The organism is [Actinomadura] parvosata subsp. kistnae, from assembly GCF_900323885.1.
Taxonomy (GTDB): domain Bacteria; phylum Actinomycetota; class Actinomycetes; order Streptosporangiales; family Streptosporangiaceae; genus Nonomuraea; species Nonomuraea composti.
This window is the reverse complement of the sequence record NZ_OOHJ01000018.1, coordinates 2237988-2294494: the sequence shown is the minus strand read 5'-3', so window position 1 is coordinate 2294494 and position 56507 is coordinate 2237988. Positions and strand designations below refer to the sequence as shown.

52 protein-coding genes and 1 pseudogene (2 of these 53 cut by a window edge) are annotated in these 56507 nt (G+C 71.0%); 30 read left to right on the top strand and 23 right to left on the bottom strand.

The features are described 5' to 3' along the window. Positions 1-76, bottom strand: the beginning of a protein-coding gene (locus KIS93_RS30590; protein ID WP_418113447.1) for a gamma carbonic anhydrase family protein. It extends 446 nt beyond the left edge of the window; only the first 76 of its 522 coding nucleotides appear in the window; its start codon is at positions 74-76; the stop codon falls past the left edge of the window. A 150-nt stretch (positions 77-226) separates the two neighbouring features. On the opposite strand from KIS93_RS30590, the gene KIS93_RS30585 reads away from it, so the two are divergent. After that, entirely contained in the window at positions 227-1306 is a 1080-nt protein-coding gene (locus KIS93_RS30585; RefSeq protein ID WP_080044380.1) for a coiled-coil domain-containing protein, read from the top strand. Between the two features lie 350 nt (positions 1307-1656). Here the strand turns inward: KIS93_RS30585 and KIS93_RS30580 are convergent, their stop codons facing one another. The 4 genes from KIS93_RS30580 to KIS93_RS30565 all read right to left on the bottom strand — a co-directional run bounded on the left by KIS93_RS30580 (position 1657) and on the right by KIS93_RS30565 (position 4232). Next, complete coding sequence (locus KIS93_RS30580; protein ID WP_080044381.1) at positions 1657-1899, bottom strand: hypothetical protein; 243 nt, start codon at positions 1897-1899, stop codon at positions 1657-1659. A gap of 123 nt (positions 1900-2022) precedes the next feature. Further along, a complete protein-coding gene (locus tag KIS93_RS30575) occupies positions 2023-2775 on the bottom strand; it encodes a GntR family transcriptional regulator (protein ID WP_080044382.1) in 753 nt (250 codons plus the stop codon). A gap of 141 nt (positions 2776-2916) precedes the next feature. Beyond that, complete coding sequence (locus KIS93_RS30570; protein ID WP_080044383.1) at positions 2917-3471, bottom strand: VanZ family protein; 555 nt, start codon at positions 3469-3471, stop codon at positions 2917-2919. A gap of 56 nt (positions 3472-3527) precedes the next feature. Then, on the bottom strand, positions 3528-4232 hold the full coding sequence (locus KIS93_RS30565) for a dienelactone hydrolase family protein (RefSeq protein WP_080047417.1): 705 nt from the start codon (positions 4230-4232) through the stop codon (positions 3528-3530). A 143-nt stretch (positions 4233-4375) separates the two neighbouring features. On the opposite strand from KIS93_RS30565, the gene KIS93_RS30560 reads away from it, so the two are divergent. The 7 genes from KIS93_RS30560 to kynU are packed head-to-tail and all read left to right on the top strand — an operon-like array spanning position 4376 to position 10825. After that, positions 4376-5785: an aldehyde dehydrogenase family protein gene (locus KIS93_RS30560; protein ID WP_222107665.1), complete on the top strand. Its 1410-nt coding sequence runs from the start codon at positions 4376-4378 to the stop codon at positions 5783-5785. Beyond that, positions 5778-6575, top strand: coding sequence for a 2-keto-4-pentenoate hydratase (locus KIS93_RS30555; RefSeq protein ID WP_080044385.1), 798 nt, complete (start codon positions 5778-5780; stop codon positions 6573-6575). Before KIS93_RS30560 ends, KIS93_RS30555 begins: the two co-directional genes overlap by 8 nt. Continuing rightward, a complete protein-coding gene (locus KIS93_RS30550; protein WP_080044386.1) occupies positions 6572-7009 on the top strand; it encodes a RidA family protein in 438 nt (145 codons plus the stop codon). Before KIS93_RS30555 ends, KIS93_RS30550 begins: the two co-directional genes overlap by 4 nt. Beyond that, positions 7006-7521: a 3-hydroxyanthranilate 3,4-dioxygenase gene (locus tag KIS93_RS30545; protein ID WP_080044387.1), complete on the top strand. Its 516-nt coding sequence runs from the start codon at positions 7006-7008 to the stop codon at positions 7519-7521. The genes KIS93_RS30550 and KIS93_RS30545 overlap by 4 nt, the downstream gene beginning before the upstream one ends. Beyond that, on the top strand, positions 7522-8490 hold the full coding sequence (locus KIS93_RS30540; protein WP_080044388.1) for an amidohydrolase family protein: 969 nt from the start codon (positions 7522-7524) through the stop codon (positions 8488-8490). A 13-nt stretch (positions 8491-8503) separates the two neighbouring features. Further along, positions 8504-9619 (top strand): ABC transporter substrate-binding protein, encoded by a 1116-nt coding sequence (locus KIS93_RS30535; RefSeq protein ID WP_080044389.1) that lies wholly within the window; start codon positions 8504-8506, stop codon positions 9617-9619. Between the two features lie 9 nt (positions 9620-9628). Beyond that, positions 9629-10825, top strand: a complete 1197-nt coding sequence (kynU, locus tag KIS93_RS30530) for a kynureninase (protein ID WP_080044390.1) — start codon at positions 9629-9631, stop codon at positions 10823-10825. 45 nt (positions 10826-10870) lie between these two features. Here kynU and KIS93_RS30525 read toward each other — a convergent pair whose 3' ends face one another. Both KIS93_RS30525 and KIS93_RS30520 read right to left on the bottom strand, forming a co-directional pair. After that, positions 10871-11245 (bottom strand): MmcQ/YjbR family DNA-binding protein, encoded by a 375-nt coding sequence (locus tag KIS93_RS30525; protein ID WP_080044391.1) that lies wholly within the window; start codon positions 11243-11245, stop codon positions 10871-10873. Positions 11246-11255: 10 nt separating this feature from the next. After that, positions 11256-12299: a DUF2293 domain-containing protein gene (locus tag KIS93_RS30520; protein ID WP_080044392.1), complete on the bottom strand. Its 1044-nt coding sequence runs from the start codon at positions 12297-12299 to the stop codon at positions 11256-11258. Positions 12300-12391: 92 nt separating this feature from the next. On the opposite strand from KIS93_RS30520, the gene KIS93_RS30515 reads away from it, so the two are divergent. Further along, complete coding sequence (locus KIS93_RS30515) at positions 12392-13195, top strand: FKBP-type peptidyl-prolyl cis-trans isomerase (protein WP_080044393.1); 804 nt, start codon at positions 12392-12394, stop codon at positions 13193-13195. An 80-nt stretch (positions 13196-13275) separates the two neighbouring features. Here KIS93_RS30515 and KIS93_RS30510 read toward each other — a convergent pair whose 3' ends face one another. Continuing rightward, on the bottom strand, positions 13276-13785 hold the full coding sequence (locus KIS93_RS30510) for a GNAT family N-acetyltransferase (RefSeq protein ID WP_080044394.1): 510 nt from the start codon (positions 13783-13785) through the stop codon (positions 13276-13278). Next, on the bottom strand, positions 13782-15131 hold the full coding sequence (gene mads6, locus KIS93_RS30505) for a methylation-associated defense system protein kinase MAD6 (RefSeq protein WP_080044395.1): 1350 nt from the start codon (positions 15129-15131) through the stop codon (positions 13782-13784). The genes KIS93_RS30510 and mads6 overlap by 4 nt, the downstream gene beginning before the upstream one ends. 61 nt (positions 15132-15192) lie before the next feature. On the opposite strand from mads6, the gene KIS93_RS30500 reads away from it, so the two are divergent. From KIS93_RS30500 to KIS93_RS30480, 5 genes are all read left to right on the top strand, one after another. Further along, positions 15193-15810 carry a type 1 glutamine amidotransferase family protein gene (locus tag KIS93_RS30500; protein WP_080044396.1) on the top strand — a complete coding sequence of 206 codons (618 nt, stop codon included), beginning with the start codon at positions 15193-15195 and terminating at the stop codon, positions 15808-15810. Further along, positions 15807-16253 (top strand): MarR family winged helix-turn-helix transcriptional regulator, encoded by a 447-nt coding sequence (locus KIS93_RS30495; RefSeq protein WP_080044397.1) that lies wholly within the window; start codon positions 15807-15809, stop codon positions 16251-16253. The genes KIS93_RS30500 and KIS93_RS30495 overlap by 4 nt, the downstream gene beginning before the upstream one ends. Positions 16254-16588: 335 nt before the next feature. Beyond that, positions 16589-16891, top strand: a complete 303-nt coding sequence (locus KIS93_RS30490; RefSeq protein WP_080044398.1) for a hypothetical protein — start codon at positions 16589-16591, stop codon at positions 16889-16891. 327 nt (positions 16892-17218) lie between these two features. Next, positions 17219-17521 carry a hypothetical protein gene (locus tag KIS93_RS30485; RefSeq protein ID WP_080044399.1) on the top strand — a complete coding sequence of 101 codons (303 nt, stop codon included), beginning with the start codon at positions 17219-17221 and terminating at the stop codon, positions 17519-17521. Between the two features lie 470 nt (positions 17522-17991). After that, positions 17992-18294 (top strand): hypothetical protein, encoded by a 303-nt coding sequence (locus KIS93_RS30480; protein WP_080044400.1) that lies wholly within the window; start codon positions 17992-17994, stop codon positions 18292-18294. Positions 18295-18508: 214 nt separating this feature from the next. Here KIS93_RS30480 and KIS93_RS30475 read toward each other — a convergent pair whose 3' ends face one another. Further along, positions 18509-19021: a C40 family peptidase gene (locus KIS93_RS30475; protein WP_186404519.1), complete on the bottom strand. Its 513-nt coding sequence runs from the start codon at positions 19019-19021 to the stop codon at positions 18509-18511. Positions 19022-19466: 445 nt separating this feature from the next. On the opposite strand from KIS93_RS30475, the gene KIS93_RS30470 reads away from it, so the two are divergent. Beyond that, on the top strand, positions 19467-19826 hold the full coding sequence (locus KIS93_RS30470) for an STAS domain-containing protein (RefSeq protein WP_080044402.1): 360 nt from the start codon (positions 19467-19469) through the stop codon (positions 19824-19826). Here the strand turns inward: KIS93_RS30470 and KIS93_RS30465 are convergent. From KIS93_RS30465 to KIS93_RS30450, 4 genes are all read right to left on the bottom strand, one after another. After that, positions 19744-21987 carry a terpene synthase family protein gene (locus KIS93_RS30465; protein ID WP_080044403.1) on the bottom strand — a complete coding sequence of 748 codons (2244 nt, stop codon included), beginning with the start codon at positions 21985-21987 and terminating at the stop codon, positions 19744-19746. The two genes, KIS93_RS30470 and KIS93_RS30465, sit on opposite strands and share 83 nt — an antisense overlap. Before the next feature lie 97 nt (positions 21988-22084). Further along, positions 22085-23494: a family 2B encapsulin nanocompartment shell protein gene (locus tag KIS93_RS30460; protein ID WP_080044404.1), complete on the bottom strand. Its 1410-nt coding sequence runs from the start codon at positions 23492-23494 to the stop codon at positions 22085-22087. Between the two features lie 30 nt (positions 23495-23524). Then, on the bottom strand, positions 23525-24460 hold the full coding sequence (locus KIS93_RS30455; RefSeq protein ID WP_080044405.1) for a 4-hydroxy-3-methylbut-2-enyl diphosphate reductase: 936 nt from the start codon (positions 24458-24460) through the stop codon (positions 23525-23527). A gap of 15 nt (positions 24461-24475) precedes the next feature. Next, positions 24476-25525: a polyprenyl synthetase family protein gene (locus tag KIS93_RS30450; RefSeq protein ID WP_080044406.1), complete on the bottom strand. Its 1050-nt coding sequence runs from the start codon at positions 25523-25525 to the stop codon at positions 24476-24478. Positions 25526-25647: 122 nt separating this feature from the next. On the opposite strand from KIS93_RS30450, the gene KIS93_RS30445 reads away from it, so the two are divergent. Both KIS93_RS30445 and ispG read left to right on the top strand, forming a co-directional pair. Beyond that, positions 25648-27396 carry a 1-deoxy-D-xylulose-5-phosphate synthase gene (locus KIS93_RS30445; protein ID WP_080044407.1) on the top strand — a complete coding sequence of 583 codons (1749 nt, stop codon included), beginning with the start codon at positions 25648-25650 and terminating at the stop codon, positions 27394-27396. Further along, positions 27384-28490 (top strand): annotated as a pseudogene (ispG, locus tag KIS93_RS30440) (flavodoxin-dependent (E)-4-hydroxy-3-methylbut-2-enyl-diphosphate synthase); the annotation flags it as partial. The gene KIS93_RS30445 and the pseudogene ispG, both read left to right, overlap by 13 nt. A gap of 125 nt (positions 28491-28615) precedes the next feature. On the opposite strand, the gene KIS93_RS30435 reads toward ispG, so the two are convergent. Next, complete coding sequence (locus KIS93_RS30435) at positions 28616-29977, bottom strand: carbohydrate-binding protein (RefSeq protein WP_080044409.1); 1362 nt, start codon at positions 29975-29977, stop codon at positions 28616-28618. Between the two features lie 80 nt (positions 29978-30057). Further along, a complete protein-coding gene (locus KIS93_RS30430) occupies positions 30058-30336 on the bottom strand; it encodes a hypothetical protein (protein ID WP_155128888.1) in 279 nt (92 codons plus the stop codon). Between the two features lie 71 nt (positions 30337-30407). On the opposite strand from KIS93_RS30430, the gene KIS93_RS30425 reads away from it, so the two are divergent. From KIS93_RS30425 to KIS93_RS30405, 5 genes are all read left to right on the top strand, one after another. Further along, on the top strand, positions 30408-31589 hold the full coding sequence (locus tag KIS93_RS30425; RefSeq protein WP_080044411.1) for a zinc-dependent alcohol dehydrogenase: 1182 nt from the start codon (positions 30408-30410) through the stop codon (positions 31587-31589). A gap of 52 nt (positions 31590-31641) precedes the next feature. Then, positions 31642-32691, top strand: a complete 1050-nt coding sequence (locus KIS93_RS30420; RefSeq protein ID WP_080044412.1) for an NAD-dependent epimerase/dehydratase family protein — start codon at positions 31642-31644, stop codon at positions 32689-32691. A gap of 102 nt (positions 32692-32793) precedes the next feature. Beyond that, entirely contained in the window at positions 32794-33267 is a 474-nt protein-coding gene (locus KIS93_RS30415) for an ATP-binding protein (RefSeq protein WP_155128890.1), read from the top strand. Positions 33268-33388: 121 nt separating this feature from the next. After that, entirely contained in the window at positions 33389-34288 is a 900-nt protein-coding gene (gene folP, locus KIS93_RS30410) for a dihydropteroate synthase (protein ID WP_080044414.1), read from the top strand. Between the two features lie 13 nt (positions 34289-34301). Continuing rightward, positions 34302-34706, top strand: a complete 405-nt coding sequence (locus KIS93_RS30405; protein ID WP_080044415.1) for a DnaJ family domain-containing protein — start codon at positions 34302-34304, stop codon at positions 34704-34706. A 125-nt stretch (positions 34707-34831) separates the two neighbouring features. Here the strand turns inward: KIS93_RS30405 and KIS93_RS67670 are convergent, their stop codons facing one another. Then, positions 34832-37189, bottom strand: coding sequence for a glycoside hydrolase family 6 protein (locus KIS93_RS67670; RefSeq protein WP_281261981.1), 2358 nt, complete (start codon positions 37187-37189; stop codon positions 34832-34834). Between the two features lie 318 nt (positions 37190-37507). Between KIS93_RS67670 and KIS93_RS30395 the strand changes: the two genes are divergently transcribed. Together KIS93_RS30395 and KIS93_RS30390 are read left to right on the top strand one after the other, a co-directional pair. Continuing rightward, on the top strand, positions 37508-40399 hold the full coding sequence (locus KIS93_RS30395; protein ID WP_230465730.1) for a glycoside hydrolase family 48 protein: 2892 nt from the start codon (positions 37508-37510) through the stop codon (positions 40397-40399). Beyond that, on the top strand, positions 40342-43176 hold the full coding sequence (locus tag KIS93_RS30390) for a glycoside hydrolase family 9 protein (RefSeq protein WP_418115101.1): 2835 nt from the start codon (positions 40342-40344) through the stop codon (positions 43174-43176). Before KIS93_RS30395 ends, KIS93_RS30390 begins: the two co-directional genes overlap by 58 nt. A gap of 365 nt (positions 43177-43541) precedes the next feature. Here the strand turns inward: KIS93_RS30390 and KIS93_RS30385 are convergent, their stop codons facing one another. Beyond that, a complete protein-coding gene (locus KIS93_RS30385) occupies positions 43542-44066 on the bottom strand; it encodes a hypothetical protein (protein WP_080044419.1) in 525 nt (174 codons plus the stop codon). Next, positions 44063-45121, bottom strand: a complete 1059-nt coding sequence (locus KIS93_RS30380) for a lytic polysaccharide monooxygenase (protein ID WP_080044420.1) — start codon at positions 45119-45121, stop codon at positions 44063-44065. Before KIS93_RS30380 ends, KIS93_RS30385 begins: the two co-directional genes overlap by 4 nt. 288 nt (positions 45122-45409) lie before the next feature. On the opposite strand from KIS93_RS30380, the gene KIS93_RS65805 reads away from it, so the two are divergent. Continuing rightward, entirely contained in the window at positions 45410-46240 is an 831-nt protein-coding gene (locus KIS93_RS65805) for a GH12 family glycosyl hydrolase domain-containing protein (protein WP_186404518.1), read from the top strand. Then, positions 46237-46782: a cellulose binding domain-containing protein gene (locus KIS93_RS65800; protein ID WP_246005423.1), complete on the top strand. Its 546-nt coding sequence runs from the start codon at positions 46237-46239 to the stop codon at positions 46780-46782. The genes KIS93_RS65805 and KIS93_RS65800 overlap by 4 nt, the downstream gene beginning before the upstream one ends. 77 nt (positions 46783-46859) lie before the next feature. On the opposite strand, the gene KIS93_RS30365 is transcribed toward KIS93_RS65800, so the two are convergent. From KIS93_RS30365 to KIS93_RS30355, 3 genes are all read right to left on the bottom strand, one after another. Further along, positions 46860-48146: a serine/threonine-protein kinase gene (locus KIS93_RS30365; RefSeq protein ID WP_155128892.1), complete on the bottom strand. Its 1287-nt coding sequence runs from the start codon at positions 48144-48146 to the stop codon at positions 46860-46862. After that, the gene (locus tag KIS93_RS30360) at positions 48133-49104 is read right to left on the bottom strand and encodes a LacI family DNA-binding transcriptional regulator (protein WP_080044423.1); all 972 of its coding nucleotides are present in this window, start codon (positions 49102-49104) and stop codon (positions 48133-48135) included. The genes KIS93_RS30365 and KIS93_RS30360 overlap by 14 nt, the downstream gene beginning before the upstream one ends. Positions 49105-49347: 243 nt before the next feature. After that, positions 49348-51498, bottom strand: a complete 2151-nt coding sequence (locus KIS93_RS30355; protein WP_080044424.1) for a transglycosylase domain-containing protein — start codon at positions 51496-51498, stop codon at positions 49348-49350. Positions 51499-51777: 279 nt separating this feature from the next. On the opposite strand from KIS93_RS30355, the gene KIS93_RS30350 reads away from it, so the two are divergent. The 4 genes from KIS93_RS30350 to KIS93_RS30335 all read left to right on the top strand — a co-directional run bounded on the left by KIS93_RS30350 (position 51778) and on the right by KIS93_RS30335 (position 55149). Further along, positions 51778-52983, top strand: a complete 1206-nt coding sequence (locus KIS93_RS30350) for a hypothetical protein (RefSeq protein ID WP_080044425.1) — start codon at positions 51778-51780, stop codon at positions 52981-52983. 113 nt (positions 52984-53096) lie between these two features. After that, complete coding sequence (locus KIS93_RS30345) at positions 53097-54122, top strand: hypothetical protein (protein ID WP_080044426.1); 1026 nt, start codon at positions 53097-53099, stop codon at positions 54120-54122. Between the two features lie 11 nt (positions 54123-54133). Continuing rightward, entirely contained in the window at positions 54134-54673 is a 540-nt protein-coding gene (locus KIS93_RS30340) for a MarR family winged helix-turn-helix transcriptional regulator (protein ID WP_080044427.1), read from the top strand. 44 nt (positions 54674-54717) lie between these two features. Continuing rightward, a complete protein-coding gene (locus KIS93_RS30335; protein WP_186404516.1) occupies positions 54718-55149 on the top strand; it encodes an STAS domain-containing protein in 432 nt (143 codons plus the stop codon). Positions 55150-55221: 72 nt separating this feature from the next. Here KIS93_RS30335 and KIS93_RS30330 read toward each other — a convergent pair whose 3' ends face one another. After that, a protein-coding gene (locus KIS93_RS30330) for a dihydrolipoyl dehydrogenase family protein (RefSeq protein ID WP_080044429.1) crosses the window boundary here: on the bottom strand, positions 55222-56507 show its 3' portion. Its footprint extends 121 nt past the window's final position; only the last 1286 of its 1407 coding nucleotides appear in the window; the start codon falls outside the window, past its right edge; it ends in the stop codon at positions 55222-55224.

Sequence of the window (56507 nt, the reverse complement as noted above, 5' to 3'; positions counted from 1 at the left end):
CGACCGCACCAGGCGCTATGTACGCTTCAGGGTGTATGTCCGGGACTGCTCCGTTGTCCAACGCTGCTATGTACATTCGAGACATCGTAATTCCAGCTCGGGGTATGGCGTTCGGGTTGCGGACGTGGGCAGATGGCAGGAAAGTCGTTTCCTGACGTCCCGTTGCCAGACCCTCACAACCTGCAATATTTCCCCCGCCTCACGACGAAACCCCCAGGTAATCGCCATGATGAACCAGCACGAGAGCATTCCCGACCTGATGCAAGAGGACACGTTCGAGGTCGTGATGCGCGGCTACAACCGCCGCCAGGTCCACGACTACATCATCCGCACCCGTAACCAGATCAGAGATCTGGAAGAGCGGCTCGCACGGGCCATCGAGCAGGCGGAGCAGGGCCGCATCGAGCTGGCCGAGGCCAGGCGGCGCATGGTCGAGACGCCCCAGAGCTACGAGGACCTCAGCCCCCGGCTCGCGCAGATCCTGCGGCTCGGGGAGGAGGAGGCCGCGGCCAAGCGCGAGGACGCCGAGGCCGAGGCCACCCGCGTGCGCGAGGCCGCCAAGACCGAGGCCGAGCGGCTCATGACCACCTCCAGGGAGACCGCCGACAAGATCCTCACCTCCGCCCAGGCCGAGGCCGAGCGGCGGGTGAGCGAGGCCACCCAGGCGGCCGAACGCATGCTGGCGCAGGCGGGCAGCGACGCCGAGGAGCAGCTCACCTCCGCCCGCACCGAGGCCGAGGAGACGCTGCAGGCGGCCAGGGCCGAGGCCGAGCGCACGGTCACCATGGCCAGGGCCGAGGCCGAGCAGACGCTGCAGTCCGCCAACGTGCAGGCCGAGCAGTTGGTGTCCGGGGCGCACAAGGAGGCCGAGAGCCTGCTGGCCACCGCGCACCAGCGGGCGGCGGCGCTCGACGAGCAGGCCGGGCGGCGGGTCGAGTACCTCGGCAACACGCATACGGAGGTCGTGCGGCGGCTGACCGAGATCAGCACGGTGCTGGGCGACCTCATGAGGGCCGAGGCGAACGCCGGGCCGCTGGTGCCCGAGGCCATCGCCCCGCCCGCCCCGCCCGCCCCGGCCGGAGCCCCCGCCGTGGCCCCCGCTCCCGCCGGCCCGGCGGGCCAGGCCGAGCCGCCCGTCCCCGCCGGCCCGGCGGGTCAGCCCCAGCCGCCCGTGCCGCAGGACGCCGAGGACCCCGAGCGGACCGTACGGGTGATCGTCAAGGACGACGAGCCCGAGCCGCGTGAGGGCGCCGTCTCGGAGGACACGGACGTGAACATCGGCCGCATGTCGGAGTCGCGCAAGTAATCGGGCGCGTAGTCAGGCGGCCCGGCCGGGCGTGAGCAGTCAGGCGGCGCGGCCGGGCGTGAGCAGTCAGGTGGCGCGGCCGAGCGGCGTCCCCCTCCGTCGCGGCCGCGGCCGAGGTCACCGCCACCGATGGTGACCTCAGCCGCCGGCCGCGGCCGTGAGACGCCGCTCGGACCGCGTGCCCACCTCCCTGGGAGCGGGGAGCGGAAGCCCCCGCCCCCGATAGGGTCGGAGACTTCCGCGATCGTGGCCCCTCCAGGTTGGGGGCCCGGTGCCGGGGCCGCCGAGACGCTGGACCCGGCACCGGGCTGCTCTGCGGACGCGGGCCGCGGAACGCTCCACGACCTGCGTCAAGGTGGTGCGGGGCCGGCTCGCCACGTGTGCCGCTCGCCGGCCCTCCTTTCCTGGTCCCGGAGCCGGTCGCGCAGGCCGTCCGGGTCGTCCGCGTCGATGGTCATCGCACATCCGGCATCGCGCTGCGCCGCGCTCAGCGGATGGTGTCTCGTGGCCCACCAGCGGCCCGCGTCGCTCCGCCAGATGGTCCACTGGGGGTACTCCCGGGCGATCTCGGCGAGATGCCGATCAAAGGACATCGCTGTCCACCTTTCCCGGGCCCCCAGGCGAGGTTCCATCTCCTAAGAAGATGCTCCACTTCTCTAGAGAGCACAATGATCGTCGGGGACAGGTCAACCTATCGCTTGACAGATCCGCTTGAATCAGGCGTCGAAGTCGTACTGGAGTACGTACGCCGCCGAGTCCAGCACCATCTCGTTCAGCTCGACCGGCAGCCCGCCCGACGTGTACGCCGTGCGCGCGATGACGATGACCGGCGTGCCGGCGGGCAGGTCGAGCAGCCTGCTCTCGCGCGGCCCCGGCATGCGGGCGCGGACCTCCTCGGTGAAGTGGGCGGGGGCGAGGCCCAGGTCGCCGAGCCTGGCGTAGACGCCACCGGGGCCGGTGTCGGGAAGGGTGATCGCGCTGCCCTCGACGAGCCGCGCGGGGAAGGAGGAGGTGGCCAGTTGCACGGGCCTGCCGTCGACGGAGTAGCGGCGCCGGCGTACCCAGACCTCGCCGCTCTCCAGCACAACGGCCACATCCTCGGTGGCTCGCTCCAAGACCACCTCTAAAGCGTCGACGGTGAAAGGGCGGCCACGCGTGTCGGCGTCCCAGATGGCGCGTCCCTGACCCCACTGCTCTCGTGACAGGCGGCGTGAGCCGTGCCTGCGAATCGGTTTGAACAGCCGCACGTAAACCCCCGAGCCTCGTCTGGGCACCGCCAGCCCTTCGTTGATCAGTACGGCAAGCGCCTGCCTGGCGGTGGCTCGTGCGATTGCGTATTCGGCCATCAGCGCGTTCTCGCCCGGTAGTCGGTCCCCGTCGCGCAGCTCGCCGGCGAGAATCCGGGCGCGGAGACCGTCGGCGATGCGTCGATAGATAGGGGGCTCGTGGGGTACCGGGGATTCAGACAACTTTGATCACCCTCTGTCACCAACCAGGTTGTGGCGTCTCCAGAGAACTTGCCCCGTCTTGTCCACGATCGCACAGAAGCAAGGCTTGGTCGCGGGCTGATTTTGAGAGGATCGTCCCCGAGTGGTGAATTCCGCGATGTTTTAGCGGGCCGTAATCGTGGAACGGTCCCGGCCGGTATCCGTCCGGGCCCACCAGCGGCGAGTAACCAAAGCGAAGATCACCGCGCCGGTCGTATTGAGGATGACGTCGTCCACGGAGGACAGACGCCCCAGACGGAGCACGTACTGGAGGACCTCGACCAGGACCGAAAATGCCGCCGCGAGCGCCGCAACGCGGCCGAGTGAGGACATCGCCCGGCCGCGTACGGGCAGCAGCGCGCCGAGCGCCGCGAACACCAGCAGGTTGCCCCCGACCTGCACGAATACCGCCTCCCACGGTGCCCGGGCCAGGTCCGCGAGGTCGGTGAAGGGCACGAGGTTCACCCCTGAGGGGCCGTCCGACGGCGTCAGGATCATCCAAATCCACGGCGCCGTGCCGACCACGATGCCGACGTCGGCGAGAGAGGTGCGCAGGGGTGCCGGACGGCCGGCGCGGGCGCGGTGGCGGGAGAGAATCACGATTGCTAGCAACGCCAGGGGGAGTGCAAAGGTACCAGCAATAATGACGTTTCCCCACAATTCCCACGTCCGCGCCATGCGCTCATCATGGCGGTTGATCTAGGGATACCGGAAGCTGTCCTGTTGGACAGGTCTCAGCGGGCGGGCAGGTGCTCGTCCAGGAACGCGATCGCCACCTCCCAGGCGCGCGCCGCCGGCTCCGGCTGGTGGAACATCGGCGACTCGCTGTTGTGGAAGGCGTGCCCGGCCTCCTCCTCGACGTGCACGACGACGTTCGGCCGCCCCTCGGCGGCCTTCTCGACGGCGGCCACGCGCTCACGCGGGATGTACGGGTCACTGCCCCCGAACACCAGCAGCAGCGGCGAGGAGATGCGCTCCATCAGCCCGGTCGCGTCGGGCACGGCCGAGCCGTAGAAGGACAGCACCGCGGCCAGCTCGACCTGGGTGGCCAGCATGTAGTCGACCGAGCCGCCCAGGCAGAAGCCGAGCGCCCCGACCCCGCCGCGCACCTCGGGCAGCGCGCTCAGGTGGGCCACCGTGAGCGCGCAGTCGGCCACGCCCTGCGCGAGGTCGAAGCCCTGCGACAGCTCGATGGCGGCCTGCGTGCCCTCGGGCGTGTGCTCGCCCACGTAGCCGGGCTGCAGGCGCCAGAACAGGTCGGGCGCGGCCACCACGTAGCCGCGCGCGGCGAGGTCGGTGGCGACCTTCTCGATGTAGGGGCCCACGCCGTAGATCTCCTGGACGAGGAGGAGGCCGGGGCCGGAGCCGGAGTCGGGCAGCCACACGCGGACGTCGAAGGAGCCGTCGTGGGCAGCGATGCGATCAGTACGGGTCTGCATGTCCACCAGCATCGCTCATGGCGCGCGCCGCGTTCGGGCGAGACGATGCGATCGAGGAGGTTCCGTGTCCCCGGAACTTCCTGTTGTCCACGAGCCGCACAGCGATCTATACCGGGAGGCGAGGGAGAGATGAGGAGAGGGTTGTGCTGACCCATTTCATCGGTGGCCAGCCGGTGGGCGCGGGCAAGGCGTTTCCCGTCCACGATCCGGTCACGGGCGCGGTGATCAGGCAGGTGCACGAGGCCGATCCCGAGGTGGTCGACCGGGCGGTGCGCGCGGCCAGGGAGGCGGCCCGCGACTGGGCGGCGATGCCCGTCGGGGAGCGCGCCGGGTGGATGCGGCGCCTGGCCGAGGGCATCGAGGCCCGCTTCGACGACCTGGTGGCGGCGGAGATCGCCGACACGGGCAAGCCGCTCGACCAGACCCGTACCCTCGACATCCCGCGCGGCATCGCGAACTTCCGCGCCTTCGCCGACATCGCCGCGCAGCGGCCCGAGGACGCCTTCCACCTGTCGGGGGTGCTCAGCTACACCGTGCGCAGGCCGCTCGGCGTGGTCGCGGTGATCGTGCCGTGGAACCTGCCGTTCCTGCTCATGACCTGGAAGCTCGCGCCCGCGCTGGTCTCGGGCAACACCGTCGTGGTCAAGCCGTCGGAGCAGACGCCCGGCTCGGCCGCGGTCTTCGCCGAGATCTGCGCGGAGAGCGGCCTGCCGCCCGGCGTCGTCAACATCATCTTCGGGCACGGCTCCGCCGGTCAGCTCCTCGTCGAGCATCCCGGGGTGGACGCCGTGACGTTCACGGGCTCCACCGCGACCGGCCGGACGATCATGCGGTCGGTGGCCGACCGGGTCAAGCCGATCTCGTTCGAGCTGGGCGGCAAGAACGCCGGCCTGGTCTTCGAGGACTGCCACCTCGACAAGGCGGTGGAGGGCACGGTGAAGTCGGTCTTCACCAACGGCGGCCAGGTGTGCCTGTGCACCGAGCGCGTGTACGTGCACCGCTCGATCTTCGAGGACTTCTGCGCCCGCCTGGCCGTCCGCGCCCAAGAGGTGGAGCTCCAGCCGATGATCTCGGCGGAGCATCGCGAGAAGGTGCTCTCCTATTACGCCTTGGCCCGCTCGGAGGGAGCCAAGATGCTCGCAGGAGGCAGTGTCCCCGTGTTCGGCGATCATCGCGATTCCGGTTATTTCGTGGAGCCGACGGTGGTGACAGGCTTGTCTGAATGGTCGAGGTTCAACAGAGAAGAGATCTTCGGACCCGTGTGCCACGTCACGCCCTTCGACAGCGAGGCCGAGGCCGTCGACCTGGCCAACGGCAGCGAGTACGGCCTGGCCGCCACGGTCTGGACCACGAACCTCGACCGCGCCCATCGCGTGGCCCAGCGCCTGGAGGCCGGGCTCGTCTGGGTCAACACGTGGTACCTGCGCGACCTGCGGACCCCGTTCGGCGGCGTGAAGCTGTCGGGCATCGGCAGGGAGGGCGGCACCCGCTCGCTCGACTTCTACTCCGAACCCACCACGATCACCATCAAACTGGAGCAGCCCGATGCATGACGAATGGTCCCAGGCAGTGGACGTGCGCGCCCAGGCGGCCGAGCGGCTGGCCGAGGCGGTGCGCACGGGCCGGCCCTGCGCGCCGATCAGGGACCTGGTGGGCACGGCGGCCGACGCGTACGCCGTGCAGGAGCTGGGCACGAGGCAGGCGCTCGACGCGGGGCGGCGGCCGGTCGGCAGGAAGATCGGGCTGACCAACCCGGTGATCCAGCAGCAGCTCGGCGTCGACCAGCCCGACTTCGGCGTGCTCTTCGCCGACACCTGCTACGGCGACGGGCTGCCCGTCCCGCCGGAGCGGTTCCTGCAGCCGAAGGCGGAGGCCGAGGTGGCGCTGGTCCTCGGCGGCGACCTGGAGGGCGGCCCGTTCACCGTGGCGGACGTGATCAGGGCGGTGGACTTCGTACTGCCCGCGATCGAGATCGCCGACTCGCGGATCGCCGGCTGGGACATCAGCCTGGTCGACACGATCGCCGACAACGCCTCGTCCGGCGCGTTCGTGCTCGGCGGCACGCCCATGTCGCTGCGCGGGCTCGACCTGCGGGCGGCGCGGATGTCGATGACGCGGGGCGACCAGGAGGTCTCGGCCGGCTCGGGCGAGGCATGCCTGGGGCACCCGCTCAACGCCGCCGTCTGGCTGGCCAACCGCCTCGGCGGCACCGAGCACCCGCTGCGGGCCGGTGACGTGGTGCTGACCGGCGCGCTCGGGCCGGTGGTGCCGGTCGAGCCGGGCGACGTGTTCGAGGCGAGGATCGAGGGCCTCGGCTCGGTGCGGGCGGTGTTCGGCAAGTGAGCCCCCAGGCGAGGCCGAAGGCCATCCGCGTGCCGGGCAAGGCCACACCACGGGGCAGGTTCCCGCACGTCAAGCGGGCCGGCGACTTCCTGTACGTCTCCGGCACGAGCTGCCGGCGCCCCGACGACACGTTCGTGGGCGCCGAGGTGGACAAGTACGGCGTGACGAACCTGGACATCCGCGCCCAGACCAGGGCGGTCATCGAGAACATCGGCGACATCCTCAAGGCCGCGGGCGGCTCGCTCGCCGACCTGGTGCAGATCACCACGTACCTGGTCAACATGAACGACTTCAAGGGCTACAACGAGGTCTACGCCGAGTTCTTCGACGAGGAGGGCCCGACCCGCACCACGGTGGCGGTGCACCAGCTCCCGCACCCGCACCTGCTCATCGAGATGCAAGCCGTCGCCTACCACCCCCAGGAGCTGTCATGATCCCCCCGATCGACTTCACCGCATGGATCGACGAGCACGCCCACCTGCTCAAGCCGCCGGTCGGCAACAAGGTGGTCTTCGAGGGGGCGAACGACTTCATCGTGATGGTGGTCGGCGGGCCCAACTCCAGGACGGACTTCCACGTGGACCCGTACGAGGAGCTGTTCTACCAGGTGCGCGGCAACATGCACGTCAACGTCGTCACCGGGAACGGCCCCGAGACCGTGCACGTCCGCGAGGGCCAGATGTGGCTGCTGCCGCCGCGCGTGCCGCACTCGCCGCAGCGGCCGGAGGCCGGCTCGGTGGGGCTGGTCGTCGAGCGGATCCGGCCGGAGGGCGAGCTGGAGAAGTTCCAGTGGTACTGCATGGAGTGCGGCGCCCTCGTCCACGAGGTCGAGCTCCAGGTCCGCGACATCGTCAAGGACCTGCCGCCGGTCTTCGAGGCGTTCTACGGCGACGAGAAGGCCCGCACCTGCGGCCGGTGCGGCGCGCTACATCCTGGCAAGGGCTAGATGGTCATCGACGTCCACACGCACCACGTGCCCCGGGGCTGGCCCGAGCTGGGTTGGCCAGGGGCGCCCAGGCTGAGGGTCGACTCGGAGCGCGAAGCGACGATCCTCGTCAACGACCGCGAGTTCCGCAGGATCCAGGACGACTGCTGGGATCCGCGGGTCCGGCTGGAACGCATGGACCGCGACGGCGTGGACCGGCAGGTGGTCTCGCCCACCCCGGTCTTCTTCGGCTACGACCGGCCGGCCGAGCAGGGCGTGCGGATCGCGAAGGTCTTCAACGACCTGGCGCTGGAGCTGTGCGCCGGCCCGCGGCTGATCCCGTTCTGCCAGGTGCCGTTGCAGGACCCCGACCTGGCCTGCGCGGAGCTCGACCGCTGCCTGGCGAACGGGCACCGGGGCGTGGAGATCGGCAACCACGTCGGCGACCGCGACCTCGACGATCCCGGGGTCGTGCGGTTCCTCCAGCACTGCGCGGAAAGGAACGTTCCCGTCTTCGTGCACCCGTGGGACCTGCCCGCGGGGCCGCGCGTCGAGCGGTGGATGGCGCAGTGGCTGGTCGGCATGCCGGCCGAGACGCACCTGTCCATCCTGGCGATGATCCTCGGCGGCGTGTTCGACCGCGTCCCCGACACGTTGCGGATCTGCTTCGCGCACGGCGGCGGCTCGTTCGCCTTCTGGCTCGGCCGGTTCGAGAACGCCTGGCACCGCAGGCACGACCTGGTCGGCGGCTCCGAACGGCCGCCGTCCCACTACCTCGGCAGGTTCAGCGTCGACTCTGCCGTCTTCGACGAGCGCGCGCTGCGGCTGCTCGTCGACACTCTCGGGGAGGACCATGTGATGCTCGGCAGCGACTTTCCCTATCCGCTGGGCGAGTCACCCGCGGGTGACCTGATCCGGCGCGCTCCCTTCCTGTCCGGCACGGCCCGCGCCAAGCTGCTCGCAGCCAACGCCGAGGCGTTCCTGGGCTGAAGGGAGCTCCCCCATGCGCGCACCCGTGCTGGGGCTGCCCGTGGTCGGGCTGGTGGTGCTGATGGCCGCCGGCTGCGGTGGCACGGTGCCGCCGCGCGACGGGGACGAGCTCCCGGTCAAGATCGGCGCGATCATCTCGCAGACCGGCGTGTACGCCATGCTCGGCGACGACATGGAGAGCGCCATGCGCCTCTACCTCGACGACCACGGTGGCCGGCTCGGCGGCAGGCCGGCCGAGCTGCTGGTGGCCGACGACGGGGGCACCGCCGAGCAGGGCAGGAAGGAGGCCAGGCGGCTCATCGACGCCGAGAGCGTGGACGTGCTCACCGGCCTGATCGCCTCGCCCGTCGCCGTCGCCGTGGTCGAGGAGGCGGCCGGCAGGACCCCGGTGGTGGTCGCCAACGCCGGCTCCGACGACCTGGACGGCTCGAACGTCTTCCGCGTCTCCTACACCAACCACGACCACGGCCACGCCGCCGGCCGCTACGCCGCCGAGCACTACGGGCGGCGCGGCGTGGTGCTCATGGCCCCCGACTACTCGGCCGGCGTCGAGACGCTCGACGGCTTCACCGAGGGGTACGGCGCCGAGCCGCTCAAGCGCATCCTGACCCCGCACGACCGGGTGGCCGACCTGCGGCCGTACTTCGAGCAGATCCCGCCCGAGGCGAAGCTCCTGTACGCGTTCTACGCCGGCGGCGAGGCGATCGCGTTCACCAGGGCGTTCAAGGAGCTCGGCTACGACACCAGGATCGACCTGCTGGCCTGCATGAACCTCACCGACGAGGACGTGCTGCGCGCCGTCGGCCCGGACGCCGAGGGCATCACGAGCGTCGGCATGTACTCGCCCGCGCTGGAGAACATCGACAACACCGCGTTCGCGGCCAAGTGGCGGGAGCGGACCGGCCGCAACCCGTCGGCGGTGGCCGTGCAGAGCTGGGACGCGATGCGCCTCATCGACGCGGCACTGTCCAGGGGCGGCGACCTCGGCCGCGCGCTGGGGGAGGTGGGCGAGCTGGACGGCCCGCGCGGCCGCTTCCGGCTGGACGCCACGCACAACCCGGTGCAGAACTGGTACGTGCGGCGGTATCAAAATGGTGTGAACCGGGTGATTGCCACCATCCCTCCATGACGGGAGCCGATCTTGGACCGCGACCAGTGCCTCGCCCTCGACGCCGAGGACCCGCTGCGGGAGTTCCGGCACGAGTTCGTGCTGCCCGACGGCGTGATCTACCTCGTCGGCAACTCGCTGGGCGCGCTGCCCCGCCGTACCGCCGAGCGGGTGCGCAGGACGGTCGAGGACGAATGGGGCAGGCAGCTCGTCGGCGGGTGGAACCACGCGGGCTGGTACGAGCAGCCGCTCACCACCGGCGACCGGATCGCCCCGCTCATCGGCGCCGGCCCCGGCCAGGTCGTCGTGGGCAACACCACCTCGATCGCCGTCTACCAGGCCGTGGCGGCGGCGCTCCGGCTGCGGCCCGAGCGGCGCGTGATCGTCTCCGACCTCCGCAACTTCCCCACCGACCACTACATCGTGCAGGGCCTGGCCGGGCTGCTGGGCGGCTACGAGCTGCGCGACCTCAGCGAGGGGAGCTTCGAGGACGCCGCCGTGGTGCTGCTGTCGGAGGTGGACTACCGCACGGGCGCCCGCGCCGACGTGCCCGCGGTGACCGCCGCCGCGCACGCCGCGGGGGCGCTCATCGTGTGGGACGTGTGCCACAGCGTCGGCGCCATGGAGGTGGACGTCTCCGCGGCCGACTTCGCGGTGGGATGCACGTACAAGTACCTGAACGCCGGTCCCGGCGCGCCCGCGTTCCTCTACGTCAACCCGCGCCACCACGCCGCCGCCGAGAACGTGCTGTCGGGCTGGCACGGCCACGCCGAGCCGTTCGCGTTCGAGGCCGATTACCGGCCGGCCGAGGGGGTGCGGCGGTTCGCGGTGAGCACCCCGCACGTGCTGTCGTTCGCGGCGCTGGAGGCGGCGCTCGACGTGTGGGAGCGGGTGCCGATGGCGCAGGTCAGAGCCAAGAGCATGGCGCTCGGCGAGCTGTTCGTCGAGCTGGTCGGCGACCGGCTGGAGCTGGCCTCGCCCGCCGACCCGGCCGCGCGCGGCAGCCAGATCTCGTTGCGCCACCCCGACGGCTACCCGGTGATGCGGGCGCTGATCGACCGGGGCGTGCACGGCGACTTCCGCGCGCCCGACGTGCTCAGGTTCGGCTTCGCGCCGCTCTACATCGGCTACGCCGACGTGTACGACGCTGCGACCACGCTGCTGGAGGTGCTCGACAAGGAGCTGTGGCGCGACGACAAGTACGCGACCCGCCTGGCGGTCACCTGAGCGCCGTCACCTGAGTGCCGCTTAAGTGCCGCTGCCTGAGCGCCGTCACCTGAGGTCGAGTTCCTTGACCGCCCGCTTGGGCGCGATCGTGCGGTAGCTCTCCTCCACCCAGTCGAGCAGCACCTCGGTCTCGGGCAGCTCCGCCAGGAACGGCACGGTCACCCAGCCCGCCTTGCCCAGCCCGTAGCCGCTGGGCCGGGCGCCCTCGACGGTCAGCGCGTGGCCGTGCGCCTCCGACAGGAGCTTCACGCCGAACGACGGCTCCCACTTCTCGGTGCGCTCGTCGATGCCGAGGAAGAGGAAGACCTTCTTGCCGACCTTGATGACGGTCTCACCCCACGGGTGATCCTCGCGGGTCTCGGGCAGGCCGAGCGCGAACGTGCGGAGCTCTTCCCTGACGTCGTGCCAGTCGTCACTCATGCCTCCGACCTTAGCCGGGACGGCGGAACTCTTCGAGCTTGCGTTCGATATCGGCCCTGATGCGGTCGCGGGCCTCCATCCGGGGGACGCCCGACATGAGCAGCCGGTCGTAGTCGGTGTCGAGGTGCCGGATCGAGGCGATCACGGCGAGCGTGATGGCGTTCTCGTCGAGCGCCCTGGCCGCCGCCGACCGCCCCACCCGGCCGCTGCCGCGCTGGCCGGCGTGCTCGGCGATCTCCCGCGCCCGCGGCTCGGGGCAGCCGGGGAACAGCCGGGCGATCTCGGCGGCCATCGCGGCCTGGTACTCGACGTCCTGCTCCGCCCGGCGGACGCGGTCGCGCTCGCGGCGGCGCAGCCGTACCTCCTCGTCGGCCAGGCAGCGCTCCTCGGCCGCGGCCAGCGCCGCCTCCTCCACCAGCAGGCCCATGCGCTGGTAGACCTTGCGCCGCCGGTTGTAGCGGACGACCACCGCCGCGAGGCCGCTCTCCTGCTTGGCCCGGCGGCTGAGCGCCGCGTTGCCCGACGGCAGGAACACCAGGTGGTCCATGTCGGCGCAGGTGAGGCAGTGCGGCCGGTCGTCCTCCATGATCAGGTACGGGCCGGTGTCGGCGCAGGACGCGCACGTCCACGCCTCCAGCGGGGAGACCACCACCAGGTCGGGAGCCTTGCTCTGCGCCTCGGTCAGCCGGCGCACCCTGGCCTCGCTCAGGTCGGGCGACAGCCAGTGCACCCGGAACGGCCCCTGCTCCGGCCCGGCGGTGAAGCGCAGCTCGCGGCGGTCGCGGGTGCCCGCCACGTACGGGGTCTCGACCGGGCGCAGCCCCTTCGCCCGCGCCCAGTCGCGCAGCAGGCCGGCCGCGGTGAGCAGGCGGTCGTCGTCCACGGCCGCCAGCTCCGCCAGGGTGGCCGCCCGGCCCTGGCGCCAGACGTCCACGTGCCGCGAGTGCAGCCAGCGCAGACCCGTCACCACGTCGATGAACGTCACGTACTTGCGGGTGCTCAGCGCGACCTCGGCCGCCTCCGCGACCCGACGTGCCAGATTGGGCTTGCTCACGGTCCAAGTTTGTCGTGAACTGGCGCGACCCGAAGCTTTCCTTGGCGCACTTGCGGCAAGTAACTCCTCTGGATCCGGCCCTGGAGGAAATCGTGCGTCTGTTCTGGCCCGCGCTCCTCGTGCTCACCACCTCGTGCGGTGTCGCCGAGGAGGGCACGCAACCCGTCGTGACGGGAAGGTTCGGCAGCAAGCCGACCGTCTCCATACCCAAGGGCCAGCCGGGCCGCACGCCGCGCATCACGGTGCTGTCGGTCGGCAGCGGGCGGCGCACCGTGCCGGGGGACGTGGTGCTGGCCGACGTGGACATCCGGCGGTGGTCGGGCAACCGGCCGTACCTGAGCACCTACGACGGCAACCAGCCCACCTCGGTCGTGTTCGACGGCAGGAAGGTGGCGGAGACGTGGCGGCAGTCGCTCATCGGGCGGCCGGCGGGCAGCCGGGTCATGCTGGTCGGCCCGGCCGCCGAGGCGCTGGGGCCGGACCTGCCGCTGGCCGGCGTCTCGCCCGCCGACACGCTCGTGCTCGTCTTCGACATCCTGGGCGGCTACCCGCCGGACGCGCGCCTCGTCGGCCGCACGCTGCCGGTCGTCCCGGCCGACCTGACGCCCGCCGACCCGCCGCGCACCCTGATCGACGGGTCCGGGCGGGAGGTCGTGGCGGGCTCGAAGGTCGTCATCCAGTACGTGGCGGCGGCGTGGCCGTCGAGAGCCGTCGTGGACTCCTCGTACCGCAGGGGCGGGCCGAGCGCGTTCACGCTGGAGGCGGGCTCGGTGCCGGCGGCCTGGGTCGGCGCGCTGGCCGGCCGGCGGGTGGGCAGCCGGGTGGCGGTGCCCTCGCCGGGGGAGCGGCCCGTCCTCTACGTGATCGACATCCTCGACACGATCACGCGCGCGTAGGCCGGGCGGCACCTCTCGCCGCCCGGCCTGCTTTCACGGCCTGCTTTCAGCCACGGCCTGCCTTCAGTCACGGCGCGCCTTCAGCCCAGGTCGGCGCGGATCATGCTGTAGAGCACGCCGTCGTGCCACTGACCGGCCCGGAAGCCGGCGCCGCGCAGCACGCCCTCGCGGGTGAACCCGGCCTTCTCCAGCGCCCGCTGCTCGGCCACGTTCGTGATCTCGGTGGACGCCTCGATCCGGTTGACGGTGGAGTGGTCGAACAGGTAGCGGGCGAGCAGCTTCTGCGCGTGCGTGCCGTGGCCCTTGCCGCGGTGCTCGGGGGCCACGATCAGGCCCATCGACCAGGAGTGGCTGATGCGGGTGGCGACCTGCCTGCTCCAGGAGACGAAGCCGATCGCCTCGTCGCCGTCGGCGATGATCAGCAGGCCGCCGTCGTCGGACAGCATGCCGGACTCCTCCCAGCGCCGCCGCAGCCGGCGCGGGTCCTGGAAGCCGTACCACTGGAACTCGCCCGCGCCGTCGGGGTCGCTGGTGAGCCGGTGCAGGAAGGGAAGGTCGTCCTCTTCGACGGGACGCAGCCGCACAGTCATGATCGGGACACTATGCGACGCACGAACCTCCTGAGCTTCGAGCCCTGGGCGGGGGCGCCGGCGCGCAGCATCTCCAGTGCCTCGGCCGCCGACGGGCGCTTGGCGGGGGAGTGGTCGAGCATGCGGCGCACCACCTCGGGCACGTCGGGGCCCTGGGCGTCGCCGCTGGTGGGCAGCTGCCCGGTGAGGAGCTGGAAGGCGATGACGCCGGCCGCGTACACGTCGGAGGCGGTGGTCATCAGGTCGGGCCGCTCCTGGCACTCGGGCGCCACGTAGGCGGCGTCGAGGACGTTGCCCAGCTCGTGGGCGACGGTGTAGTTGCGGGGGCCCGGCTTGGCGTAGTCGAAGCCGGTGAGCACCGCGTGCCCGTCGTCGGTGACCAGCACGGCGGCGGGGGTGAGCGCGCGGTGCACGACGCCGTTGGCGTGGGCGTGGGCGAGGCCGCTCAGCAGGTCTTGGATCACGCCGAGCGGGGCGCCCTTGCCGAGGGCCAGGTGCAGCGCCTCGCCGTGCACGTCGTCGAGCACGAGCACGAACCGGCTCTCGTCGTCGATGGCGAAGAAGTCGCGCGAGCGCACCACGCGCGGGTGCGGCGGGATGCGGGCCAGCGTCTGGTAGGCGTTGGCGATGCGCTGCCGCTCGGCCGCCCGCGCCTGCTGGTCGGCCATGGGGTCGGCCTGGTAGACGCGCAGCAGCACGGTCTCGCTGCCGGGCAGCGTGACGTTGAAGGCGCGGTATTCGGTGACCTTGGAGTCGCCGCCGAGCTGCTCCTCGACCTCCCAGTTGCCGTAGCGGGGCGGGGCGGTGCTGCGGCGTACGGTCTGGTTGAGGGCGTCGAGGATCGCGGTGAGGTACGGCCTGGCGTCGGGGCTGCACCCGCGCCGGACGCGGGAGACGTCGCTGAGCGTGGGGAGCAGGCCGGGCAGGTCGGTGACGTTGACCGCGTCGCGGCCGGCCGAGTCGACCAGCTCGGCGTCGGGCGAGGTGAGCACGACCAGGCTGTCGACGTAGACGCGTTCGAGCTGGGTGGCCCTGGACACGAGCAGGCCCTTGAGCGCCTTGGCGGTGCCGCGCAGCTTGGTCACCGGCGACCCGAACGCCTCTCTGCGCGGCGGGAACCAGCGGGTGCCCGACACCTCGATGCGCCCGCGGGTGCCCTTGACGTCGACCACGACGAGCGAGTGGCCGGTCAGCACGAGCAGGTCGACCTCGAAGACGTCGTGGCCGCGCGGGACCTCGACGTTGTGCAGCAGCAGCCAGTCGGCGGGCGCGTGGTCGCGCAGGTATGCGATCACGCGCCGCTCGGCGTCGTTGACCGGACGTCCTCCGCCGACGATCTCTGCCATGCGGCCTATCCTTCCACGGTTATCGATTGACAGCATGTTGTCGTTATGACAAGATACTGTCATGAAGAAAATCGCTCACCACGCCGTTTACGACACGCTCGCCGACTGGGAGACCGGTCACCTCACCTCTCATCTGCGCAACGGCCACTACCAGCGCGAGGCCGGCGGGTTCGAGATCGTCACCGTCGGCCTGACCACCGACCCGGTGGTCACCATGGGCGGCCTGCGCATCACGCCCGACATCGCGTTGGCGGACCTCTCCCCTGCGGACAGCGCACTTCTCATCCTGCCCGGGGCCGACCTGTGGGACGCGGGAGACGCGCTGGCGCCGTTCGCGGGCAAGGCCCGCGAGTTCCTCGACGCGGGGGTGCCGGTGGCCGCCATCTGCGGCGCCACGGCGGGGCTGGCCCGCGAGGGGCTGCTCGACGACCGCGACCACACCGGCGCCGCACCCCAGTACCTGGAGGCTCAGGAGGGGTACGCCGGGGCCAAGCGCTACCTCGACCGCGACGCGGTGCTCGACGGCGACCTCGTCACGGCCGGCCCGACGGAGCCGGTGGCGTTCGCCAGGGAGGTCTTCCGCCGCCTCGACATCTACCGGCCCGAGGTGCTGGATGCCTGGTTCCGGCTGTTCGCCAGGAGCGACGCCTCGGCCTTCGAGGTGTTGATGACGGCATGAGCGAGAGCGCCGAGTTGTTGTCCGGCATGGCGTTAAGAGCCTTCCGGCTCAACGGCCAGTTCCTCCAGGTGGCGGAGGGGCTGGCCCGGCCGTCGGGGATGACGGCCGCGTGGTGGCAGGTGCTCGGCGCGGTCCTGCGCGAGCCGCTGCCCGTCGCGGGCATCGCCCGCGTCATGGGGATGACCAGGCAGGGCGTGCAGCGCATCGCCGACCTGCTGGTGGAGCGGGGGCTGGCCGAGTACCGGCCCAACCCGGCGCACCGGCGGGCCAAGCTGCTGAGCCCCACGCAGGCGGGGCGCGAGGCCATCGCCAAGATCGTCCCCGGTCATCAGGAGTTCGCCGACCGGCTGGTGGGGGAGCTCGGCGTCGAGGACGCGCGGCGGTGCCTGGAGGCGCTCCAGCGGCTCTCGGCGGCCCTCGACCGTCTCGCCGAGGAGTCGTGACGAGCGTTACCGGCAGCCTCCTCCACCGGTACAGGAAGGATCCCCAAAGAGCCGGTCGAATGTTGTCCAACGAGCGGTGAACGAATTCCCCGTGGACGTTCCCAGGCGACCGGACGCCGGTTGAATGCGGAGCGCCGAAGTCCAGTACAGGGCGGTGCCGCGGCGGGCCGGGAAAAGCCGACGCCAAAAAATAGAGGCGGCACTTTGACCTAGCCAAGGTCTTTCCGAGTTGCGGTTTTCGTCTCTTCCCGTGAGGGTTATTCGCGGCACCTCACAGCCCTGCACGAACGACTATGGCGCCGGAATTCCGCGCCGATCCACGGAGGAAAGCAACCATGATCCGTCGTATTCTGGCCGGTGCCGCTATCGCGGCCGCCGCCTTCGGGTTCTCCGCGACCGCCGCGTCCGCCGACGTCGGCCCCAACGTGCGCAACGAGGGCGCGGACGTCATCAGCCAGTTCCAGATCCTCGACGACGTGCTGAACAACGTGCTGAACCACTCGGCCAACGACATCGAAGTCCAGATCATCAACATCCTGGACGAGGTCAACGTCCCGCTGCTGAACAACAACCAGCCCACTGTCGGCAACCACAACAAGGACACCGACATCAAGAACGGCCACGCCAGCGCGGAGTAGGTCCAGGGCGTCCACGGACGATGGGAGCGGCCGGGCCCCGTGACCCGGCCGCCTCCTGCCCGTCCGTATGCGAAAGAGCCGGCGGTGGTATCCGCGAGGCCATGGAAAGACTAAAGCGCCGCGATGTCGGGGACCCGTCGCACCGCTGCCGGTTTCCCGGCCGTGAAACCCGACACCAAAGAATCGAGGCGGCTTCTTGACCTCCATAAGGCCTTTCCGGGTTGCGGGCTCCGCCGCCCGCCGCAATTGTTATTGGCGGCACCTCACAGCCCTGCACGAACGACTATGGCGCCGGAATTCCGCGCCGATCCACGGAGGAAAGCAACCATGATCCGTCGTATTCTGGCCGGTGCCGCTATCGCGGCCGCCGCATTCGGGTTCTCCGCGACCGCCGCGTCCGCCGACGTCGGCCCCAACCCGTACAACGGCGGCCAGGCCATCCTGAGCCAGTTCCAGGTCATCGACGATCTCCTGAACGACGTCGCCAACCACACCCTGAACGACCTCGAGGTCGAGATCATCAACATCCTCGACGAGGTCAACGTCCAGGCGCTGAACAACAACCAGCCCTCGGTAGGCGACGCCAACAAGGACACCGAGATCAGCAACGGGCACGCCAAGGCCGAGTAGCCCTCGGGCCGAAAAGCGGAGGAGACGCGGCGGCACCGCACCGAAGCGGGCCGCGTGGCCAACCGCCCTCCTCTCTCCCAGGTGCACGAAAGAACTTGATCGTGGAGACTCGCGAGGCCACGGAGCGGCTTTCGGGGCACTGAAGCGTTCGGGGGCCGTACGTCCTCGGCGCGACCGCACAAGGTCGCCCGAGGACGTGCGGCAGACGCTTCCCAGCCTTTGCGAAGCCGGCCGGAAATCGTGAGTGACACGGACGCCGATATCCACGGACACCGATACTCAACGACGACCCCGCCGGTCGCCGAAATCCAGTGCCAAAGAATCCAAGCGCCTCCTTGACCTCCATGAGGGCATTTCGAGTTTGCTATCTCCGATGCCCGCCACGATCGTTGACAGCGGCACCTCACAGCTCTGCACGAATGAACCCGGCGCCGGGATTCCCGCCGCCGATCCATGGAGGAAAGCAAACAATGATCCGTCGTATTCTGGCCGGTGCCGCTATCGCGGCCGCCGCTCTCGGGTTCTCCGCGACCGCCGCGTCCGCCGACGTCGGCCCCAACCCGAGCAACAAGGGCCAGGCCCTGCTGTCCCAGTTCCAAATCATCGACGACGCGCTGAACGACGTGCTGAACCACTCGGCCAACGACATCGAGGTTGAGATCATCAACATCCTCGACGAGGTCGACCTCCAGCTGCTGAACAACAACCAGCCGTCCGTCGGTGACCACAACAAGGACACCGAGATCGAGAACGGTTTCTCCAAGTCCGAGTAACCCATGCTCGCGTGAGCGGGAGAGCCGGCCGTGGTGACTCGCGAGACCACGGTACGGATTTCCCGCACACCAAGGCATTCGGTGGCCGTACGTCCCCCGGCGCGATCCGTCGAGGAGAGCCCGCGGGACGTACGGCAGGCGGCAGGAACCCCGCCCGGCCGATGACGGGCGGCGGGAACCCCGCCGAACCGAGAAGGGGCGGCAGGAAGCCCGCTCACCCCTCCACCTCAACCTCCGCCTCCCCGCGGCCCCAGCCGGGCCGCACCACTCCCAGCAGGTCCGGCCGGTCCAGCGGGTCGATCCGCACCACGGCGCCGGTGTACGGCGCGTGCACCATCCGCTGCCCGTCCACGGCCAGCCCCACGTGCTCCGGCCCCGCCCGCGCCCGGTCGTTGTCGAAGAAGACCAGGTCCCCCGGCTCCAGCAGCTCCTGCGGCACCCGGATGCCCGAGCGCCACTGCTCCGTGGTGGTGGTGCCGATGAGCACCCCGGCCCGCGCGTAGGCGTACTCGGCCAGGCCCGAGCAGTCGAAGCCCTTCGTCCTGGCGCCCCGCCCGATGCCGTAGCCGGGCCCGTGGATGCCGCCTCCGCCCCACGAGTAGGGCACTCCGATCATCTCCAGCGCGGCCCTGAGGGCGATGCCTCCGGTCGCGGATCCCGTGGCAGGGGTGGCGGACGCGACAGTGGTCGTGATCGCGCACACGATGGCGCAGATCGCGGCCGTCACCTGCCGTGTCCCTTTTCGGTTCATGGCATATCAGCGCTCCCGTTTCGCGCGGCGTCCGGGGGCATGAGCGCCGACCTGTACGCAGTTGTCTTGTCTGCGTACTTTTCTCTCTTCTATTGCGACAAAACGCCATTACGCGCCTCGCACAATAAGCGGATATTTCGTGCTTTTTGGCATCGGCCGGCGCGGGGTGGGCGGTGGTCGGGAGATCCATGGCAAGGCGTCCACTGCCGCGCGCCCGCCGGGCCTGACGACTCATGACAGAAGTGATCCAGGGGAAAGATTCAGGATTGTCCGAAAAATCGGTCATTTTCCCAAGAAAATTACATCGTCAAACCTCTGTCGTGTAGCCTGGGACTCGGGTCGACCACCGGCGGTGCGTGTCGGTGGCCATCCCGATTCGGCAGGACGACCCCCAGAGCGCGTGTTGGGGGGTGCGAGGATCGTGAATGTCCAGGAGCGGCTGCTCTACCAGGACCAGCAGCTGACCGTCCTGATGGCAACGGGGCCGGCGGCGCCGGGGGTGCCCGCCGTCACGCTCATCGGCGAGATCGACGCCTCCAACAGCCCGGCACTGGCCACGACGCTCGCGGGCTGCCGCAGCCAGGGCACCTACATCGTGGTCGACACCGGGTCCCTGAGCTTCATCGACGTCTCAGGGCTGCGCGTGCTCGTCATGCCCACGCTGCCGCCCTCGCAACGCTGGATCCGCCTGCACAACGTCACCCCGTACCAGCGGCGGCTGCTGCGCATGATGGGCTGGTTCTACCAGCCCAGGGTCCGCCACGTGCCCCTGCAGGGGTGATGTCGGCGGCGGAGGTGCCCAGGCCGGAGGGGCCGCGCAGGCGCCAGCGCGGCGGGAGGGCATGGTGGCGCAGCAGCGACGGCTCGTCGTAGCGCGAGCAGTGGCGGTGCCAGTGGAGAATCCCGGCCAGCCAGTCGCGCAGCTCGGTCACGAACGCGTCCACCTCGCGGCGGGCGGCGGCGTCGAGGCCGAGGTCGTCGCAGACGATCGGCAGCTCGTGCTCGACGAGATGCTGGAACTGCCGCACCCGCGACTCCTGGAGGTCTCTGACGATGCCGAGCGCCGCCGGGTAGTCGCAGTCGAAGAACGTCTGCGTCACCAGCACGCAGTTGTGCACCTCGCCGTCGAACTCGACCTCCTTCTGGTACGAGAACACGTCGTTGACCAGCGTCCCGGCGTCCATCATCGCGTTCTCCAGCGCCACCACGGGGCCGCTGGCGAAGAACTCCTCCGGAACGCCCTTGGAGTGCCGCAACCGGCACAGGCTCATGGTGAGCCGCGAGCCGAACGTGGCGCGGCGCATCTCGACGTAGTCCACCGGGTCGGGCACGTGGCGGGAGATCTCGCCGGCCAGCTCCCACAGCCAGCTCTCGCACATCTCCTCCACCGCCGCGCGCAGCTTGGCGCGGTCCGCGAGCGGCATCGGCCCGGCCGTGCGCGCCCACACGTCGGCCAGGCCGCGTTCGAGCGCGTTGGCAGGCGCCGGCGGCGCGGTGCCGTCGAGCGGCATGAACAGCCCGAACCGCGCCACCATGACCTGGGCCGCCGACAGGTTTCGCGACCGGCCGAAGACGACCGGGAAGTAGTCGTCGCCGTACGTGCCCCACGCCAGCCAGAACGACGCCAGGTCCAGCTCCTCGGGCGAGGCGCCGGGATGCAGGCCCGCCGCGCACAGTGGCAGGTCGATGTCGATCAGCCTGGCCTCGTCCCACACGGCCGGCCCGGCCGCTCCGTTGCGCGGCTCCAGCATGCCCATCGCCGCGCACCAGGCCACGAGGTTGCGCCGGGCGGCGTCGAGGTGGGGTGACAGCTTCAGGTCGAACGGCACGTACAGGTCGGGGATCACCGACGGCCCCACCCGCTGGTACGGCACGTGCGCGACGTTGCGCAGCCGCTTGGCCCCCAGCGCGTCCACCAGCGACGACATGCCGAGCGGCCGGGTCGCCCTGGCCCGCTCGTTCATGTAGCGGCTGGAGCGCAGGTGCCACTCGTGCCCGCCCGACTGCCAGTCCTGCAGCCCCTTGACGTAGGCCAGCACGTCGGCCGCGCTGAGCGGGTCGACGGCGTGCTCGGCGAACAGCGGGCCCAGCTCGAAGGCCGCTGTGTGCTCGAACTGCTGCATGCGCGAGGTCAGCAGGTCGTTGACCGCGTTCGCGGCCTCCTGCGTGGTGCAGCCCAGGAACTTCTCCAGCACCAGCACCCCGTTGCTCAGCTCGCCCTCGTCGCCCACCTCCCGCTGGTAGGAGAACAGGTCGTTGCGCAGGTGCACGGCGTCGGAGAAGGAGTCCTTCAGCACCCGCAGCGGCCGGGTGGCCGCGAGCGCGGCCGGCACCTCCGCGCGCACGGCGTGCTCGACCAGCCCGGCCGACCAGGGCGCGCCACCGACCTTGCGGCGCATCTCGATGTACTCCACCGGGTTCGCCACCCGGCCGCTGTTGATGTTGGCCAGCTCCCACAGGGACTCGTTCAGCAGGTTGCGGGTGCTCTCCGCGAACCGGCCGCGCCAGCACGTGGACATGCCGGGCACCGTACGGGGCCACAGGTCGGCCAGGCCCGCCTCGACCGGGTTCACCGGCTCCGGCACGGCCAGGTCGGCGCCCATCGGCATGAACCGGGCCAGCCGCTTCAGGTACTCCTTGCCGCCCCGCAGGTCCCCGGTGCGCTTGAAGACCTCGAGGAAATGGTCGTCGAAGAAGAAGACCCAGACGTACCAGTCGGTGATCAGCCCCAGCTCCACCGCGTCGCAGTCGGGATGGGTGTAGGCGCACATGAGCGGGTAGTCGTGGGCGTCGAGGTCTGCCTCCTCCCACACGCCCGAGCCTTCGAGCATGCCCATGTCGCGCGCCCACCGCTTGGAGTGGGCGCGGGCCTGCTCCAGGTGCGGGTTGAGCCGCGCCGGGTACGGCTGGTAGAAATCCGGCAGTTCAAACGGCTGGGACATCGTCACTCCCTCACAGATGTGTCTCCTCGCCGGTGCCACGGCACGGCCGGCACCGTACGGGCGGTGCCGGCCTGCGAGCCGGTGGGCGGGTGCCGCGTCAGCCGACCCGGCCGAGCTCGACGTCCTCCAGCACGCCGAGCGCGTCCGGCACCAGCACGGCCGCCGAGTAGTAGGCGCTGACCAGGTAGGAGATGACGGCCCGCTCGTTGATGTTCATGAACCGGACCGACAGGCTGGGCTGGTACTCGTCGGGGATGCCGGTCTGGTGCAGGCCGACGACGCCCTGGTTCTCCTGGCCGGTGCGCATGAGCATGAACGACGTCGTGCGCGTGTTGCTGATCGGGATCTTGTTGCAGGGGAAGATCGGCACGCCCCGCCAGGCCGGCACCTGGTGCCCGCCGACCTCGGTGTGCTGCGGGTAGATGCCGCGGTTGCTGCACTCCCGGCCGAACGCGGCGATCGCCTGCGGGTGCGCCAGGAAGAATGAGGGCTCCTTCCACACCGTGGACAGCAGGTCGTCGAGGTCGTCGGGGGAGGGCGGGCCCGAGCGGGTGCGGATGCGCTGGCCGAAGTCGGCGTTGTGCAGCAGGCCGAACTCCCTGTTGTTGATCAGCTCGTGCTCCTGCCGCTCGCGCAGGGCCTCGATCGTGAGGCGCAGCTGCTGGTCGAGCTGGCTCATCGGCTGGTTGTACAGGTCGGAGACGCGGCTGTGGACGCGCAGCACGGTCTGGGCGACGCTCAGCTCGTACTCGCGGGGGGACTGCTCGTAGTCCACGAACGTGCCGGGCAGCACGGCCTCGCCGGTGTGGCCGGACGACATGTTGATCGCGGCCTCGCCGTAGTCGTTCTGGTCGCGGGAGCCGCTCGTCCGCCAGCTCTCGATGTGCTCGCGCAGCGCCGGCGCCTGCTCGGCGATCTGCTCGAAGTCCTGCCTGGACAGCGTGAGCACGGTGGTGGCCGTCTTGGCCCGCGCGCTGAACTCGAACCGGCCGCCCGCCACCAGGGTCTGCTCGCCGAGATAGTCGCCGTCGGCCAGCACGCCGAGGCTCTGGTCGTCGCCGTACGCGCCGCGCCCGACCTTGGCCACCCGGCCGTGGGCGATGAGCACCAACTGGTCCACCTGGCCGCCCTCGGCGACGATCTCCTCATCCGCCTCCACCTCGCGCTGGGTGAAGCGGCCGGCCAGGGCTTCGAGCACCTCCATGTCGTCGAAGCCGCGCAACATCGGCAGCTCCGTCAGCTCGGCGGGGATGACCCGCACCTCGGAGCCGGTGGTGCTGAAGGTGATGCGGCCGTCGCCCAGCGTGTACGTCAGCCGCCGGTTCACCCGGAACACACCGCCGGAGCACTGCACCCACGGCAGCAGCTTCAGCAGCCACCTGGTGGTGATCTCCTGCATCTGCGGCGGTGTCTTGGTGGTCGTCGCGAGCTGTTTGGCGGCATCGGTGCTGAGGCTGAGCTGCCCGTTGCCGTTCTCGGGCGCGGTTGAGTGGGTTGTTTCGGTCATCGTGCTGCACCACCAATCTCGGTGTGGGCCCTAGCCCGGCTTGCGGTTGGATCGGAGTTCGAGCGGGAGGGAGAAGGTGAGCGTCTCCTCGGTCAGGGTCACCGGCTCCACGTCGGCGTAGCCATGGGCGGCCAGCCAGTCGAGTAACTCGGTGACCAGCCCTTCCGGCACCGAGGCGCCGGAGCTGACCCCGACGGTCTGCACGCCGTCGAGCCAGCGCTCGTCGGCGTGCGCCGCCCGGTCGACCAGGTAGGCCGCGCCCGCCCCGGCGGCGAGCGCGACGTCCACCAGCCGCTGGGAGTTGGAGGAGTTGGCGGAGCCGACGACGATGACCAGCTCGCAGCGCGGCGCGATCGCGCGGACCGCCTCCTGGCGGTTCTGGCTGGCGTAGCAGATGTCGTCGCTGGGCGGGTCGACGAGGCCGGGGTGGCGCTCGCGCAGCCGCTCCACGGCCCGCAGGGTCTCGTCGACCGCCAGCGTGGTCTGGGACAGCCAGCTCACCGGCCCGTCCGCCCGGAACTCGCCCGGCTTCGCGGGGTCCACGACGTGGATGCGCCCGGGGGCCTCGCCGACCGTGCCCTCGACCTCCTCGTGCTCGGCGTGCCCGATCAGGACGATCTCGTAGCCCGCCTCTGCCATCCGCACGGCCTCCTTGTGGACCTTCGTGACCAGCGGGCAGGTGGCGTCGATGGTGCGCAGCCCGCGCCGCGCCGCCTCCTGCTTCACCGCCGGCGAGACGCCGTGGGCGGAGAAGACGACGAGCGCGCCGTCGGGGACCTCGTCGAGCTCGTCGACGAAGATCGCGCCCCGGCGGCTGAGGTCGTCGACCACGAACGTGTTGTGCACGATCTGCTTGCGCACGTAGACAGGGGAGCCGAAGCGCTTGAGCGCCTCTTCGACGGTGACGATCGCGCGTTCGACGCCCGCGCAGTAGCCGCGCGGAGCCGCGAGTAGTACCTGTGCCATGGTGGAAGACGTCCCTCACTTGGTGCGGTGCGCGAGCTGGTCGGCCATCAGGGCCAGCACGGCGGCGGCCTCGGGCTTGATCTGGGCCTCGGCCAGCGCGGACATGGCCGCGCGCACGCGTTCTTCGATCATTGACTCGACCCGGGCCAGCGCTCCGGTGTCGATGAGGATCTGGCGCACCTCGGCGGCGCGCTCCTCGGTGAGCCCCGGGTTGCCGTGCCAGGTGCTCAGGTGGGCGAGCTGCGCGGGGGAGGCGTGCTGCACGGCGTAGGCGTACATCACGGTCTGCTTGCCCTCGCGCAGGTCGTCGAGCGCCGACTTGCCGGTCTCGGCCGACGAGCCGAACGTGCCGAGCACGTCGTCGCGCAGCTGGAACGCCTCGCCCAGCGGCACCCCGAACCTGGAGTAGGCGTCGAGCAGCTCCAGCGGGGCGCCGGCCAGCGCGCCGCCGATCTGCAGGGGCCGCTCGACGGTGTACTTGGCGCTCTTGTAGCGGATCACCGTCAGCGCCTCGGCCTCCGTCGCGCCCGAGCGGAGCTGGGCCAGGACGTCGAGGTACTGGCCGCTGATCACCTCGGTGCGCATGGCGTCGAACAGGTGGTGGGCGGCCCGCAGCCGGGCCGACTCCACCCCGCACGACGACAGCAGCGCGTCGGACCAGGCCAGGCTGAGCGTGCCCAGCAGGATGCCGCCCGCCTGGCCGAACGCCTCCGCGCCCGGCCCCCGGTGCAGGTCCGTCAGACTCCGGTGGACGGTGGCGTGCCCGCGGCGGAGCAGGCTGCCGTCCATGATGTCGTCGTGGATGAGCAGGCCCGCGTGGCACAGCTCCAGTGCGGCGGCGGCGCTGATGATCTCCTCGCAGTCGTCGCCGCCGGCGCCGCGCCAGCCCCAGTAGCACAGCTGCGGGCGCACCCGCTTGCCGCCGCTGAGGATGAAGTCGGCCAGCAGGCCGTACGCGGCCTCGACGCCCGGGTCGGAGACGGGATTCCGCCAGGAGTCGAGGAATGCGCTCAGCCGCCGGTCGATGCGTGAACCAAGGGAGTGCTGAGTGAAGCCCACCGGCATGCGCGCGGCTCCTTCTGTCAGTCGGTCGCTACCCCTAGTTACTCACTGTTTACTGAGCGTGTAAAGTGTCTTATGCGGCTCAAGCTTTCTTTTGCCACAGCAGTCACATCTCTGGGGATGTCATGAAGACCCTGCTTCCCTATCTCTCGACCCCCGATGACCTGCGATCCCTGCCCGCCGAGCTGCTCGCCGGGCTGGCCGGCGAGATCCGCGGCTTCCTCATCGACAAGGTGAGCGCGAGCGGCGGGCACCTCGGCTCCAACCTCGGCATCGTGGAGATCACGATCGCGCTGCACCGGGTGTTCCACTCGCCCGACGACGTGATCGTGTTCGACACGGGCCACCAGGCGTACGTCCACAAGATCCTCACCGGCCGCCGCGACGGCTTCGACACGCTGCGCCGCCGGGGCGGCCTGAGCGGCTACCCCAGCCGCGAGGAGTCCGTCCACGACCATCTGGCCAGCTCCCACGCCTCCACCGCGCTGTCCTACGCCGACGGCATGGCCAAGGGCCGCGAGCTGACCGGCGGTGACGCGCGGTCGGTGGTCGCGGTGGTCGGCGACGGCGCGCTCACCGGCGGCGTCGCCTGGGAGGCGCTCAACAACCTGGGCGCGGCCCGGCACCGGCCGGTCATCGTCGTGCTCAACGACAACGGCCGCTCCTACGCGCCGACGGTCGGCGGCTGCGCCGACCACCTCGGGCGGCTGCGCGCCGCCCCCGCCCTCACCGTCTTCGAGAGCCTCGGCCTGCGTTACCTCGGCCCGGTCGACGGGCACGACATCGCGGCGCTGGAGCAGGTCATGCGCACGGCCCGCGAGCTGCGCGCGCCCGTCGTGGTCCACTGCCTGACCCGCAAGGGTCACGGCTACGAGCCCGCCGAGCAGGACCTCGACGAGCACCTGCACGCCATCCCCGTCACCGACCCGGCGACCGGCCGCCCGCTGGGGCCGCGCACGACCACCTGGACGCACGCGTTCGCCGACCAGCTGTGCGCGCTCGGCGAGCGGCGCCGCGACCTGGTCGCCATCACCGCCGCCATGCCGGGCCCCACCGGGCTGGCCGCGTTCGGCCGGCGCTTCCCCGGGCGCATGTACGACGTCGGCATCGCCGAGCAGCACGCCCTCGCCTCGGCCGCGGGCCTGGCCATGAGCGGCCTGCACCCGGTCGTCGCCGTCTACGCCACCTTCCTCAACCGCGCCGCCGACCAGGTGCTGATGGACGTCGCGCTGCACCGGCTGCCGGTCACGCTGGTGCTCGACCGGGCCGGCATCACCGGCCCCGACGGGCCCAGCCACCACGGCATGTGGGACCTCGCGGCGCTGTCCGTCGTGCCCGGCATGCGGGTGGCCGCGCCAAGAGACGTGGTGCGGCTGTCGGAGCTGCTGGAGGAGGCCGTGGCGCACGACGGCCCCACCGCCCTGCGCTTCCCCAAGGCGGCGGCGGGGCCCGAGCTGCCGGCCGCCGGCTCCGTCGGCGACGCCGACGTGCTCTCTTCCACCGGCCACGACGTGCTCATCGTGGCCGTCGGGCCGATGGCCGAGCCGTGCCTGAGCGCCGCCGCGATGTTGTCGGCCGCCGGCCTCGGCGTGACCGTGGTCGATCCGCGCTGGGTCATCCCGGTCTCCGCCGGCCTGCGCGAGGCCGTGCGCGGCAGCCGGATGGTCGTCACCGTCGAGGACGGCATCGCCGCCTCGGGGGCCGGGGCCCTGCTGCGGCAGGTCTGCGGGCCCGGCCAGCACGTGCTCAACCTGGGCCTGCCCTGCGCGTTCATCGGCCAGGGCAGCCGCTCCGAGCTGCTCGCCGAGGCCGGGCTGACCGGCCAGGGCATCGCGTACGCGATCAGGAAGGAGCTGAACAGATGGCCGCTGTGAATCTGGGCCTCCCGTCCGCCCGGCGGCCCCGGAGGGTGTCCCGGCAGGTCATGGTGGGCAGCGTGCCGGTCGGGGGCGACGCGCCCGTCTCCGTGCAGTCGATGACGACCACGGTCACCGCCGACGTCGACGCCACCTTGCGGCAGATCGCCGAGCTGACCGCGGCCGGCTGCCAGATCGTCCGGGTGGCGGTGCCGTCGCAGGACGACGCCGACGCGCTGCCCGCCATCGCGCGCAGCTCGCAGCTCCCCGTCGTGGCCGACATCCACTTCCAGCCCAAGTACGTCTTCGCCGCGATCGACGCCGGCTGCGCGGCCGTGCGGGTCAACCCCGGCAACATCAAGAAATTCGATGACAAGGTGGGCGAGATCGCCCGGGCGGCGGCCGGCACGGGAGTGCCGATCAGGATCGGGGTCAACGCCGGCTCGCTCGACCCCCGGCTGCTGGCCAGGCACGGCCGGGCCACGCCCGAGGCGCTGGTGGAGTCGGCGCTGTGGGAGTGCTCGCTGTTCGAGGAGCACGGCTTCCGCGACCTCAAGATCTCGGTCAAGCACCACGACCCCCGGGTGACGGTGGCCGCCTACCGGCTGCTGGCCGCGCGCTGCGACTACCCCCTGCACCTCGGCGTCACCGAGGCCGGGCCGCTCATGCAGGGCACGGTCAAGTCGGCGGTGGCCTTCGGGGTGCTGCTCGACGAGGGCATCGGCGACACGATCCGGGTGTCGCTGTCCGCGCCGCCCGTGGAGGAGGTGAAGGTCGGCATCGGCATCCTGGAGTCGCTGGGGCTGCGGGAGCGGCGGCTGGAGATCGTCTCCTGCCCGTCGTGCGGGCGCGCCCAGGTCGACGTCTACACGCTGACCGACCGGGTGACGGCCGCGCTCGACGGGTTCCCGCATCCGCTGCGGGTGGCGGTGATGGGCTGCGTCGTCAACGGGCCGGGAGAGGCGCGCGAGGCCGACCTCGGGGTGGCCGCCGGCAACGGCAAGGGCCAGATCTTCGTCAAGGGCGAGGTGGTCAAGACCGTGCCGGAGTCGCGCATCGTGGAGACGCTGGTCGAGGAGGCCATGCGGCTCGCGGAGGAGCAGGAGGAGCAGGAGGAGCAGGAGGAGCGGGAGGAGCGGGAGGAGCGGGAGGGGCGAGAGGAGCGGGCGGCCCAGGCCGGAGAGGGGGCTCTCCAGCCTGGGGGCTCTTCCTGGACGCGCCCGGACGGTGTGCGCGCCTAGATCCGCTGCCAGAGCGCCGGTACGTTCGGCGGCTCCCAGCCGGTCTGCGAGGTGTGGCCTTGCAGGCACCGGTACGTCGCCCCGCCGTACGTGACGGTGGCGCCGGTCGCGTACGCCGTGTTCGGCGCCCACGTGCCGTCACCCGGCCCCGTCGGCGTGATGGTGGGCGACGGGCCGCCGCCCTGGGTGGCCAAGGTCAGCCCGTACGCCGACAGGATCTCCCCGACCGGCTGGAAGTACGTCGTCCCGCCCGAACTGCAGTTGCCCGAGCCGCCCGACGTCACGCCCTGGGCCTGGTCGCCGGAGATGAACGAGCCGCCCGAGTCGCCGGGCTCGGCGCAGACGTTGGTCCTGGTGACGCCGGTGACGGTGCCCTGCTGGTAGGTGACGCTGGTGTTGAGCTGCTGCACCGAGCCGCAGTGCCACTGGGTGGTCGAGCCGGAGCGGCAGACCGACGAGCCGGGCTGGGCGACGGCCGCGCCGCGGACGGGCAGGATGCCGGCGCTGTAGCCGTTCACCACGCCGACGGGGGTCCACTGGGTGTTGACCTCGACCCAGGAGTAGTCGTTGCCGGGGAACGACGAGCCGCGGAAGGTGCCCTGGGCCACCCGGTTGGAGCCGGAGGTGGTGGCGCCGGTGCTGCCGCAGTGCCCGGCCGAGACGAAGCCGCCCTGGGAGCCGGGCCGCGTCACGGAGAAGCCGACGGAGCAGCGGGTGCCCGAGCCGATGTAGTAGGCGTCGCCGCCGCGCACGTCGTAGAAGGTCCGGGGCCGCTCGTCGGAGCGGACGACGCGGACGGCGGAGGCGTCGGCGCCGCTGGCCCGGACCCACGCGGTCGCCTTGGCGGGGGTGGAGGTCAGGACGACCACCGTGTTCTCCATGACGTCCACGTACCAGACGGGCGCGGTCCTCGGCGCTTCGGCGGCGGCCCGGTCGAGGGCGGCCTTGACCCGGTCGAGGTGGTCGAGCGGGCGGGCGGCCACGCGGGCCTCGACGCCGGCGGCCGTGATCTCGGCCGCCTTCGACGGGTCGGTGGTGGCGGCGACCGGGGTGGCGGTGGGGCCGGTCACCCACGTGCCGGCGTACGTGCCGCCGAGCAGCTCGCGCAGGCGGGGCTCGATCGCGGCCGCGGCGGCCTCGTTGACCAGCCGCCGCTCGGCCTGCTCGCCGGTGACGCCGAGGTCGCGGGCGAGCGCGCGCACCAGGCCGGGAGGGGGATCGGCCGCGACGGACGCGCTCGCCCTGGCCGCCTCGAACAGGGAGTCGTCCTGCCGCGCGGCTAACGCGACGGCCGGGACGGTGAGCAGGGGGACGGCCGCCAACGCGATGGCGGCCGCCAGGGTCTTCCTGGGGAGCATGGGTGCACTCTCCTCGTACTGGGGGGTGCCGTCACCGTACGGGACCCCTGCCGGAGAGTGGTCGTGTCAAATTCCACCTATCACCGTGTTATGGCGGTTCGCTCCTGGTCAGGCAGTTGCTCGTCGGCGAGCTCGAACGTCATGCCGTGGCTGCTGGTCACGGTGATCACCCGGCGGCCGAGCACCGCGCTCACGCGGGAGGCCACCTCCTGGAAGTTGCGCTGGCTGCCGAGCGTGTCGAGGGCGGCCAGCCGCACCGAGCCCTTTTCGAGCAGTTCCTTGGCCAGCCATTCCGTCATGGCCGGCAGGAACCTGGCCATTTCATCGGGGGTGAGCGGCGTGGGCTCTCTGCGTTCCATGGGGCGCAGTCTAGGGACGGCGGCCGGCGGGAGGAGCCGTTTGGAGAGCTATGTGGGGGTATGCGGCATTTATGAAGGCAGTCACCTGGCACGGCAAGCGGGACGTACGGGTCGAGGAGGTCCCCGACCCGGCCATCAAGGAGGCCAACGACGCGATCATCAGGGTGACCAGCACCGGGATCTGCGGCTCCGACCTGCACCTGTACGAGGTGCTCGGGCCGTTCATGGCCGAGGGCGACATCCTCGGGCACGAGCCCATGGGCGTCGTCGAGGAGGTCGGGGCCGGCGTCGACGGCCTCAAGCCCGGCGACCGCGTGGTCATCCCGTTCAACATCGCCTGCGGCCACTGCCACATGTGCGGCATGGAGCTCTACGCGCAGTGCGAGACCACCCAGGTCCGCGAGCGCGGCATGGGCGCCGCCCTGTTCGGCTACACCAAGCTCTACGGTCAGGTCCCCGGCGGGCAGGCCGAGTACCTGCGGGTCCCCGAGGCGCAGTTCGGCCCGATCAAGGTGCCGGAAGGGCCGCCGAACGAGCGCTTCCTCTACCTGTCCGACGTGCTGCCCACCTCGTGGCAGGCCGTCGCGTACGCGGAGATCCCCGACGGCGGCAGCGTGACCGTCCTCGGCCTCGGCCCCATCGGCCAGATGTGCGCCCGCATCGCCCGCCACCTCGGATACCGCGTGATCGGCGTGGACGGCGTCAACGCCCGCCTGGACATGGCCCGCCGCCACGGCATCGAGGTCGTCGACGCCAGCGAGGTGCACGACGTGCCCGAGGAGATCAGGCAGCGCACCTCCGGCCGCGGCACCGACTCCGTCATCGACGCCGTCGGCATGGAGGCCCACGGCTCGCCCGCCGCCAAGCTCGCCCAGACGCTGACCGGGCTGCTGCCCGACGCGGTGGCCGCGCCGCTCATGTCGAACGCCGGCGTGGACCGGCTCGCGGCGCTCAACCAGGCCATCGACTCCGTCCGGCGCGGCGGCGTCATCTCGATCATCGGCGTGTACGGCGGGATGACCGACCCCATGCCGATGCTGCGCCTGTTCGACAAGGGCATCACGCTGCGCATGGGCCAGGCCCACGTCAAGCGGTGGATCCCCGCGCTGATGCCGCTGGTCACCGACGACGCCGACCCGCTCGGCGTCATGGACCTGACCACGCACCGGATGCCGCTGGAGCAGGCGCCGCAGGCGTACGAGATGTTCCAGAAGAAGGCGGACGGAGCCGTGAAGATCATGCTCCAGCCCTGATCCGCGCAGCTCACAGGGTTTCGCGGCGCGTGAGCCGGGCAGCGGTGCACGCATGAGAGTCGTCGTGGTGGGAGCAACGGGGAACGTCGGCACGAGCGTGGTACGCGCGCTGGCCGCCGACAGCGGCGTCACCTCGATCGTCGGCGTCGCCCGCCGGCTGCCGGGCTGGCGCGTCGACCGCACCGAGTGGCGGCAGGCCGACGTCGCCACCGCCGACCTGACCCGGATCTTCGACGGCGCCGACGCGGTGGTGCACCTGGCGTGGCTGTTCCAGCCCACCAGGGACCCCGCCGTCACCTGGCGGGCCAACGTGCTCGGCAGCATGCGGGTCTTCCGCGCCGCCGCCGAGGCCGGGGTGCCGGCGCTCGTGCACGCCTCGTCCGTGGGGGCGTACTCGCCGGGGCCCAAGGACCGGCCCGTGGACGAGAGCTGGCCCACGCACGGCTGGCCGGGCGCCGCGTACGGGCGGGAGAAGGCGTACGTGGAGCGGGTGCTCGACGTCTTCGAGCACGACCACCCGAACATCCGCGTGGTGCGCATGCGGCCCGGCTTCATCTTCCAGCGGGCCGCCGCCACCGAGCAGCGCAGGCTGTTCGCGGGGCCGTTCCTGCCGCGGCGGCTGGTCAAGGCGGGCCGGATCCCGTTCGTGCCGGACATCCCCGGGCTGCGGCTGCAGGCGCTGCACGCCGACGACGCGGGCGAGGCGTACCGGCTGGCGGTCGTGCAGCCGGTGCGGGGCGCCTTCAACATCGCCGCCGAGCCCGTGCTCGACGCGCACGACCTGGCCAAGCTGCTGGACACGCGCACGGTGCGGGTCCCGCGCGGCCTGGCCGCAGCGGCCGTCGCGGCCGGCTGGTCGCTGCGGCTGATCCCCGCCGCCCCTGGACTGCTGGAGCTGGTGCTGCGACTTCCGGTCATGAAGACCGAGCGAGCTCGTGACGTACTCGGGTGGCAGCCGCGTCACACCTCCGAGGAGGCGATGCGGGAGTTGTTCGACGGGTTGCACGACGGTGCGGGCATGGACACCGCGCCGCTGGCGCCCGATGCCGGTCCCGTCGCGCGGGTGCGCGAGCTGGCGACGGGGATTGGCGGACGTCCGTAAAGAGCGGGCCGGGTGTAAGTTCTCCGGTCCTGGGAAGAGGAAAGACCACGCGAGGTCCTGAAGCGCGGCCTGCGTGTCGAAGTGGACGACACGGAGGAGCGCATGCGTACCTTGATCGCCCAGAGCTTCAGCCTCGAAGACGTCAGCAAGCTGCGGCACGTGGTCGCCGAGCACGCCGAGAGCTGCGGGCTCCACGGGCCCCGGCTCGACGACTTCGTCCTGGCCGTGCACGAGAGCGTGGTCAACGCGGTCGAGCACGCCGGGGGTTATGGGCGGTTCAGGCTCTACACCGTCGACGGTGTCATCTGCTCCGAGACGAGAGACCAGGGGGCGGGCATCCCCGAGCCGTACGTCAACGGGGGCAAGAGGCCGTCCGACTCGTCGTACACGGGGCGGGGCATCTACCTGATCCGGCGGCTGTGCGACGCCGCCGACTTCCGCACCGGGCCGGGCGGCACCACCGTCCTGCTCACGATGCGGTTACCGCGCCGGCCGGGGCCGGACGCCCGCGGGCGGATGCGGCGCATCAGGGTCACGGCGCCGGGCGGGCGCCCGTTCGGCCGCTTCACCGCCTGACCTGCCCGTCGCGGCCGCTTCACCGCCTGACCTGCCTGCTGCGGCCGCTTCACCGCCTGACCTGCCCGTCGCGGCCGCTTCACCCCTGACCTGCGCCTGTGCTGCCGGGTAGGCTCGGGGTGTGACTGGCGAGCAGCGTTCCCCCGAGATCATCTCTCCCGTCCGGCGCATCGGGCGGCGCGAGTTCGATTTCGACCGGCAGGTCGCCGTCATGGCCATCGTCAACCGCACCCCCAACTCCTTCCACGACCAGGGCCGCACGTTCGAGCTCGACCACGCCGTCGCCGCCGCCACCAAGGCCGTGGACGAGGGCGCCGACTGGGTCGACATCGGCGGGTTCGCCTTCAGCGCCGCGCAGGCGAGCATCGGCGTGCAGGAGGAGATCGACCGCGTGGCCCCGGTCATCTCCAAGGTCAGGGGCGCCACCGACGCCGTGATCTCGGTCGACACGCACCGGCCCGAGGTGGCGGCGGCGGCGCTCGAAGCCGGGGCCGACGTCATCAACGACACCAACGGGCTGCGCGAGCCCGGCATGGCCGAGGTCGCCGCCTCGACCGGCGCCTGCGTCGTCGTCACCCACAGCCTCGGCGGGCCGGGGCGGCGGGTCTTCCGGCCCAGCTACACCGACGTGGTCGCCGAGGTGGCGGGTTTCCTGCGGGAGCGGGTCGCGGCCGCACTCGCCGCCGGCATCGCCCCCGACCGGATCATCATCGACCCCGGGCACGACCTGAACAAGAACACCTTCCACTCCCTGGAGCTGACCCGGCGGCTGGAGGAGATCACCGCCATCGGCCACCCGACGCTGGTCGCGCTGTCCAACAAGGACTTCATCGGGGAGACGCTCGACCGCCCCCAGGGGGAGCGGAAGGAGGGCACGATCGCCGCCAACGTGATCTCCATCCTCAAGGGGGCCCGCATCCTGCGCGTGCACGACGTGGCGGCCACCGTCGCGTCCGTCCGCATGACGGAGGCCGTGCTGGGGTGGCGCGGTCCCGTCGCACCCAGCCACAACCTGGCGTGAGGAGGTTCCGTACGTGACCGAGCGCAAGCCCCTCGGCATGCCCTTCGAGAGCTGGATCGACCGGCAGATCAGGGAGGCGGAGGAGCGGGGGGAGTTCGAGGACCTGCCCGGCAAGGGCAAGCCGCTGCCCGGCGAGGGCAAGCACCTCGACGAGATGTGGTGGATCAAGCAGAAGATCGAGAGCGAGGGGCTGTCGATGCCGCTCCCGCCCACCCTCGCGCTGCGCAAGGAGGCCGAGGAGGCGCTCGCGCAGGCGCGCGGCGCCCGCTCCGAGACCGAGGCGCGGCGCATCGTCGAGGAGATCAACGACAAGATCCGCAAGGCGATCCGCACGGGGCTGTCGGGGCCGCCGCTCAACCTCATGCCCTTCGACGCCGACCAGGTCGTCTCCGAGTGGCGGCGGGCGCGCCGCCCCTGAGCACGGGAAAGGGGCCCGGGCACACGGCCCGGGCCCCTTCCGGTAGCTGAGGGACCCTGGTCAGGAGGGTCCCTCTGGCCGGTCGGGGGCCCGGGTCAGGCGGGTCCCCGGCCGGCCGGGTCCCTTCAGTTGATCGGCGGGTACGCGTTGGCCAGGAGCTCCCTGAACTGGGCGGAGAACCACTGGCCCGACAGCGGCGCGCCGCCCTTGGCACCCGACATGTTGTTGCCGTTGAGGCTGTTGCCGGTGTACGTCGGGTCGCACATCCGGTCGAACTTCTTGCCCTCGTCGTTCGGGATGTCGGTGCTGGCGCCGTCGGACTCGCCCGGCGGCTTGATCCAGACGTAGGCGTCCAGACCGCTGGCGGGAGCGGCGGTCGGCCGGGCGCCCATGCCGGCACCGGACTGGTTGCACCAGTTGCCGGCGTGGATGCGGCGGTCGATGCGCGACTGGTTGACGAAGTCGTCCACGTTGGTCGCCGTGCTCGGGCCGGACGGGCGGGCGCTGCCGCCCCAGCCGTTGCGGGAGGTGTCGATCAGCATGCCGAGCCCGGAGCGGAAGCCCTTGGCGACCAGGGCGTTGCGCAGGGCGATGGCGAAGCTCTGCTCGTCCACGTACCAGTTCCAGTCCACCCACTTGGACTGCCGGACCGAGGTGTTGTTCGGCGGGACCGTGGTGTTGATGGTGAAGTACGGCTCGGTCGTGGCGCCGTAGTTGGCGGTGTTGACGATGAAGCCGTCCACGCTGTCGACGCCCGCGGTGGTGCCGGCGACGGTCTCGTAGAACAGGTTCACGACGGGCTGGAAGTTCGAGTCCCAGCCGAGCCAGGCGTGGTGGCCGGCGTCGATGTAGGTGTAGACGTTCGGGATGGCGTGCAGCTGGTTGAGGGCGTAGCGGACGCCGTCGCGGTAGCCGCCGGCGCCGTTGGCCTCGCGGCACTTCTCGAAGCTGTTGATGTTGGTGACGAGGTTCGGCAGCGAGTCCGGCTCGATGATCGTGACGATGCGCAGGTTCGCGTAGGCGGAGTCGCGCATGATGGCCGCGATCGGGTCGATGTACTCGGTCTTGTAGCGGTTGAAGCCGTCCTGCGAGATGAGCAGCTCACCGTTGGAGGCCAGGGCCGAGCAGTCGCGGTTGGGCAGGTCGTAGATGACGATCTGGATGGTCAGCGGCGCGGAGCCGTTGGCGGCGTCCTGCCGGACGGCCTCGTCGAGGTGGGCGCGCAGGCCCATCGCGGAGGAGGAGCCGGCGATGGCGGCGATGCGGTCCATCCACACGGCGGTGGAGGTGTTGGCCACGGCGGAGCCGCCGGGCTCGGCCGCGGCCTTGGCGCTCCAGTTGGGGTTGACGTAGCCGGTGGCGCCGGCGTACGGGTTCTCCACGTGGGTGGGGTTGGTGCCGCCGTCGTCGTCGGCCTCGGTGGCGGTGACCGTGCGGGAGGTCAGGCCGGTCGCGGCGACGGTGAAGGTGCGGCTGCCGTTGGTCGTGTCGGAGTCCTGCGCGGCGGCCAGGGTGACCGTCTGCGGGGTGTTCCAGTTCGACGTGCTGAAGGTCAGCGAGGCGCCGGAGCTGACGGTGATGCTGCTGTCGCCGCTGCCGGCCGTCGTGGTGACGGTCACGCTGGAGGTGGGCTGGGCGGCCAGGCGCGCGGTGAACGTGCCGGTCGAGCCCTCGGGGACGGTCACCGAGGTCGGCGAGACGATGATCGACTGCTCGACGGTGGCGTCGTCGTCCACCTCGGTGGCGTTGACGGTGACGCCCGTGACGCCGGTGCCGCCGACGCTGAAGGCGGCGGTGCCCGCGGTGGTGTCGGAGTCCTGGGCGGCGGCCAGGGTGACGGTCTGCGGGGTGCTCCAGTTGCTCGGGGTGAAGGTGAGCGAGGCGCCGGAGCTGACGGTCAGGTCCGTGTCACCGCTGGTCCGGGCGGTGGTGACGGTGACGTTCGAGCTCGGCGCGGAGGAGAGCCGGGCCGTGAACGTGGCCGTGCCGCCCTCGTTGACCGCCACCGCGCTGGAGGAGGTGACCACGGTGGGGGTGGTCGGGCCGGTGCCGCCGCAGGTGGTGTTGTTGACCTTGAAGGAGGTCGGGTTCGGGTTGGTGCCGGTCCAGGTGCCGTTGAAGCCGATGGAGACCGACGCGCCGGTGGCCAGGCTGCCGTTGTAGGACATGTTGGTCCCGGTCACGGTGGTGCCGGACTGGCTCCAGTTCGCGCCCCAGCCGGACGGGGTGTACTTCTGGCCTGTGGTCGGGTAGTCGAAGGCCAGAGACCAGGAGGTGAGCGGGTCGCCGGTGTTCTTCAGCGTGATGTTCGCGGTGAATCCGCCCTGACCAGGGCTGCTCGTCCACGAGTTGGCTGTGTAGGTCACGTCGCAGGCGACGGCGGCGTTGGCGGCTGAGGTCTGTCCGACGACGAGGCCTAAGGCCGCGACACTCGCGGCGGTCATGGTCACGGCCCATTTGCGGAGGCCGCGGTGGAGTCTCACGAGCGATCATCTCCAGTGCTAGATGGCTGGGAGCGCTCCCATGGTGTGCCGCGGCCGGGGCTGTGTAAATCGGCCCCGTTTCCAGAAGGTGTCCACCGCCCCGCATGCTCGTTGAATGCCCCGGAACGGGGATGAAACTTTCATCCTGGCCAGCCTGGTGAGAGGAAACACGAGGGTTACCGGGATGCCATTCCGTTGACATACGCCGGAGGGCACCCACAATCCACTTTGGGAGCGCTCCCACACCCCTACTCCCATGGAGACCTCGTGAAGTACAGACCTCCTCTCCTTTTGTCCCGCTTATCGAAACGCCTCGCCGTGGCCACGACCCTTGTCCTCGTCGCGGGCGTGACCTCGGCCGTCGCGGCCGCCCCCGCCCAGGCGGCCGTGGCGTGCGACGTGACGTACGCGGCCAACCAGTGGACGAGCGGCCAGGGCCAGGGCGGCTTCACCGCCAACATCACGCTGAAGAACACCGGCGACCCCGTGACGTCGTGGAACCTGGCCTTCGACTTCCCGACCACGGGCCAGAAGTACACCCCGTCCGGCTGGGGCGCGAACTGGAGCCAGTCCGGCACCCGCGTCACCGCCACCAACATGCCGTGGAACGGCAACCTGGCCACCGGCGCCTCCACCAACATCGGCTTCAACGGCACCTGGACGGGCAGCAACCCCAGCCCCACCTCGTTCAGCGTGAACGGCGTCACCTGCGGCGGCACCGGCACCGCGCCCACCGTGGCGCTCACCTCGCCGACCGCCGGCCAGACGTTCACCGCCCCGGCCACCGTGCCGATCGCGGCCAACGCCTCCGACGCCGACGGCACCGTCACCAAGGTCGACTTCTACCAGGGCTCCACGCTGCTGGGCACCGACACCTCCTCGCCGTACAGCTACAGCTGGACGAACGTCGCGGCCGGCAGCTACTCGATCACCGCCAAGGCCACCGACAACACCGGCCTGGTCACCACCTCGTCGCCGGTCGGGATCACGGTCTCGCCGAACACGGGCCCGGCGCTCGTCGTCAGCCCGACGACCGTGTCCGTGCCCGAGACGGGCAGCGCGAGCTTCGGCGTGAAGCTGTCGCAGGCGCCCTCGGCCAGCGTCACCGTCTCCGTCGCCCGCGCCAGCGGTGACACGGACCTGACGGTCACGCCGTCCTCCAGGACGTTCACCACGTCCAACTGGAACAGCGAGCAGACCTTCACACTGAACGCCGCCGACGACAGCGACACCACCTCCGGGTCGGCCGTCTTCCGCGTCAGCGCGAGCGGCTACACCGCCGTGGACGTCACCGCCAACGAGGCGGACGACGACGTCGGCGGCGACAACGAGTACGTCAAGCGCTTCGTCGAGCTCTACAACGAGATCCACGACCCGGCCAACGGGTACTTCTCGCCCGAGGGCGTGCCGTACCACTCGGTCGAGACCTTCATGGTCGAGGCGCCGGACCACGGGCACGAGACCACGTCCGAGGCCTACAGCTACTACCTGTGGCTGGAGGCAGCCTACGGGCGGGTGACCGGCGACTGGTCGAAGTTCAACACCGCGTGGGCCTCGATGGAGAAGTACATCATCCCGGCCACCGCCGACCAGCCGACGAACTCCTTCTACAACGCCTCGAAGCCGGCGACGTACGCGCCCGAGTCCAACTCGATCAGCGACTACCCGTCGCAGCTCGACTCGGGCGTCAGTGTCGGCACCGACCCGATCGCGAGCGAGCTGCAGAGCGCGTACGGCACCCGCGACATCTACGGCATGCACTGGCTGCTGGACGTCGACAACACCTACGGCTTCGGCCGCTGCGGCGACGGCACCACCAAGCCCGCCTACATCAACACCTACCAGCGCGGCGCGGAGGAGTCGGTCTTCGAGACGATCCCGCAGCCGTCCTGCGACACCTTCAAGCACGGCGGCCCCAACGGCTACCTGGACCTGTTCACCAAGGACGCCTCGTACGCCAAGCAGTGGAAGTACACCAACGCCCCCGACGCCGACGCCCGCGCCGTCCAGGCCGCCTACTGGGCGCTGACCTGGGCCAAGGAGCAGAACAAGGCCGGGGACATCTCCGCCACCGTGGCCAAGGCCGCCAAGATGGGCGACTACCTGCGCTACTCGATGTACGACAAGTACTTCAAGCAGCCCGGCTGCACCAGCCCGTCGTGCCCGGCCGGCACCGGCAAGAACGCCTCCAACTACCTGCTGAGCTGGTACTACGCCTGGGGCGGCGCGACCGACACCAGCGCCGGCTGGGCGTGGCGCATCGGCTCCAGCCACAACCACTCCGGCTACCAGAACCCGCTGGCGGCCTGGGCGCTGTCGAACGTGACCGAGCTGAAGCCGAAGAGCTCCACCGGCGCGGCCGACTGGAGCACCAGCCTCACCCGGCAGTTGCAGTTCTACACCTGGCTGCAGTCGGCCGAGGGCGCCATCGCCGGTGGCGCGACCAACAGCTGGGAAGGCCACTACGGCACGCCGCCGTCGAACCTGCCGAAGTTCCACGGCATGACCTACGACTGGCAGCCGGTCTACCACGACCCGCCGTCGAACCAGTGGTTCGGCTTCCAGGCGTGGACCATGGACCGGGTGGCGCAGCTCTACTACGCCACCGGCAACACCGACGCCAAGGCGCTGCTCGACAAGTGGGTGGCGTGGGCGCTGGACAACACCACGATCAACGCCGACGGCAGCTACCAGATCCCGTCCACCCTGCGGTGGTCGGGCGCGCCCGCCGGCAACTTCAGCGCCACGACCGGCATGCCGCCGGCCAACCCCGGCCTGCACGTGACGATCGCCGACTACACCACGGACGTGGGCGTCGCCGGCGCTTACGCCAAGGTGCTCATGTACTACGCGGCCAAGGCGAACCACGCCGAGGCGCGTGACACGGCCAAGGCGCTGCTCGACGGCATCTGGAAGAACCGCGACGCCAAGGGCGTCTCGGTGCCGGAGACCAAGACCGACTACAACCGCATCGACGACCCGGTCTACGTGCCGCCGGGCTGGAGCGGCAAGATGCCGAACGGCGACGCCATCAACTCCAGCTCGACCTTCATCTCGATCCGGTCCTTCTACAAGAACGACCCGGACTGGGCGAAGGTGGACGCCTTCCTCAAGGGCACCGGCCCCGCGCCGGTCTTCAACTACCACCGGTTCTGGGCACAGGTGGACGTCGCCGTCGCCCTGGCCGAGTACGGGCGGCTCTTCCCGTGATCCGTAAAGCAGCACTGATCGCTGCGGCGTCGCTGGTCCTGCCCCTCTCCGTAGGGGCGGGGCCGGCGGCCCACGCCGCGGCGCCCGCCTTCGCCTACGGCGAGGCCCTGCAGAAGTCGCTGTGGTTCTACGAGGCCCAGCAGTCGGGCGCGCTGCCCGGCTGGAACCGCGTCTCCTGGCGCGGGAACTCGGGCATGAACGACGGCAAGGACGTCGGCGTGGACCTCACGGGCGGCTGGTACGACGCGGGCGACCACGTCAAGTTCGGCTTCCCGATGGCGTTCTCCGCCACCATGCTGGCCTGGGGCGCGGTGGAGTACCGCGACGCGTACGCGGGCTCGGGCCAGCTCACCCACCTGCTCAACAACCTCAAGTTCGTCAACGACTACTTCATCAAGGCTCACCCGTCGGCGAACGTGCTCTACGGCCAGGTCGGCAACGGCGGCACGGACCACGCCTGGTGGGGCCCGGCCGAGGCGATGGCGATGAACCGGCCGGCGTACAAGATCGACGCGTCGTGCGGCGGGTCGGACCTGGCGGGCGAGACGGCGGCGGCGATGGCGGCCTCCTCGATCGTCTTCCGCCCGACAAATCCGTCATATGCCGACACGCTGGTGACGCACGCCAAGCAGCTCTACTCCTTCGCCGACACCGTCAGGAAGAAGTACAGCGACTGCATCAGCGACGCCCAGGGCTACTACAACTCCTGGAGCGGCTACAACGACGAGCTGGTGTGGGGCGCGATCTGGCTCTACCGGGCCACGAACGACGCCTCCTACCTGGCCAAGGCCGAGAGCGGCTACGCCAACCTGGGCACCGAACCGCAGACCACGACCAAGTCGTACAAGTGGACGATCGCCTGGGACGACAAGTCGTACGGGGCGTACGTGCTGCTGCACAAGCTGACCGGCAAGCAGCAGTACCTCGACGACGCCAACCGCTGGCTCGACTGGTGGACCGTCGGCGTGAACGGCTCCAAGGTGGCGTACTCGCCGGGCGGCCAGGCGGTGCTCGACCGCTGGGGCTCGCTGCGGTACGCGGCCAACACGGCGTTCGCGGCGCTCGTGCACAGCGACACGATCACCGACGCCACCCGCAAGGCCCGCTACCACGACTTCGCGGTGCGGCAGATCAACTACGCGCTCGGTGACAACCCGCGCAACTCCTCGTACCTGATCGGTTTCGGCGCCAACCCGCCGAAGAACCCGCACCACCGCACGGCGCACGGCTCGTGGACCGACCAGATCACCAACCCCGAGCAGACCCGCCACACCCTGTACGGCGCGCTCGTCGGCGGCCCGCCCGACCCGAACGACGCCTACACCGACAAGCGCGACGACTACGTCATGAACGAGGTCGCCACCGACTACAACGCCGGTTTCACCAGCGCGCTCGCCCGCCTCTACAAGGAGTACGGCGGAGCGCCGGCGGCGAACTTCCCGGTGGCGGAGACGCCGGACGGCCCCGAGATCTTCGTCGAGGCCGGGGTGAACGCCTCCGGCAGCAACTTCACCGAGATCAAGGCGCTCGTCCGCAACCAGTCGGCCTGGCCCGCGCGGGTCCTGTCCGACGGCTCGTTCCGCTACTACTTCACCCTCGACGGCTCGACGACCGCCTCGCAGATCAGCGTGTCGTCGGCCTACACGCAGTGCAAGGCGCCGACGCTGCACCAGGCGAGCGGCAGCACGTACTACGTGGAGATCGACTGCTCCGGGCAGGTCATCGCGCCCGCCGGGCAGTCGCAGCACCGCAGGGAGGTGCAGTTCAGGATCAGCAGCTCGGGGACGTGGGACCCGGCCAACGACTGGTCCTACAAGAACATCCCGACCACGCCGGGCACGACGCCGGTGCGGACGGCGAACATCACCCTCTACAGCGGCGCCACCAAGATCTGGGGTGAGCCGCCAGGTCCGGTGGAAGAGGACACGACCGCGCCCAGCAAGCCGGGCAAGCCCGCCGTCTCGGCGATCACGGGCTCCTCGGCGCGGCTGAGCTGGACCGCCTCCACCGACAACGTCGGCGTCACCGGCTACGACGTCTACCTGGGGTCCACGAAGGTAGGCACGGCCACGACGACGACGTTCGACCTGAGCGGGCTCACCCCCGCCACGGACTACACCGCCCACGTGGTGGCCAGGGACGCGGCGGGCAACACCTCGGCGCAGTCCGACGGCACGGCGTTCACCACCACGGGCACCGTGGACGGGACGCCGCCCAGCAAGCCCGGCAAACCCTCGGTGTCCGGGATCACCGCCACGGGCGCGCGGGTGAGCTGGGCGGCGTCCACGGACGACGTCGGCGTCACCGGCTACGACGTCTACCTCGGGTCCGCCAAGGCGGGCACGGCCACGACGACGTCGCTCGACCTGAGCGGGCTGACGCCCGGCACCGCGTACACGGTGACCGTGGTGGCCAGGGACGCGGCGGGCAACACCTCGGCCGCCTCCGACGGCACCGCGTTCACCACCACCGACGCGCAGGCCGGCGGGTGCACGGCCACCTACAAGGTGACCAGCTCGTGGGGCGGCGCGTACCAGGCGGAGGTGACGGTGAAGAACACCGGCACGTCGGCCACCGGCGGCTGGACGGTCAGCTGGAGCTCCCAGAACTCGATCACGCAGCTCTGGGGCGGCAAGCACACCGTGTCCGGCGGGACCGTGACCGTGAGGAACGAGACGTGGAACGGGGCGCTCGCCCCCGGCGCGAGCACCACGTTCGGCTTCATCGCCAACGGCACGTCCACCACGCCCGACCCGATCACCTGCACCCCGTCCTGACCCGAACTCCGCCCCGCCGCAACAGCGGCGGGGCGGCTCCAACTGAACCGCCCGATCAACAGGTGCGTATGAGGAGGTGAGGCACTAACCCATCTGATCCCTGCCCCAAAGAACCATCCCCGCCCGGATGGGACGGACGCGGCCGGAACCTCCACCCGGCCGCGTCCGTTTTTCTGCCCGCCCACCCACCCGGTCGCGTCCCGTTTTTCTGCCCGCCCACCCACCCGGTCGCGCCCCGTTTTTCCACCCACCCGACCACCCGCCCGCCCGACCGCCCCGCGGAGCGGGAGCGGACGGGAGGAGGAGCGGGCCGGCGCCGGTGCACGGGCCGGTTCGTATGGGGCGCCTACTTCCGTATGGGGCGCCTACTTCGCGGTCGAGGACACCAGCGCGAAGCGTTCGCGGGCCGCCTCGATCGCCGAGTCGTCCTGGAAGTCCTCGAACGCCAGCTTGTGGTAGCGGGCCGGGATGAGCTGCCTGACCCGGTCCGGATAGCCGGGCCCGGCCTTGGGCACGCGGACCTCGGGCGGGATGTCGATCTTGACGGCGATCGGCCCGGAGGCGCGGACGGACTCGGCCCAGTCGGGGCTCTCGCCGGTGACCGCGCACATGTGGCGGGCGTAGACCCAGCGCACCTGCACCAGCGAGGTCGCGTCCGGGGGCTCGGTGCCGAAAGGCTCCACGGCGCACACGACGCGGGAGTCGAAGCTGTGGCCGTGGGCGTGGTGCTCGCCGGGTGACGCCTGCTCGAGGATCAGGGTCACCTGGGCGGCGAGCTCCTCGTCGAGCTTGGATGACGGCTGCCTCGCAACGAGAAACGTCACCCCGGCCAGCACGACGCCGGCCAGGGTGACGATCGCCGCGATGCGCCCGCGACGGGTTTTGATCACGGGCTGGTGCAGGTCAGGGTGGGTGCGGTGGTCGGGACGGAGCCGGTCGCGTTGAACCCGAACGTGGTGGACGCGTTCGCCGCGAGCTGGCCGTTGTAGGTGGCGTTCTTGACGGTCACGTTGGGCGGCTGCCCGGTCAGCACGCCGTTCCACGGCGAGCCGTCGAAGCCCTCACCGTTGGCGTAGGTCCATTTGACCGTCCAGCCGTTGATGGCGCTGGAGCCGGTGTTCTTGACGGTCACCTCGCCCTGGAAGTGGCCGGCCCAGCCGGTGCTGGTGGCCTTCCACGTGGCCGTGCAGGCGCCCGGGGGAGGAGGCGTGGGCGTGCCGGTCTGGCCGGGGTCGGGCGTGCTGCCGCCGGGGCCGACGCCGGTGACCTGGCCGTTGCCGCCGTCGAAGGTGACGTCGGAGCAGCTGTAGAAGTTCTCGCTGCTGTCGGAGCGGATCCAGTGCGTGAAGATGATGTGCCGGCCGCTCTTGCCGGAGGGGAGCTGGGCGTTCCAGTAGTAGTAGTTGAGCCCGCCGGGGCCGCCGCTGGCGGGCGGGTTGGTGACGCTGCCGAACAGCTCCAGGTCGGACCACTTGAGCGGCGCGTTGGGGTTCCAGCCGTTCTTGGTGACGTAGTAGTCGAACTTGCCGGGGTGCTGCGCCCAGTTGCTGTGCCGCATCTGGATGCTGGCGCCGGAGGTGAGGTGGGTCAGCGGCCAGTCGGAGCGGACGGCGTTGTAGGCGGTGAAGTCGTAGGGCCCGCCGGTGCCGCCGCTGCAGATCTGCCCGTCGGGGATGAACCCGGAGGTCCGGCCGGCGCCGTCGGAGCGCAGCACCGCGAACCAGTTGTACAGGGGGGTGGCGCCGCTCTGGTTGACCGCGGCGGCACATGCCGGGTTGTAGGGCTGGATCTGGCCGTTCTCACGCAGGCCGTCCTGCCAGCACAGGAACGTGCGGCTGCCGGGGAACATCGAGACCCCGTGCGCCTGTGCCTGTGTGGGCGCCATCAGAACAGAGGTGATCAGGACCAGGACGGCGGTGATCGCCGCCGACTTGAATAACTTCATGTGGGCATTCCCTTGTGCTGACGACAGTGCTGACGACAAAGCTGACGACAAAGGAGAACCTGCCCATGACCTGCCCGCCCGGCAGGCGCATTGAATCACGTTCTACCCGGGTCCGACAACGTCGGGTGAAACTTTCAGCCGATCTTGGTCATGGTTTCCGCTGGTGGCCAGGCCCGCTCTTGATCGGCGGATGCGTACGTGCTTGCCGCGTTCGTGACCCCCAAGGAGGCTGAACGCTGGGAGCGCTCCCACTACACTCCCCTGTCAGAGAGGCGGGAGCAACACGCCATGAGGCACGCGCACATCCACCTGATCATCGGGGCCCTGCTCGCCCTGGGCCTGTTCGCCGTCCCGGCGCAGGCCGCTCCGGTGATCTGCGAGAAGTACGGCTCCACCACCGTCCAGAACGGCCGCTACGTCGTCATCAACAACGTCTGGGGCGCCGACACGGCCCAGTGCATCGACGTCAACCAGAACGGCGGCTTCACCATCACCCAGGCGGCGCACAACAAGCCGACCAACGGCGCCCCCGCGTCGTACCCGGCGATCTACGCCGGCTGCCACTACGCCAACTGCAGCACCGGCAGCGGGCTGCCGATGCAGGCCAGCTCCTCCTCGTTCGGCTCGCTGCGCAGCAGCGTGAGCATGAGCTACCCGAGCAGCGGCACCTGGGACGCCGCCTACGACATCTGGTTCGACCCCACGCCGCGCACCGACGGCCAGAACACCGGCGCGGAGATCATGATCTGGCTCAACAAGCAGGGCTCGATCCAGCCGGTCGGCTCCCAGGTCGGCACCGTCAACCTGGCCGGCGGCACCTGGCAGGTCTGGTTCGGCAACATCGGCTGGAACGTGATCTCGTACGTGCGCACCTCGCCCGCCTCGTCACTCGACTTCACGATCAACACCTTCTACGCCGACGCGATCAGCCGCGGCTACGCCCAGCGGTCGTGGTACCTGACCAGCGTGCAGGCCGGCTTCGAGCCGTGGGTCGGCGGCGCCGGGCTCGCCGTCAACGCGTTCTCCTTCAGCTCGGGCGGCGGCGGCACCGACGTCACGGCGCCGAGCACCCCCGGCGCCCCACCGCCTCCGGCACCACCTCGACCAGCACCACCCTGACGTGGGGCGCCTCCACCGACTCCGGCGGCACCGGCGTGGCCGGCTACGACATCATGCGCGCCACCGGCGACACCTTCGCCCGGGTCGGCTCCAGCACCACCACCTCCTACACCGACACCGGCCTGAGCCCGTCCACCACCTACCGCTACCGGATCAGGGCCAGGGACGGCGCCGGCAACGTCTCGCCCGACTCGGCCACGGTCACCGTGACCACCCAGGCCGGCGGCGGGGGCGGCGGGAGCTGCGCCGTCACGGCCACCACCCAGAACACCTGGAACAACGGGTACGTCATCCAGCCGGTCACCGTCACCAACCGCGGCACGTCCGCGATGAACGGCTGGACCGTCACGTTCACGCTGCCGTCCGGGCACACGATCACCGGTATCTGGAACGCCACCTACACCGTCAGCGGCGGCACGGTGACGGTCAAGGGCCTCGCCCACAACGCCGCCCTGGCGGCCGGCGCCGGCACGTCGTTCGGCTACCAGGCCACCCGGCCGGACGGGAACACGCAGGTGCCCAGCGGATACACCTGCGCGTGAGGACTCGCGCGGGCACGCTTTGCGAGGGGCCCGTCCCGCGCGACAGAGGGGTACGGCTGGTGCTGCCGTACCCCTCATCAATCGTGCCGCAGCGCGGTGTCCAGGTCGTCGAGCCGGGCTTCCAGCTCGCTCAGACAGGCGGGGCTGAGCCGGCCCTCCCTGAGGCGGTCGGAGAGCTTCTGCCGCAGCCCCCTGGTGCCCGCCGACTGCGCCGACGGGCCATGCCGCGGCGTCACGGCGTTCTGGAGCACCTGCGTGAGGTCGAGCACGACGTCGTCGTCGGTCGCGCCGCACGGGGTGCGTGCCCTGAGCACGGTCGTGAAGCCGGCCGCGGCCTGCTCGACCGTGATCACCGCGTTCGGTGAGCTCTCGATCAGCCTGGCCGTCGGGGACGGTGAGGGCAGCATCGACGGTGACACTGATGACGGGGCCGGCTGGACGAGCCTGGGCGGCGGCTCCGGCGGCGGTGCCTGCTGGAACCACAGCAGCGCCGACAGCGCGACGGCCGCCGAGCCCGCCACCGTGAGGCCGCGCCGCACGTGGCGGCCCAGCGACGCGGTGCCGAGCACGTTCGTCAGCCCCGAGACGATCTGCGCCGCCGTCGGCCGGTCCTCCGGCTCGTGCGCCAGGCAGCGCTGGCAGAGCGAGGCCAGCGCGTACGGCACGCCCGCCACGCGCGGCGGCGGCGCGGTCCGGTGCGCCGCCTCGATCTCCTCCCACGTCGTCCCCGGGTACGGCGTGCGCCCGGTGAGCATGGTGTGCAGCAGCACGCCGAGGGCGTACACGTCGACGGCCGGATGGGTCGGCGCGCCGAGCAGCCGCTCGGGGGCGACGTAGGGAGGGGTGCCGCGGTCGTCGTCGGGGTCGCCGGCCCACGCCGCGATGCCGAAGTCCAGCAGCTTGGGGCCGTCGGCGGTGAGCAGCACGTTCTCCGCCGTGACGTCCCGGTGCACGAGGCCGCGGGCGTGCCCGGCCATCAGCACGCGGGCCAGCCGCAGCGCGATGGCCGACGCCTCGGGCCACGGCAGGGGCCCCTTCTCGATGCGCTCGGCCAGCGGCGTGCCGTCGAGCAGCGGCATCACGACGTACGCCGCGACGCCGCCGCTCGTGGTGACCGTCTCGCCGTAGTCGTAGATGTCGATGGAGTCGGGGTGGATGAACCTGGCGGCGGCGCGGGCCTCGCTGCGCACGCTGACCCGTTCCTCCGGGTCGGTGTGCAGCGAGGCCGTGAGCACCTTGACCGCGATCATCCGGTGCAGTGACTGGTCGAAGGCACGCCAGATGACCGACATGCCTCCGCGGGCCAGCGGGTCCAGCAACAGATACCTGCGGGCCAGGATGTCCCCAGGCTCAAGCCGACTCACGGATGACCAGTTCCGTCGGGAGTACGGGGTCGATCCCCGCGGCCCCCGTCAGGAGCAGCCGGGTGGCGACCGTGGCGAGCTCCTCGACGGGCTGGCGGATGGTGGTCAGGGCCGGGACGGTGTGCCGGGCGACCGGGGCGTCGTCGAACCCGATCACCGCCACGTCCGCCGGCACCTTGCGTCCGGCTCTGCGCAGGGCCTGGATGGCGCCCGCCGCCATGAGGTCGGAGGCGACGAAGACGGCGTCCAGGCCGGGGGCGTGGCGTAACAGCCATTGCATGGCGTGGGTGCCGGAGGCGGCGGTGAAGTCACCGTACGCGACGGGCACGTCGGGCGCTCCGGCCGCCTGGAGGGTGCGGACGAGGCCCTCCAGCCGGTCGCGGGCGCCGGGTAAGGACGGCGGGCCGCCGATGGCGGCCACATTACGGCGGCCCGTCAGGAGGAAATGTTCGGCCGCTTGACGGCCGCCGTCGAGGTTGTCGACGTCGGCGAACGGAAGCTTGAGGTCGTGGGGCGGGCGTCCGATGTTGCGGACGGGGACGCCCGAGGTGGATAACTTGATCGCCAGGGGGTGACGCTCTCGTGCGCCCACGATCAGCACCGCGCCGGATAGGGCGGGCAGCGTGGAGGAGGTGGGGGTGACGGTGGTCACCATGAGGTGGGTGCCGTGCTCGGCTATCACGGCGCCCGCTGCGGACAGGAGCCTGGCGTAGTAGGGCTCGGAGAAGAGCCGGGGTAAGTGATCACAGACGACTGCTGTGACCCCGTCGGCCATGGTCTTGGCGGCCGTTCCCCGGGGAGCGCGTTGTCGGACGTATCCCATGCGGGACACGGCGTCGTAGACTTGGCGGCGGGTCGAGGTACTGACCCGCACCGAGCCTGTGAGGACTCGAGATGCGGTCGCGGGGGAAACCCCTGCAGCGGCCGCCACCTGTGCCAGTGTGGGCTGCTCGGTCATGGAGCACCTCGCGGAAAGATCCTGGGAGCGCTCCCACGTTACCAATGTTTCGCCGCTGTTAATAGGGTCTTTGCGCGGAGTGCGTCCGGCAGTCCGGACGCACTCCGAATTTGCTCAGCTAGGGGCACTGGTAACCGTCAGAGGTTTCTGTGCCGGATGTGGATCACGGCATATTGTTGCGCCCGATTTGTCTTATCCGGCGATCAGGAAAACCTTCCTACCCGAGATCCATGGAAATCAAGATCACCCGAAATCGGCGACATCCGCGTCCTCCAGCCGCCCGTCCGTGTCGTCGTCGCCCTCCGGCTCCGACGAGCGCTCCACCGGCTGGCACCCCGTGCCGCAGCCGCCGAAGCGGGAGCTGTTGATCGGGGTGAAGTCCGTCGCCGGGGTGCCCTTCAGGGCGGCGATCATGGTGTCCTTCCAGATCGGCCCGGGGATCGAGGCGCCGAAGACCGAGGCGTAGTACCGGCCGCCGATGGTCACGTTGTTCAGCTTGTAGTCCTGCGCGCCGCGCGGGTCGCCGATGCTCACCGCCCCCGCCAGGTCGGGCGTGAACCCGGCGAACCAGGCCGTGGCCTGCGCGTCGGTGGTGCCGGTCTTGCCCGCCGCGGGCCGGCCGATGCCGCCCACGCCCCGCATCGTGCCCTTGGTGAACACGCCGGACAGGATGTTCGCCGCCGCGTCGGCCACCTCCGGGTCGAGCGCCTGCTTGCACTTCGGCTTGAAGTTCGTCACCTTGCCGTTGCGGTCGGTGATCTTGGTGATCGCCATGGGCGCGCAGTACTTGCCGCGCGCGCCGATGGCCGCGTACGCGTTGGCCACCGTCACCGGGTCCATCTCGTTGGTGCCCAGCGTGAACGTCTCGAACTCGGTCAGCGGCAGCCCGTCGGAGCGCTTGATGCCCAGCGACTTGGCCGTCTTGATCGTGTCACACAGGCCGACGTGCTCCTCCAGCTTCATGAAGAACGTGTTCACCGACCCCCACGTGCCGGTCTGCAGCGACTTGAAGCCGCCGCCGCCCTCGTCGTTGGTGACGGTGTGGCTCGGGTCGCCGATGGGCTCGCCCTTGCAGTTCTTGAAGGTGGAGTAGTACGGGGCGCGGTAGCCGCTGCCGACGCTGAACCCGTCGTTGATCTTCATGCCCTCCTTGAGGGCCGTGAGCAGCGTGAACGTCTTGAACGTCGAGCCCGCCTGGAAGCCGACGCCGCCGCCGTGCACGGCGTCCGCCACGACGTTGTACGACATCTCCTTCTTGCGCTTGCTGTTGCCGTACTTGCGGCTGGCGGCCATGGCCTTGATCTGGCCCGTGCCCGGCTGCACCAGCGCCTCGGAGGCGACCGGGTTGTCGGAGGCGAACACGTGCTTCTTGATCGCCTTCTCGGCGGCCTTCTGCATCTTCGGGTCGAGCGTGGTCTGGATCGTCAGCCCGCCCCGGTTCAGGTACTGGCTGCGCGCCTTGGCCGTCTTGCCGAAGTCGGAGTTGCTGAGGATCTCGTTGCGGACGTACATGCAGAAGTACGGGTACGGGCTGGCCTCGCAGCCGCCCGGCAGGGGAGTGCCCTTGTAGCCGAGCGGCTTCTTCTTGGCCTCGGCCGCCTCCTCCGGCGTGATCTTCTTCAGCTCGGCCATCCGGTCGAGCACCACGTTGCGGCGGGAGAGCAGCTTCGCCCGCTGCTTCTTGCCCAGGTTGGGGTCGGTGGCGTTCGGGTCCTGGACGGCGCCGGCCAGCGTCGCGGCCTGCACGAGGTTCAGCTCCGACGCCTTCACGCCGAAGAAGCGCTTGGCCGCGGCCTCGATGCCGTTGGCGTGGGCGCCGAAGTAGGCGATGTTGAGGTACTTCTCCAGGATCTGGTCCTTGGTGTACTTCTCCTCGACCGCCATGGCGTACCGCAGCTCCCTGAGCTTGCGCGCGTAGCTGGCCTCCAGTGCCGCCGCCTGCTCCTCCTTGGTGGTCGCCGAGTTGAGCAGCACCTGCTTGACGTACTGCTGCGTGATGGACGAGCCGCCTTGGGCGATGCCGCCGGAGGTGAAGTTCTTCGCCAGGGCCCGGATGGTGCCCTCGATGTCGATCGCGCCGTGCTCGTAGAAGCGGAAGTCCTCGATCGAGATGATCGCCGTCTTCATGATGGGGGCGACCTGGTCAAGGGTGATCGTCTCGCGGTACTCCTCGTAGAACTGCGCGATCGGGTTGCCCTTGGCGTCCAGGACGGTGGTCTTCTCCGCGAGCGGGGGCTCCTTGAGGTCCTCGGGCTTGATGCCGAGATCCTCCGATGCCGAGACGAACATCGCTCCTGTACCCCCGACCGCGGGCAGCGCGATGGCCGCGGCCACCACACCGGCCGCAGCCGCCGCCGCCGTCAGGCGCGCGACACTCGACAAACGGGAACCCATGCTGGTAAAACCTCCCCATCCTGGCAATATGGTGCATCCTAAACCCGGGCATGACCTGCTCCGTGTAAAGACTTGGACGCCCCGTTGCCCCGGATTGTTCGGGGCTTTTCGCCGGAATCACGGCCATCGACGGGTTCGTGCAGCGTGGGGCACGTGAGACGTGTGGGACTGTTCGAGATTCCGCCAGGCTGAGGCAAAGAAGCGTGTCGCCCGCGCGGCCCCGGGAAACCCGTCTGGCAACGTCTACCAGGGCATTTTTCTCACTGGTGGAGGGGCTTCATGCGTCGTCGCGTCGTCGGCGACGGCGAGCACGCCGATCGGCTGCTCGCCGCCGCCCGGGCCTGCTGGGGAAACGGTCCGGGCGGTGCCGGCTGCGTCGTGGCGGAGGCGTATGACGAGGATCTGCGGGTCGTGGCGCGCACGCTCACCGTCGCCAGGGTCGTCTGCGGGCTGCTGAAGGCCCGGCTGGCCGTCCTGACCAGGCCGGAGTGGATGCCGCTGGCCCGCGCGTTCGGCGCCGCCCAGGAGCCGCGGCCCGAGGCGCCGCCCGTCGCGCTCGTCACCAGCAGGGCCGAGCCGGCCGTGCCGCGCGAGATCCCCGTCGTGCACGTGCATGGCACCGGGACGCTGCAGGCGTACGCGCTCTTCCCCGACCAGGGGCCGTGCTCGCTCCAGGACGAGCTGCCCGCCAGGATCGGCGCCTTCTTCGAGCGGCACGTCTGGCCGCACAGGGCGCTGATCAGGCCCGGCGCCGAGCGGGTCGCCTGGCGGGCGAGGAGCGGCTACCAGGTCCGTACGGACACCGAGCGCCGCCAGCTCCGCCACCAGGGCTGCGCCCGGCTCGGCCTCGACGCCGACCGGCCCACGATCGCGGTGCTCGGCCACGCGCCGGACCGGGACGCCGAACTGTTCGGCGTGACGGCCGCGCTCGCCGCCGCCGACGAGCGCGCCAACTGGCTCTTCACCGACCCCGTGCCCGCCGATGGGCATCCCCGCATCCGGTGCGTGGGCGGCACGCTGTCCACCACCATGTTGTGGAGCATGGCGGACGCCGCCGTCGCGTTCGGCGACAGCGACCTGCCCGCCTTCGGCATCCCCGTCATCCAGGCCGGCTGGTCGGCGGGCGGGGCCTGCGGGGCCGCGCACGTGCCGGGCTCGCCGGAGGAGCACCGGCGGCTGCTCGAAGAGGCCGTCGCCCGGCACGCCAAGGGCGAGTCCCTGCTCGGGCCCGAGCAGCGCGAGCGGGCCCGGCTGTGGATGTGGCTGCGCCGCTGCGGCGCCGACGTGCCCACCCAGCTCCTGGCGCACTGGGAGCAGGGCAGCGACTACGCCCGCACGCTCGCCGTGAACCTGCGGCACGTGGAGCCGGGCGCCGACCCCCTCCAGGGGGCGGTGCGGCGGATGTGGGAGCGGCGCGAGCCCCTGCTCACCCGCTTCGACTTCCACGACCAGGGCGCGCTCGCCTGCCTGGGGAACGCCCGATGAGCCTTCCCGGGGGGCGTCCCCTTCGAGAACACCCGTCGCGTCCTTCCGCGGGACGCCCGCCGAGTCCCATGAGCGGCCGCCCCGGTGCGGCCCCTTCCCTCCAGGAGCATCCGATGACCAGCTCAGGATCCGCCACCGACCTGGACCAGGTGATCCTTCCCGCCATCCCGCCCGTGCACCTGACCAACGGCCGGATCGCGCCGCTCCAGGTCACCGACCGGCTGCGGCGCGGCAGCCAGATCGTGGGCAGGTTCGAGACCTCCGGGCTGGCCGGGTTCAAGGTCTCGGCGCAGGGCCGGCCGCTGCGGGTGCTGGTGTCGCTGTCGGCCGACGAGCGGTCGGTGAGCGGCTGGTACGAGGGCAACACCGAGCCGGCCACGCTGCCCCGGCTGATCCAGATCCGCTCCCAGGGGCTGCTGCGCCAGTGCGTGCTGCTGCGCGGCAAGAGGGCGCACGCCCGCGTGGCGTTCGACCTGACGCCGGAGGAGATCCCCGACGACGGCCTGATCTGCGTCGAGGCGCTCGACATCACCGAGGGCGACGGCGTCTGCGACGAGGTGCGCCGGGCCGTGTCCGGGCGCGTCGCCCCCGACGGGGTGGCCGGGGTGCGGCTGGACAAGGTCGTGTTCGAGGAGCCGCCGCCGGTGGACTACGACCCCGACACGCTCGACGGCTCGCGCTGCGAGGTGTACTCGCTGATCAGCGCCGGCGGGCTGGCCAACGTCAACCGGCAGGGCGTGCGGGTGCTGCGCTCCGGCATGTTCGTGGTCAACCCGGTGCTGAAGGACCGGTTCGGGTCGAGCGGGCGCATCACGCTCCGGCTCGGCACCCGGGCCGAGGCGGTCAGCATGATCCCCGCGACGTGGCGGCGGCTCAACAGCGAGCTGCGCTGGCTGCGGCACGCCACCAGGAAGATGCTGCACGCGGCGGCGCCGTCCGTGGAGCGGATCATCAGCATCAGGGACGGTGACCTGGGCGCGCCCGCGCAGACCGTGCACGGCAACATCACCGAGCTGCACCTGGACAGCCCGGCCGGCTCGCCCCTGCTGGTGATCCTCGCCCCCTGCCCCGACTCCGTGCCCACCCTGGAGTCGGGTGCCGCGCACCAGGATCAGGGGAGCGACCCCGCCGACGGCTAAGATGCGAGGTCATGGGCGACGCCGTTGACAGGATCCTCGATCAGTGGCGCCGCGAGCGGCCCGACCTCGACCTGTCGGCCATGGGCGTCTTCGGCCGGCTGGCCCAGGTCATGCGGCTGATGATGCCGCAGGTCGACCAGGTCTTCACCAAGCGCGGGCTGCGGCAGGGCGAGTTCGACGTCCTGGCCGCGCTGCGCCGGGCCGGGCCGCCGTACACGCTGATCCCCTCCGAGCTGTCCGACGTGCTGATGATGTCGCGCGCCGGCATGACCAACCGGCTCGACCGGCTGGAGGCCGCCGGGCTGGTCGAGCGCAGCCTCGACCCGGCCGACCGGCGCAGCTTCCGCGTCCGGCTGACCGAGGAGGGGCTGCGGCTGATCGACGACGCGCTCACCGAGCACGCCGCCAACCTCGCCCGCCTGGCCGCCCCGCTCACCCCCGAGGACGTCGAGACGCTCTCCGAGCTCATGCGCAAGCTGGTCAACGGTCCTCTTGGTAATCCCGGGAACGACGGTGCCCGATTGACCGGGAAAAGTAGCGATCACCTGTGATAACGCCGCTGAGCGGGCAGGGGATTCAGGTGGGCACGAGCGGTTTGCGAATCGAGACGACCCGGCATCTCCCTTGCACGGTCCTGCGCGCCAGCGGCGTGCTCGACCACGACGGGCGCGTCCGCTTCAGTGCCCGCATCAACGACGTGTGGGACTGGTCGCCCGGGCCGACCCTCGTGTTCGACCTGGCCGACCTCGACTTCTTCGACTCGTCGGTCATCGGGGTGCTGGGCCTGGCCATGCAGCGGATGGCCGAGGAGGGCAGCGGCCGGATCTTCGTGGTCCGGCCGTCCGACCACCTGCTGTCGGTGCTGCGCCTGACGGACCTGCTCTCGCGCGTGGAGGTGCGCGACAGCGTCGAGGAGACGGTGGCGGAGCTGATGCTGGAGCCGGAGGAGCGCGGCGGGCCCGCCGCGCCCGCCCGGATCCCGCCGCAAATGACCGCGCGCCTGGACGTGCGGCGGGAATGCGGCTGACCGGCCGGCGCCCCTCCTCCAGGCTGTAGGTCTCGGCGGACCTCCTCCAGGCCGTAGGTCTCGGCGGACCTCCTACAGGCCGTAGGTCTCCAGGAGGCGCAGCCAGATCTCGCTCACCGTCGGGAACGACGGCACCGCGTGCCAGAGCCGGTCGAGCGGCACCTCGGCCGTCACCGCGATCGTCGCCGCGTGCAGCAGCTCGGCCGCGCCGGGGCCGGCGAAGGTGACGCCGAGCAGCACCTTCCTGTCCTCGTCGACGATGGCCCTGGCCTTGCCGCGGTAGCCGTCGCCCAGCAGGTAGGCCCCGGTGACCGCCCCCATGTCGTAGTCGACCACGCGCACGCGGAAGCCGTCGGCGCGGGCCGCCTCCTCGGTGCGGCCCACCGCGCAGATCTGCGGGTCGGTGAAGACGACCTGGGGTGCGCCGTAGCCGCCCGCCAGGTCGCGCATCGCGGGCAGCTCGTCGCCCCGCGCCCGCGCCGCGATCACGTCGCCGCAGATCCTGGCCTGGTACTTGCCCATGTGCGTCAGCAGCACCCGCCCGTTGACGTCGCCGACGGCGTACAGCCAGCCGCCCTCGACCCCGGTGGCGCGCAGGCTGTCGTCCACCTCGACCGGCCGGTCCTCCGGCAGGCCCACCGAGGCGAGCCCCAGGTTGCGGGTCGCGGGGTGGCGGCCGGTCGCCACCAGCAGCTCGTCGGCCTCCAGCGGCGGCCCCTCCGGCAGGTGCACGGTGACCTTCCCGCCGGGCTCCGGCCGCTCGACCCGGACGACGTCGGTGTGGGTGCGCACGTCGATGCCCGCCTCGGCGAACGACTCGGCGAGCAGCTCGCCCGCGAACGGCTCCATGCGGTTGAGCAGCCCGCCGCCGCGCACCAGCACGGTGGTCTGCCGGGCGCCGAGCCCGTGCATGGCCTGCGCCATCTCGCAGGCGACCACGCCGCCGCCGATCACGACCAGCCGCTCGGGGATCGCGGTCGCCGCCGTCACCTCGTGGCTGGTCCAGGGGGCCGCCTCGGCCAGGCCGGGCGTGGGCGGGATGGCGGCGGTGCTGCCGGTCGCCAGCACGACGGCCTGGCGGGCGGTCAGCACCCGCTCCGCGCCGTTCTCCCCCGTCACGAGGACGCGCTTGGGGCCGTCGAGGCGGCCGCGGCCGCGGACGAACTCGGCCGGGACGCCCTCGACCCAGCGCACCTGGCCGGCGTCGTCGTAGCCGGAGACGGCCTCGTCGCGCCTGGCCAGCACCTTGGCGACATCGATCGGGCCGAGCGACAGGCCGGGCACCCGCGCCACCTCGCCCGCCAGGTCGATCGGCCGCAGCAGCGCCTTGCTCGGCACGCACGCCCAGTAGGAGCACT

Coding starts and splice junctions, on each gene's coding strand:
- KIS93_RS30415 (WP_155128890.1), top strand. CDS start 32,794: ATGCGTACCTTGATCGCCCAGAGCTTCAGCCTCGAAGACGTCAGCAAG.
- KIS93_RS30380 (WP_080044420.1), bottom strand. CDS start 45,121: ATGAAGTTATTCAAGTCGGCGGCGATCACCGCCGTCCTGGTCCTGATC.
- KIS93_RS30485 (WP_080044399.1), top strand. CDS start 17,219: ATGATCCGTCGTATTCTGGCCGGTGCCGCTATCGCGGCCGCCGCATTC.
- KIS93_RS30360 (WP_080044423.1), bottom strand. CDS start 49,104: ATGACCGAGCAGCCCACACTGGCACAGGTGGCGGCCGCTGCAGGGGTT.
- KIS93_RS30345 (WP_080044426.1), top strand. CDS start 53,097: ATGACCAGCTCAGGATCCGCCACCGACCTGGACCAGGTGATCCTTCCC.
- KIS93_RS30585 (WP_080044380.1), top strand. CDS start 227: ATGATGAACCAGCACGAGAGCATTCCCGACCTGATGCAAGAGGACACG.
- KIS93_RS30580 (WP_080044381.1), bottom strand. CDS start 1,899: ATGTCCTTTGATCGGCATCTCGCCGAGATCGCCCGGGAGTACCCCCAG.
- KIS93_RS30350 (WP_080044425.1), top strand. CDS start 51,778: ATGCGTCGTCGCGTCGTCGGCGACGGCGAGCACGCCGATCGGCTGCTC.
- KIS93_RS30340 (WP_080044427.1), top strand. CDS start 54,134: ATGGGCGACGCCGTTGACAGGATCCTCGATCAGTGGCGCCGCGAGCGG.
- KIS93_RS30355 (WP_080044424.1), bottom strand. CDS start 51,498: ATGGGTTCCCGTTTGTCGAGTGTCGCGCGCCTGACGGCGGCGGCGGCT.
- KIS93_RS30460 (WP_080044404.1), bottom strand. CDS start 23,494: ATGACCGAAACAACCCACTCAACCGCGCCCGAGAACGGCAACGGGCAG.
- KIS93_RS65805 (WP_186404518.1), top strand. CDS start 45,410: ATGAGGCACGCGCACATCCACCTGATCATCGGGGCCCTGCTCGCCCTG.
- KIS93_RS30455 (WP_080044405.1), bottom strand. CDS start 24,460: ATGGCACAGGTACTACTCGCGGCTCCGCGCGGCTACTGCGCGGGCGTC.
- KIS93_RS30490 (WP_080044398.1), top strand. CDS start 16,589: ATGATCCGTCGTATTCTGGCCGGTGCCGCTATCGCGGCCGCCGCCTTC.
- KIS93_RS30465 (WP_080044403.1), bottom strand. CDS start 21,987: ATGTCCCAGCCGTTTGAACTGCCGGATTTCTACCAGCCGTACCCGGCG.
- KIS93_RS30430 (WP_155128888.1), bottom strand. CDS start 30,336: ATGGAACGCAGAGAGCCCACGCCGCTCACCCCCGATGAAATGGCCAGG.
- KIS93_RS30425 (WP_080044411.1), top strand. CDS start 30,408: ATGAAGGCAGTCACCTGGCACGGCAAGCGGGACGTACGGGTCGAGGAG.
- KIS93_RS30480 (WP_080044400.1), top strand. CDS start 17,992: ATGATCCGTCGTATTCTGGCCGGTGCCGCTATCGCGGCCGCCGCTCTC.
- KIS93_RS30495 (WP_080044397.1), top strand. CDS start 15,807: ATGAGCGAGAGCGCCGAGTTGTTGTCCGGCATGGCGTTAAGAGCCTTC.
- KIS93_RS30420 (WP_080044412.1), top strand. CDS start 31,642: ATGAGAGTCGTCGTGGTGGGAGCAACGGGGAACGTCGGCACGAGCGTG.
- mads6 (WP_080044395.1), bottom strand. CDS start 15,131: ATGGCAGAGATCGTCGGCGGAGGACGTCCGGTCAACGACGCCGAGCGG.
- KIS93_RS30545 (WP_080044387.1), top strand. CDS start 7,006: ATGATCCCCCCGATCGACTTCACCGCATGGATCGACGAGCACGCCCAC.
- KIS93_RS30565 (WP_080047417.1), bottom strand. CDS start 4,232: ATGCAGACCCGTACTGATCGCATCGCTGCCCACGACGGCTCCTTCGAC.
- KIS93_RS30570 (WP_080044383.1), bottom strand. CDS start 3,471: ATGGCGCGGACGTGGGAATTGTGGGGAAACGTCATTATTGCTGGTACC.
- KIS93_RS30525 (WP_080044391.1), bottom strand. CDS start 11,245: ATGAGTGACGACTGGCACGACGTCAGGGAAGAGCTCCGCACGTTCGCG.
- KIS93_RS30510 (WP_080044394.1), bottom strand. CDS start 13,785: ATGACTGTGCGGCTGCGTCCCGTCGAAGAGGACGACCTTCCCTTCCTG.
- KIS93_RS30500 (WP_080044396.1), top strand. CDS start 15,193: ATGAAGAAAATCGCTCACCACGCCGTTTACGACACGCTCGCCGACTGG.
- KIS93_RS30450 (WP_080044406.1), bottom strand. CDS start 25,525: ATGCCGGTGGGCTTCACTCAGCACTCCCTTGGTTCACGCATCGACCGG.
- KIS93_RS30535 (WP_080044389.1), top strand. CDS start 8,504: ATGCGCGCACCCGTGCTGGGGCTGCCCGTGGTCGGGCTGGTGGTGCTG.
- KIS93_RS30435 (WP_080044409.1), bottom strand. CDS start 29,977: ATGCTCCCCAGGAAGACCCTGGCGGCCGCCATCGCGTTGGCGGCCGTC.
- KIS93_RS30445 (WP_080044407.1), top strand. CDS start 25,648: ATGAAGACCCTGCTTCCCTATCTCTCGACCCCCGATGACCTGCGATCC.
- KIS93_RS30540 (WP_080044388.1), top strand. CDS start 7,522: ATGGTCATCGACGTCCACACGCACCACGTGCCCCGGGGCTGGCCCGAG.
- KIS93_RS30555 (WP_080044385.1), top strand. CDS start 5,778: ATGCATGACGAATGGTCCCAGGCAGTGGACGTGCGCGCCCAGGCGGCC.